The organism is Ramlibacter sp. WS9, assembly GCF_003797765.1.
Lineage (GTDB): Bacteria > Pseudomonadota > Gammaproteobacteria > Burkholderiales > Burkholderiaceae_C > Ramlibacter.
In genome coordinates, this window is sequence record NZ_RKMB01000032.1 from 1 (window position 1) to 57,671 (window position 57,671).

The window sequence follows — 57,671 nt, forward strand, 5'->3', positions numbered from 1 at the left end:
GGCCTGCAGTTACGCCCTCCCCCGGAGGGGGAGGGAGTAACTGCAGGCCGGGCGGGCCTTCGACGATTTGCCAGAAGAACTGCGTGCCGTCGGGGTCCAGGGCTTCCACCACGGCGGTCCATGGCTGGCCTACGGCTGCGGGTGGCAACTCGTTTTCAAATGACAGCGTGCCGTCCTGCAGCACGACCGACATCTCGGGCGGCGTGTTCTCCAGCGGCACGGCATACACGCCGTGGCCCAGGTCGAACTTGGCCAGCGCCGCGTTGCCTGCACCACCGAAGATTGATGCAGGCACCACGGTGATGGTCTGAGGCGGCAACGCCCCGCCGGGCTGCAGCTTGTTGCCGTTGGCCTGCAAAGGGGCGCTGAGGTTGATCACCCACAGCTCTTGTTGCGAGCCGGTGCCCGCAGCGGCGCCCAGCACCGAGTCGCCAAAGTAGCGGCCCGGGTCCAGCAACAGCATCATCGGCCCGCGCAGGTCGTCGGTGCCGATGTTGGTCACCGTCACGTCGTAGCTGACGGCGCCCGTCGAGCGCTCTGCGCGCGTGTTGGCGAAATCCAGGCGGACCTGTGCCGTCATGTCGACCACCGCGGTGAACGTGCTCACCACATTGGCCACCATCGGCGTGCCGGACGCGCTTTGCAGCTCGTGCGACACGCGCAGCTGGTAGCTGCCGGCTTGCAGGCCGGCCACGTCGAGCAAGGCTGTGCGCGTCGCCGCGTTCCAGGTCACCGCATTCGGCGTAACCACCATGTCGGCGGGCGTACCGTCGGAGTTGGTACCCAGCAGGGTCAACTCGTAGTTGTTGGGGTCGAGCACGCTGCCCGCGGCGCCCTCATCGGCGAGCATGGCCTGATCAAAGACCACAGCGATGGCGCCCAGCGGCAGCGGCACCAAGGCGCCGTTGGCCACGCTCAAGCCCGTCACCGCGGGCGCCTTGAGCGGCGCGACTTCGTCGATGCCGTTCGATTCCGCCAACAGGATGCGGCCGTCCGACGTGGCGAGGATGGTCTCGCCGCGCGTGCCACCGCGCGCGATCTGCAGGACGCTGCGGCCTTGCAGGCTGATGGCCCACAACGCGGCTTGGTGCGGAGTCTCACTGCCAGTGGCCGCCACAGCACGCTGGCTGAGGTTGCTGCTGGCGAGCAGCAGGCCGTCCAGCGGCGAACCGGCGTGGCCGAAAGCGATGCTGTCGATGCTGCCGGCCAGGCGGTATTCCAGCTCGGCGCGGCCCTTCTTCTGGCCGCTCATGGGGAAGCTGATGATGTCGGTGGTGCCGTCCGGGTTGGCGGCGGTCACTTGCCGGCCCGACCAGCGCACGGCCCACAGGCGGCCGTCGCTGCCAAACGCCAGGTCCGACACGCGCTCGTTGCTGAAATGCTGCCAGGCTTTGGCCGGGTCGGACTCGCCGGGTTTGAAGATCTCGACGCCGCCGCCGGAGGACACGTAGATGTCGCCAGTGTTCGGCTGGATCGCCAACGCATGCGTCAACGCCAGCCCGCTCGGACCGCTCATACGCCGCAACACCACACCCGATTCAGCATCGACCTGCAGCAGTTCCGCGCCGGTGCTGACCCAGAGTTGGTCCAGGCCGTCCACCGCCATGTCCATCACCGGCACATCGAGCGTGAATACAGGCTGCGTGCTCCGGCCGCCGTCCTTCGCAAAGCGGAACACCTCGTTGCGGCCCTGCCCTGCACTGGCCAGCACGCTGCCATCGGAGAGCTGCACCATGGCCAGCGCGCCCACGTCGGCCGCGCTGCCGCTGAAGCCGTCCGCAAAGGTGCGTGCGGTGAACGGCGCGACCACGCTGGCCAGCTGCGACGCCTGGGCCACGGGAATGTAGCCCGGCAGTTGCTGCTGGGCCTGCGTGAAGAGCACGTTGGCCGCGTAAGTGCGGCCGGGCGTGGCCAGCGGGAGCTCAGATGTCTGGTTCAGCGATTCGGTCGCACCCAGCGCGTCGAGCACCGCTTGACGCGAGCCGTCGTCCGGCAGCACCGCGTTGGCCACCGTGGCGGCCTCGCGGTTGCCGGCCTTGTCGGTGGCGACGGCCAGGAATTCGTAAGTCTTGCCGGTCACGCCGGTGAACACGGCTTGCGTCTGTTCGGCCGGCGCCTGGCGCAGCCAGATCTTGAAGTCGCCGCCGTTCTCGGCGACGTAGACGGTGACGTGCTTGACGCCGCTCGCATCGTCTCTGGCCACCCACTGCACGTCGATCAGCGGTTCGCCGGCCGCGTTGTTGCCCAGCGCGGTGGCCGCTATCGTCGTGATGGGTGCGCCCACATCGAGCTTTTGGCTGACGGTGTTCGTCGCCACCGGCGGCGCACCATCGAATGTCAGGCTGGCTTGCGCTGTGATGCTGGCGCCGGATTGCGCGCCCTCGCCGCTGGCGATGGTGTAGCTCACGAAGCCGCGCTTGGCGGCCTCGGCGTTGGCCGCGGTGGCGCCAGGGTCCAGCGGCGCGAGCAGGCCACGGGTGGCGTCACGCAGCACCTCGCCGGTGTCGGGGTCGATCGCCTGCAGCAGCCAGGTGGCGATGTGTGCCTCGGCGTCCACGCCGGCGCTGACGCGCAGGATGAAGCCCTTGTTGCCGGAGAAGTCGAAGTCGCCCTGAAAGTTGGCCTTGTCGGCCGGAATGTGGACGTTGATGTCCCCCAGCTTCAGGTCGCCCAGGCGCAGCGAGCGCGCGTCCAGATCCGGGTCGAGCTGCGTGACGATGCGCAGTTGGCCCACGGCACGCTCACTGGGGTTGTTGAACCCGATGGTGTACGGCAGGGCGGTGCCGGCTGGCAGGTAGAACTCGCCCGTTGTGGCCGACACGTCGGCGACGTTGACGCGCGGGCCCTGGATGCTGGCCACGGCGGCGGCGAGAGCGCTTTGTTCGGCGGCTTGCTGCAGGTACTGCGCCAGGTTCAGCGCGGTCACACCCGAGCTGCCGGCCGCCTGGCGCTGGATGTATTCGGTTTCGCTCAGCCCGCCGGCGAAGACGTTGAAGTTGATGAAGTGCGTGTCCTGCGTCGCGTGGAGGTCGTAGTCCGCCGGGTTCGCCATCGCGGGCACGGGGATTTCGACTTCGCCTTCGTCGCTGGTACGCGCCTGGATGTATTCGATGGGCGCAAGAGCCGCTGCTGGATCCGATGGCCAGGTGGCCGTGTCGCCGTACCACTTCTGCACCTGCGAAAACAGGCCCAGGATGTCGGCCTGGCTCTGGTAGTTCTCGCCCGCCTTGCTGAACAGGATGCCGGTGGCCAACGTGGCGTTGAGGCTGATCACCGAGGGATTGAGCCGGATGGGCGGCGCCTCCTCCAGCGGCCGCAGCATGCCGGCCTGTTCCAGCGCGGCCAGCCAGCCTTGGACCCATTGCGCCTCATCGGCGGCAATGGTGGTCAGCGTGCTCGATGCGGCGGCATCGGTCAGGATGGCCGCGCGCAGCTTTTTGGCGTGGGCGGTCTGGTCGGCAATGAATTCATCGCGCGTGATCGGCGTGGCGGCGCCCACGACGCTGAAGCGAAATGGCATGGCCAGCATTTCGAGCTTCGTGATGTGATCGTCCGATTCGGTGGAGAGAAATTTGGCGGCCAGGCCTTCCGAGATGTTGTTCAACCCCGAAACGCCTGCGTCCAGCAAACCCGCGGCCTTCCAGTCCGGGCGCGCCGCGTACAGCTTGTCGCGCAGGCCCTCGAAGTCGTAAGCCAGCCATTCGGACAGGCCGGGATACGTTTGCACGGTGAACGAGGCGCCGGCAAAGCCTTGGGCACCCAGGTCGAATGCGTAGCCGGGCGTCAGGTTGAAGCCGCTGGTGTTGAGCGCGCCGTCCAGGCTGGCCCACGGGACGCTTTTTGCCGGAAGGGTCGTCGGCGTGGGGCCGTAGGTCTGCGTATTGCCCGCGGCATCCACGCTCTGGCCACTGGGTTGACCGCCCACGTTGCTGCCGAAGACCAGGAAGGGCAGGTTCAGGCCTTCCAGCAGGTACTCATTGGAGCCCATGTTGGGCGCGCCGATGTCGAAGCGCACATACGGCGTGTCAACGTTGGTCAGGCTTTGCAGCGACACGCTGTACGTCGTGCGGTCGCCGGGGCTGAGCAGGCGTTCGCCGCCGATGCCGATGGTGACATCGGCCTCGATGCCTCGGTCCACCAGGTAGCGATAGGCCTCGGTGACGGTTGCCCCGTCCGGGTTGCTGACGCTGATGTCGTACAGGCCGTGCGGCGCGTCGTGCAGGTCGAACACGGCACGGATGTGCGTCGCGTCGAGCACTTGCCAACGGGTGGGCTCGATCTCAGCGACCGAGGGGCGCGACAGCTTCACGATGGCGTCCGGCTTGAAGTGCGCGCCATGGATGTCGAAGGTGACCCAGCGGTGGTTCAAGTCGCCGGTGCCGCCGGCGTCGGGCGTGACGGACGTGATCGACAGCGGCAGCAAGTCCGCGCGCAGCGTGACCGGTGTGCCGGCCGCGCCTTGGCGGGACTTGATCAGCACGTAGTAGTCGCCGGCCTGCGTGGTGGGGATCAGGGCCTGCTGGTCGGGCGCCACGGGGACAGAGTAACTGGCGTCGAATGCGTACGCGGTCGGGATGTCGCCATAGCGAACATAAACTTCATTGGCGCCGGCGGCCGCGGACGAATCCAGGCTGATACGCAGGGTTTCGCCGCTGGCGACACTGACCTTGTACAGCTTCGAGTCGCCCGTGCCCAAGGTGGTGGCCAGCGGCGACGCGACCTGCAGCGTCGGAACCGTGACCGCGAGTGTGGCGCCGGAGGCCACGCGGTTGTTCGCTTCGCCGGGCGCCATGTTGAGGCCGGTGGCGGTGTAGGTGATGGGCCCTTCGAAAACCTCGTTGTAGAGGTCCGGGCGCACGATCACGCGCCAATTGCCGTCCTTGAGCGGCGGCAGCGCCGCGGTCAGTTGTGCGTTGTAGCTCGCGCCTGCGGCCAGGCCGCCGCTGCGGTTGACCTTGCCCAGGAGGACATCGCCCAAGTCCCAGTTGTTGTCCGAGGAGAGGTAGACCGCGTCGGTCCAGTTGCCGAAGGCCGGGTTGATTGAATCGTTGGTGATGGTATAGCTGATGCTCACCGGCTGGCCCGTCACCGCGCTGGCGGGAACGATGACGTTGAGGGCCTGCAGGTCGGCGGGCGGCGGCGTGTCGATGACGATGGGCTGAAGCGCGGCTGAAGAGTTGTTGAGGTCCTTGCCGAACTCGCGCACGTTGCCGTTGGCACCCGCGCCGAATGCATTGGCCGGGTCGGTGACCACGAACACGTAGTAGGCGCCCTCCAGGTCGCGCGGAGCCGTCACATTCAGGTGCCCGGTGTAGCTGCCGCTCTCGGCCAGGCCGCCGTAGTGGGAAACGTAGCCCACGAAGCGGTCCTTGCTGAGGTCGAGGAAGCGGTCCTTGGACAGATAGACCAGGTCGCTCCAGCTGCCCTGGGCCGCCGGGGTGGCCCCGCCCGAGTTCTGGACCTGGTAGTCGACGGTGAAAGCTTGCCCGGCGATGACACGCTCGGGAATGGTCACGGCCGCCACTTGCAGGTCGGGCGGGCTCACCAGCACAACGGTGAGGTCGGTGCTCGCGATGTTGTTGCCTTCGTCCTGGAACTCCTTGACGGCGCCGGTGCCGTCGCCGGTTTCATCGACGGGGCTCAGGCCATCGCGGATGGAGCTGGCTTCATAGCCGCCCGCGACCGACGAGGTGTCGGCCTTGACAATCACCTTGAATTGGCCGCTGATGGACTCCGGCACATCGAACGTCGTGGTCGCCGTGTACGACTCGCCGGGTTGCAGGTAGTGGGGTGAGCCGTCGGGGTTGCGGCCCAGGTCGATGACCTTGACCTTCGACTTGATTTCGAAGTACGTGGTGCGGTCGACCAGGGGATAGTCCGTGCCATCGAGCGACGGGTCGCGCGAGAGGTATACGCCGTCAGCCCATCCGGTCACGCGCGTGGCGCGGGTGCCGTGGTTGGTCACCGTCCAGGTCACTGTCATGGGGTGGCCCGAGCCTACGGTCGTGTCGGACAGCTGGATGCTGCCCACCTGCAGGTCCGGCTCCCGGTACGTCACCTGGAGCGTGCCGCGGGTCATGTTGTTGATGTTGTTGTCGCCCTCGTAGACGCTGGTGCGGTACACCGACAGCGCGGACGAATTCAAGCTGTTCTTGAGCTCTTCCCACTGGGGCACAGACGACGTCCCACCCAGGCTCTCGACCGGATGTGCGGAATCGGTGATGACGTACACGTAGTACGGACCGTCCGTGCCTGCGGGCAGCTTGGCCTTGAGCGTGGCGGTGTACGAGCCGCCGGCCGCAAGGCCGCCCACGTTGGTGTGCACCACCGAGCCCAGCGCCGTCGCGCGCCTGATGTCGAACACCGGGTCCGGGCTGAAGTAGACCGAATCGACCCAGCCGTTCGTGCCGGCCCATACCGCGGCGCCGTTGTTGACGACCGTCCAGGAAATGTTCGTCTCTTCGCCCGAGAAGTTCTCCGGCTGTGCGGTCACTACGGAAACGCGAAGGTCGGCGGCCGCCGCCACGACGACCGACTCGCTGCTTCGGGCGTTGTTGCTCTCCAGGAGCTCACCGATGTTGCCCTTGGCATCGCTCTCGACGATGAGGTATTGGCCAGTGACCGAAGGTGCCAGTTGCAGCGTCTGGTTCACTGTGTACTGCTCGCCGTTGCCGAGCGTGCGCGACTGGACGTAATCGCCGATCGTCCATACGTTGGTGGCCGCAGCCCGGGTCGGGGCATTGGCGACATAGACGCGGTCGGTCCAGGTGCCCGAGAATTGGTCGCCCTTGTTCTGGACGGAATAGCTGAAGGTGTAGCTGCCGCCAGCCGCGACGGGCGTCAGGGCGGAAGTCTGGGTCACGGCGAGGTCGGGCGGAGAGATGCCCAGGATGCTGATCGGCCGCGCCTTGAAGTTGCTCCCGTCGATGTCCGACGGCGCGTCGGGATTGACGTTGACGGCCAGGCTGTCCTCGAGGATGACGTCGTACGCATCGCTGAACACCGTGATGTAGTACTGGCCCGACGCCAGCGCAGCCGGGATGTTCACCTGTGCGGAGCCGAGGTAATCCTGCCCGACATCGAGAGCGCCGCTGTGCGTCACGCTGCCCAGGAAGATGTCGCCCTTGTACGGCGAGGGACGCGTTTTGTCGCGTGTGAGCCAGATCGTGTCGGTCCAGCTGCTCTGCGTGGCGGAGGCCCCGCGGGTGGCCGCGCTGCCGGTATTGGTGACCTTGTAGCTCACCAAGATGCTGGAGCCGTGAACGGCCTGGTCCGGTGCCACGATCGAACCCGTCACCAGATCCGCGAACGGCACCGGGTCGACATAGAACTTGACGGCCCGTGCGTTGTTGGCCTCATTGGGATATTCGTCGATCTGGTTGTTGCCATCGGCGACGACGATCAGGTAGACGTCGCCGCGCATGCGGATCGGGATATTGACCGATGCGCTCTCGACCGCGTAGCTCTCCGTCGGCGCCAAGGCGCTGCCGTTGTCGAACCGGCCCACCAGCTGGTCGTCGCCGCTCAGGTTGCCGTCCTGCGACAAGTACACGTTTTCGACCCAGCGTCCGGAAGTCGCGGCCGGGCCGAAGTTGCCAACGGTGTAGCGCACGGAGAGGCTGCCGCCGGCCGTTACATGGCCCGGCACGACTACATCGCTCACCCTCAGGTCTGGCCTGTCGTTCAGGCTCACGTCGGTGATGCCGTCGGACGCCCTGACGTTGTTGAGTTTCGCGTCGCCATGCTCGTAGACGCCCTGGTCCACGTTGGTCACGACGCGAATGCGGTACTGACCCTCGATGCGGGCGGGCAGGCGGACCTGCTCGGTGCGCGCATAGCGGATGCCGGCTTCCAGGCCACGGTCGTAGGTGAAACTGCCCAGGACAACGCCGGCGCCGCCGGCGACCGGGATCAGCACGACCTGATCGGTCCAGCGGCCCGAGGCTGCGGCCTGTCCCTGGTTCAACACCGACCACGACAGCTCGATCAGCCCGCCTTCGTTGGCGGACGCGGGCAGGTTCACCTGTTCCACCACCAGGTCGGGCGAGATCGACAGCGTGATCGGCACCACGGCCGAAGCCGTGCGGTTGTTGCCCGTGTGGAGGAACTCGAACGGGCCACCCGTACTGACGTTCACATAGAAGTCACCGCTGAGTCCTTCGGGCACGGTGACGGTGACGGAGCGCTGGTACGCGTCGTTGACGGCCAGCGCGCCGATATGGCTGGCGCTGGCGAACTGCGCGACCACCTGGGTGCCGGCCGCATCCCGGCTCAGCCAGATGCGATCGCTCCACTCGGCTGTGTTGGTCGTGCCTATGCCCTCGTTGGCGACGGAATAGGTGATCGACAAGGGCTTGCCGCTTGCGGGCTCGCCGTTGACGCCAGCGACGGTGACGGTCTTGACTTTCAAGTCCGCGTAGGGAATGGGCATCACCTCCACCGCCTGCGCGGCAGCGGCAGTGTTGTTGGCTTCCAGGCCGTTCTCGAACACGTCCGCCACGGAGTCCGCGATGACGAATATCTGGTAGCGGCCCGTGGTGTAGGCCGGCAACAGGCCGTGCACGGTTTCGGTGTAGCTCTCACCGGCAGCCAGTGCGCCCAGGTGCGACTTCGTCGCCACCAGAATGTCGTCGCCGTTGCCCACCACCGAGTCGCCCGACAGGATGATGCGGTCGGTCCAGGCTTCGTTGCGGCCGGCGCCGGTGCCGCGGTTCGTTACGGTGTAGGTAATGTCCATCGGAGCCGGGTCCGCGATCACACGGGCCGGTCCGACGATGGCGCCGACTTCCAGGTCAGCTTACGGCGACAGTTCCACCTGCAGCGGGTCGGCGCTGCTGGCCATGTTGTCTGTGTACCCGCGCTCTGTGAGCCGGGCTCCCTGGCTCGGCAGGTCATTGGCCACCACCCGAATTTCATAGGCTCCAGCAAAGCCAAGCGGCAGTGTCAGGTCGGTTGACGCCGTGTATTGGCCGTCGCGCTCCACCGCCGCCAGACGCATCACGTCTTTGGTCAACTTGACCAGGCCGTTCTGCAGCACGGAGACACGGTCGATCCAGCTACCCGCGGCCGAGTTGCCGACGTTGCGCACATCCCACTCGATGTGGATGGCGTTGCCCGACGAGGCCAGCCCGGGGCCGCGCACTTGCGTGATCGCCAAGTCCGCATGGCTGAGGAAGACCGTGGCTTCGGCACTGGTCTGGTTGTTCACCTCGCCTTGCCGCTCGTAGACGGCTTTGTCTGTGTCGAGGCGTACGACCCAGCGCCAGCTGCCTTGGGCGACACCGGTGGGCAGCGCGAAGCTGACGCTGCGCAGGCGCTCGGCGCCGGCCTCCAGCGGGTTGGAGTCCCAGCTCTGGGCGACTTCGACGAGGCCCCCCGCGCCGGTATCCAGGTAGATGCGGTCGCGCCAGGGGCCGGTGGCCGTCGCCTGTCCTTCGTTGGCAACTTCGTACGTGACTGTGACGACATCGCCAGGCTTGGCCGTGGCCGGCCCGGCAACGTCGCGTGCACGCAGGTCCGCCATCGGCGCCAGCGTCACCGTCAGGGGCGCGCTGGCCGTGCTGTTGTTGGTGGCGGACGTGCCTGTTTCCAGGACGGTGTTGCCGATGTTGGTTGAGACGCGGACGTAGAACACGCCTTGCAGATCAATCGGCAGCGTGGCACGTGCCTGGGCCGTGTAGCTCTGGCCATCGGTCAGGACACCGGTGTGCGCCACCGTGCCAATGACGATGTCGTCGGCAGCCGGTTCCAAGCTGCGCGACAGGACGACACGGTCGGTCCAGCCCGCCGTGTTGGTGGGCGTGTTGCCGTCGTAGCGCACCTGCCAGCTGACCACCAGGTCCTGGCCGCTCACGATGGCTTGCGGCGCGCTGATGCTCTGCACAGTAAGGTCGCGCACGGCCGTGGCTACAGTGATGGCTTGCGCCGCGCTGACGGTGTTGGCCCGGGTGTCGGGCATCAGGACTTCACTGCCGCTGTCGGTGCGAATGGCGATGAAGTAGGTGCCGCCGGAGACTTCCGGCATGGCGGCACTCGCCGATTGGGTGTAGCCCTGCGTGCCGTCCAGCACGCCGATGTGGCGCACGGTGGCCAGGATCACGTCGTCGGCGTTGCCGATGATGGCGTCGCGGCTCAGGACGACTTGGTCGTTCCATTGCGCGCCGCTGGCGGCGGCGCCGGCATTGGTGACGCTCCAGCTGACAGTGAAGCCGGAGCCGGCCGCAGCCGCCGCAGGGAGGCCGGCGATCACCGGTCGCAAGTCGGCATAGGGTTTTACCGCCGAGGCAACGGTGATGTTGAGAAGGTTGTTGGCCTCGGCCGTTCCATTCGCGTTCCGCTCGGCCAGGACGCCGGCGCCTTGCGCGTTCTGGTCGGCCGTGATGCTGACTTCGATGTCGCCTGCACCGGCCAAGCCTTCGGGCAAGGTGAAGCTGTAGCTGCGTTGCTGCGATTGGCCGGGCGCCAACCAGGCGGCCAGGTCGGCCGGCGCCGTGTTGAACAGTTGGGTGTCCAGCACCAACTGGTTGCGCGTGACGTTGCGGATTACGATGCGGTCGTGGTAGCCGATGGGGACGGGCACCGTGCCGTGGTTGGTGTCGCGCCAGCTCACGGTGACCAGGTCGCCGGCCTTCAACGCGGCCGGCGACACAAGCTGCAACTGCTCGACCCGCAGGTCCGGCCCCCACTGGCGGGCGACTTCCAGCTTGTTGTTCGTCTCCGCGGTGCCCCCGGCGTTGAATTCGGCGATCGCGTTGTTGCTGTCGGTGACGACGCGGAAGATGAAGCTGCCCAGCGCCGCAGCGCCCGTGGGCATGGTGATGTCGGCATAGCGGTGCACCGAGGCACCGGCGGCCAGTTGCGCCAAGGGCGGGTCGCTGGCCGCAATCGCGCTGAGGATCACCTGGCCAGTGGCGGCATTTACCAGCTCGAAGCGCTCGTCCCAGGCGCCGAGCGTGGCCGCAGCGCCCCGATTGAACGTGTCCCAGCTCACTCGCACCGCCAGCCCGGCCGCCAGGTCTCCCGCCGGCAAGAAAACGATGTTCTCGGCCTGCAGGTCAGCGTAGGCCGCCAGCGTGCTCGTCAGATTCAGGCTCGCGCTATTGTTGGTCTCGCCGGTCCCTCCAGCATTCGCTTCGGTGAGGCTGCCCGCACCGGCGGTGTTCTGGTCGGCGAAGACCTGAATCAGCAGGCTACCGGTTCCGGCATTACCATCGGCCAGGCGAAAGCTGTAACTGCGGGCAGCCGACGCGCCGGCTGGCAGGGTGCCGCCTGCGGGCGGGTCGTAGCGTAGCTGCTCATCGACAAGCACCGCGCCGCTCGTCTGGTTGACCACCCGGATGCGGTCGTACCAGCCGGTGTTCACCGCCATGTTGCTGCTGTTGACGTCATTCCAGTTCAAGGTGACCACGTCGCCACTGCGCGGTGCGAGCGTGTCGCTGGTCAGGTTGGCGACGATCAGGTCGGGCGCCGACAGAACGGTGAGCTGCGCGGCGTTGTTGCTCTCGGCCGTGCCGGCCAGGTTGTTTTCAAAGAGCTGGCCGCCGGCGTCGGTGGTCACGGTGAACTCGATCTGGCCGTTGGCGTTCGCCCCCGCCGGCCAGGTCAGCGTGGCGCTGCGGTCACGCAGGCCACCCGCGGCGATGCCGCCGAGTGCCGTGGCGTCATAGGACACGTCTTGCGTGAACAGGGTCTGCCCGGTCGTGAGATTGCGAACGCGCAGGGTCTCAGTCCACGACCCGCTGGTGGCGCCATCGCCCTGATTGCGCGTCTTCCAGGCCACGGTCACGGTGTCGCCCGGGAACCAACCCATGGAAGGGCTTGGCGCGACGTCGGTCACGATCAGGTCGGCATAGGGCGCCAGGGTCGATGGCAGGTTGATGCTGGCGCTGTTGTTCAGCTCGGCGGTGCCCTGGTTGTTGATTTCGGCTACGGTATTGACGATATCCGCAGTGACGGTGAAGCTCAGGGTACCCGCCCCCCGAGTGCCCTGCGGCAACACGAAAGTCGCCTGCCGCGCAACGCTGCCACCGCCCGCGACGGGGCCATTGACCGCCGCGTCATAAGGTACTTGAATGTCCGCCAGGACTTCGTTGGTGCCGACGTTGCGCACCACCAGCCGGTCAGTCCAGGACGATGAGCTCGCCAAAGTGCCGGTGTTGGTGTCCTGCCATAGCACGGTGATGGTGTTGCCGGACTGCAGCACCGTGCCCGCCGCCAGGCCCAGGCCCGTGACGGCGAGATCGACCCCGGGCACAACCGCGGTGACGGTGATGTTCCTGACCCTGAGCGTCGTCGGACTGGACGCGGTGTCGATAGTGAAAGTCACGTCCGCACCGGGACTCTCGCCCCGCAGGATGCTGAAAGCTCCGGTCCGGTTGGCGTAAGTGACGACGCCGAAGACATCGTTCGCCCCCGGCACAAAGCCGTTGGCCAGATAGACGGCTAGCGTGCCGTTGAGGTTGGCCGTGCCGGTGACCGCCAGCACGCCTATCGAGGTTGGGTTGCCCAGCCCTACGCGGACGGTTGCCTGCGCGCTGTTGGTGAAGCTACCGCTGACGTTCATGCGCGCGCCGGGAGCGATGCTCAGGGTGCCCTGGTTGGTCAGGTTGTTGCTGTAGATGAACGTGCCGGCGTTGACGTTGAGCGTGCCGGTGTTGTTGAAGGCGATGCTGCCGTTGATGACATGGGTGCCGGCAGCGGCCAGGTTCAGTGTGCCGGCGTTGTTCAGCGTGGCCGAGCCGGCGTAGAAATCGATTGGCGTGCCGTAGGTGCTGCTCAGGTTGAGCGTAGCGCCGGCCGCATTGGTGAGAGTGTTGGTACCACCGCTAAAGAGACCAAACCTGAGGATGTCATCGCCGCCCACCGTCAGCGTGCCCTGGTTGATCCAGGTCTTGCCGCCGGTGAAATTTAGATAGCTGCTGCCACCTGCGATGTCGATCAGGCTGGCGCCTTGGGTGGTGAACGCGCCCGTGCCACTCAGCGTACTATTGCCCGTGACGTTGAATGCCCCCGCAACCGTCACCGCACCCGTGCCGCCCAGCGTGCCGTTGCTGCCGCTCATCGCGAGATTGGCTAGCGTCACAGCGCTGGCATTGTTGAAGTTGAGTGTACCCGTGCCACTGATCGTGACCGGAACCAGCGTTCCCGACACCGCGCTCGAACCGACATTGAGCGTGCCGGAACTGACGACCAGCACCGAGCCGGTGTTGGCGATGCCCAGCTGGCCGTTAACGTTCACCGTGGCGCCGGCAACAGAGAAGGCCCCCGCACCGGTGATGCTCGAGCCGGCATTGAGGTTGCGCGTGCCGCTGACAAAATAGAGCGCCGTTCCCGCGCTGACGTTATACGTGCCGGTGTCGCTGCCACCGCCGATCGAGAGCCAGCCCGCATTGACGTTGACCGCACCGGTGTTGTTGAAGGCGATGTTGCCGTTGATGTCGTGTCCACCGGCGGCGGTCTGGTTGATCGTGCCGGCGTTGTTCAGCGTGCTCGTGCCGCTGTAGAAGAAGAACGGCGACGAATGGGTGCTGCTCAGATTGAACGTGGCGCCGGCCGCATTAGTCAGGGTGTTGGTCCCGCCGTTGGGGTAGCCGAAGAAGAGGTTGTCATCGCCGCCCAGCGTGAGCGTGCCCTGGTTGATCCAACTCTTACCGCCGCTGAGGCCGAGATAGTAGCTGCCCCCGCCGATGTTGATCAGGCTCGTGCCCTGCGTGGTGAACGTGCCCGTGCCGCTGAGGAAGCTATAGCCCGCCGTGACGTTGAATGCCCCCGCAACCGTCACCGCGCCCGTGCCGCCCAGCGTGCCACCGCCGCTCATCGCGAGACTCGGCAGCGTCACAGCGCTGGCGTTGTTGAAGTTTAGCGTGCCGCCACTGATCGTCACCGGAACCAGCGTTCCCGACACCGCGCTCGAACCGACATTGAGCGTGCCGGAACTGACGACCAGCGCAGTGCCGGTGTTGGCGATGCCCAGCTGGCCGTTGGCGTTCACCGTGGCGCCGGCAACAGAGAAGGCCCCCGCACCGGTGATGCTCGAGCCGGCATTGAGGTTGCGCGTGCCGCTGACAAAATAGAGCGCCGTTCCCGCGCTGACGTTATACGTGCCGGTGTCGCTGCCACCGCCGATCGAGAGCCAGCCCGCATTGACGTTGACCGCACCGGTGTTGTTGAAGGCGATGTTGCCGTTGATGTCGTGTCCACCGGCGGCGGTCTGGTTGATCGTGCCGGCGTTGTTCAGCGTGCCCGCACCGGTGTAGAAACTGACCGGCGCGCTGCTGGTGGTGCTCAGGTTGAGCGTGGCGCCGGCCGCATTGGTGAGGGTGTTGGTCCCGCCGTTGGGGTAACCGAACCAGAGGAAGTCATCGCCACCCACCGTGAGCGTGCCCTGGTTGATCCAGTTCTTGCCCCCGCTGAGGTCGAGATGGCTGCTGCCCCCGCCGATGTTGATCAGGCTCGTGCCCTGTGTGGTGAATGTGCCTGTTCCAACGAGGTAGCTCTGGCCCGTGACGTTGAACGCCCCCGCGACCGTCACCGCCCCCGTGCCGCCCAGCGTGCCGCCGCCGCTCATCGTGAGACTGGGCAGTGTCACGGCGCTGGCATTGTTGAAGTTGAGCGTGCCGCCGCTGATCGTTACCGGAACCAATGTTCCCGACACCGCGCTCGAGCCGATAGAAATAGTGCCATTGTTGACGATCAGCGCTGCGCCGGTGTTGGTGATGCCCAACTGGCCGTTGGCGTTCACCGTGCCGCCCACGGCCTCAAGCGTTCCCGCGCCGGTGACGTTCGAGCCCGCGTTGAGGTTGCGCGTGCCGCCGCCGAAATTGAGAATCGTTCCCGCGCTGACGTTGTACGTGCCGGTGTCAGTGCCGTTGCCGTTAACCGAGAGCGCGCCGGCGTTGACATTGACCGTACCGGTGTTGTTGAAGGCAATGCTGCCGTTGATGTCGTGTCCGCCGGCGACGGTCTGGTTGATTGTGCCGGCGTTGTTCAGCGTGGCCGTGCCGGTGTAGAAGTTCAGCGGCGAAGAATGGGTGGTGCTCAGGTTGAGCGTGGCGCCGGCCGCATTGGTGAGGGTGTTGGTCCCGCCGTTGGGGTAACCGAACCAGAGGAAGTCATCGCCACCCACCGTGAGCGTGCCCTGGTTGATCCAGTTCTTGCCCCCGCTGAGGTCGAGATGGCTGCTGCCCCCGCCGATGTTGATCAGGCTCGTGCCCTGCGTGGTGAATGTGCCTGTTCCAACGAGGTAGCTCTGGCCCGTGACGTTGAACGCCCCCGCGACCGTCACCGCCCCCGTGCCGCCCAGCGTGCCGCCGGCCAAGGTCAACGTGCCCTTGATCTGCGAAATACCGTTGAGATTCAGGGTGGCGCTGCCAGAAAGCGTCAGGTCGCTGTCGCAAGTGAGCGAATTCACGGTCACCGTACCGCTGGAGATGGTCACTGCCTGGCCGGCGGACAAGCCGATATACACATTGTCTGTAGCCGCCGGTACCCTTCCAGCGCTCCAGTTGGAGGCGACATTCCAGTTCCCCCCGGCGGCACTGATCCAGGAAATGGTCGTGACGGGCGCGGCAGGCGGCGTGTAGCCAACCGGGAGAAGTTGCGCGGTAAAGCTGTAGTTGGCGGTGGCTGCCGCGCCGATCCGCCCTTCCACCAGCAAGGTGTAGGTGCCGGTGGCAGGGAGGCTGGCCAGGTCGATATCCTGGCTGGCCGAATTCATCGTCGTGGGACCGAAGACCTGCTGGCCGGACTGGTTCAGCAACTGCCAGGTGACGTCTCCCCCGGAACGGCCGGTCACGTCCAGAAAGAAGTGATCGCCGGCCGTGGCATTGAACTTGTAGATCTCGGTTTCGTTGGCCGGGCTGATCTGGCCTGTCACTGCGGTGCCGGGGGAGATCTCGAACGCATCTTGCAGATCCAGCAAGCGGAACCCGTAAGACCCGATCGCGTCCAGATCGGCATCCACCGTGATCGTGTAGTCGCCCGCAGTCAACTCGATGGCCGGACTGCCGCTCAGACCGGCCGAGTCGCTCGAAATGAAGTCGCGCGCATCGACGATGGTGCCGTTGGGCCCCGTCAAGCTCCAGTTGAGATTGGCGTTGTTGGTTAACGAATCGAAGACGAGCTTCGCGTCAGACGTGAGCGTGAAGTTGTATTGATCCGTTTCGCCCGGCGCATCGATTGCGCCTGTTACCGATTGTCCGGTGCTGATGTCCGTGCCCGCCGCGGCCACGACCTGGCTCAGCGACTCGACCAATTGCCCCTGCTGGTTGTAGGTGGACGCCGGAGCCGGCGCGGAAGCGCTTGCTTCGAAGCCGTCCTGGAGATCCAGCGGCGGGGGCGAGGCCGACTCCTGGGTGACCTGACCCTCGCCACCCGTGCCGGAGGACGTGCCGGTGGAATAGGCACCGGGGGGCAGTTCGCTGCCGCTGGAGATTGAAACCATGGTGGAGGGATTTTCTGGACGTTGATCGGACCGCATCAACCACTGCCGGATTGACGCGCTTAACCAGTACATCCGCGCCAAAGGCGAAAACATTAGCGTTTCCGCTAAAAATAGTTCCCACGCCCGAAAAAGGCGGGGAGAGGTCGATAGCCAAGCAAGTGACGCGCCGGCATGGATGCCGAATCAAGTAACGCATGACGGGTGCGACTGCTGTACATTGCCTTTTTGGGAAGTCCAGACATGCCAGTTGAAGCACCCCGCCACATTCGCCTGACGTCGCACTCGGGCGGGTTCGGCGCCCTGCCCATCCAGTGGGGCGCGCCCACCGCGCCTGAGCGCGGGCCGGTCGTCGGCACCACGACCAATCGCAGTCATCGCAACGTGATCGGCACGCACAGCGGCTCGTACAGCGTGTACCGCGCGCTGGCCGTGGCTTCGGGCGCGCTGTCGCGCCAGCATCGAGCCGACCTCACGAACACTTCGCCCACCGACATCATCGGTCCGTATCCGCAGTGGACGGACCCGTCGAAGATCGTCAGCCTCGATCCGTGGGGCGCCATGGTCTCCGAAGCTTTCGCGGCTGAGCTGGGTGCCGGTTACGACATCCGGCCCACCATCGCCGTGACGCAGGCCCACGTGATTCTTCCCGAAGTGATCGAAGGCCTGCAAGCGGGCCGGCTCAAGGCCGACGGCAGAGTGCTCACCAGCGGAGGCGCGGCCATGGTCACGAAGGCGGCGATCGAGCCGGTGTGGTGGCTGCCCGGCGTGGCCAAGCGCTTCGGCTGCTCCGAGACCGACCTGCGGCGTGTGCTCTTCGAGGAAACCGGCGGCATGTACCCTGAACTGGTGACGCGCAGCGACCTCGAAGTGTTCCTGCCGCCCATCGGGGGCCAGACCATCTACATCTTCGGCGACCCGCGCGATCTCGCCGATCCGTCCGTGGAGCTGACGGCGCGCGTCCATGACGAATGCAACGGCTCGGACGTCTTCGGCTCGGACATCTGCACCTGCCGCCCCTACCTCACCCACGCCATCGAGGAATGCATCCAGGCTTCGCAGCGCGGCGGCGTGGGGCTGGTCGCCTATTCGCGCAAGGAAGGCCGCGCGCTCGGTGAGGTGACGAAGTTCCTCGTCTACAACGCGCGCAAGCGGCAAGTCGGCGGCGACACGGCGGACCAGTATTTCGCGCGCACCGAATGCGTCGCCGGTGTGCAGGACATGCGCTTTCAGGAGCTGATGCCCGACGTGCTGCATTGGCTGGGCGTGAGGAAGATCCACCGCCTGGTGTCGATGAGCAACATGAAGTACGACGCCATCACCGGTTCCGGCATCGAAATCGGCGAGCGGGTGAACATCCCCGAAGACTTGATTCCGGCCGACGCACGGGTGGAGATGGACGCAAAGGTCGCCGCCGGCTACTTCACGCCCGGCGCCGTGCCGAACGCCGAGGAGCTCAAGAAACCCAAGGGTCGGGGGCTGGAGAAATCATGAACACGCACCTCGGCTCCCAGCACGACCAGTTCGAGGCTGCGGCGAGCGTGCTGCGCACGACCACGGCCGTCCGCGCGCGCGCCCAGCAGCTCGTCTCGCGCGCGCGCCATGGAGAGTCCGCGTGGTTCGAAGTCGACGACGGCTTTCTCGGATCGGCGGCCGATGCCGTGGTCGCGAGCACGCGCCGGCGCTATCCCAAGCTCGATATCCCGGTGCACAGCCGCTGGCGTCACTTCGAAGCCGGAGGCGTCGACCGCAAAGCCGAACTCGACCGCCTGTTGCAGCCCATGAAACCGGCGCCGCGCGCACATTCGATGATCGACCTCGCGGTAGTGAGCGTGTTGTTGGACGCCGGCGCCGGGCCTGAATGGAAGTACGTCGAGCCCGCGACCGGAATGACCTTCACCCGGTCCGAAGGCCTGGGCGTCGCCAGCTTCCATGCCTTCACGGCCGGCCTGTTCTCCAGCGACAAGAACCGCCCGCTGCAAGCCGACAGCAAAGGATTGCGCGGGTTGGTCACCGACCACCTGGCTTCGGCGTTCCAGGTCACCGAGACCAATCCGCTGGTGGGCATCCGCGAACGCGCCGTGCTGCTGCGCCGGCTGGGCGAGACATTGGCCGAACAGCCTGAAGTGTTCGGCGAAGACGGGCGACCGGGTGGATTGTTCGACATGCTCGTGACGCCGCTGGGCCCGGAAGCCGCGCCGCACACGGCCGACGTCTCGGCACATGACATCCTTTCGCAGTTACTGATGACGCTGTCGGGCATCTGGCCGACGGGCAACTCGCTCGGCAACGTACCGTTGGGCGACTGCTGGCGGCATTCGGCCGTCCGCGAAAACGAGGGCAAGGCCGGCGCGGCCGGCGGCCTGACGGACGGTTGGATGCCCTTCCACAAACTGTCGCAGTGGTTGACCTACTCGCTGATCGAGCCTTTCGGCTGGGCGGGCGTGAAGGTCCGCGGCCTCGACGCATTGACCGCGTTGCCCGAGTACCGCAACGGCGGCTTGCTGATCGACAGCGGATTGCTGCGCCTGCGTGACGAAGCCGCGGCCCGGGAAATCTGGCGCCCGGGTGACGAGATCATCGTGGAGTGGCGCGCACTGACCGTTGCATTGATGGACGAAGTCGCTCATGCCGTGAGGCAGCAGCTGCGAATGAGCGAGTCGGCACTACCGCTGGCCTGCGTGCTGGAAGGCGGCAGTTGGGCCGCCGGCCGCGAACTCGCGCTACAGCATCGCGGCGGCCTGCCTCCGCTGCAGGTGCTGAGCGACGGAACAGTGTTCTAAAGAAAACCGGAAAACAACCAATGAGCAACGTCCACCTGATCGAACACCCCCTGGTCCAGCACAAGCTGACCTTGATGCGCAAGAAGGAAGCCAGCACCAACAGCTTCCGCCGCCTGCTCAACGAGCTGGCGATGCTGATGGCCTACGAAGTCACTCGCGACATGGGCATGCAGGACATCGAAATCGAGACCCCGCTCGAGAAGATGACGGCCAAGGTCATCGACGGCAAGAAGCTGGTGTTCGTGTCGATCCTTCGCGCCGGCACCGGCATCCTGGACGGCATGCTGAGCGTCGTGCCCGGCGCGCGTGTCGGCCACATCGGCCTGTACCGGGACCCGAAGACGCTGACGGCGGTGGAGTACTACTTCAAGATGCCGCAGAACATGCAGGATCGCGACGTGGTGGTGGTCGACCCGATGCTGGCCACCGGCAACTCCGCCATCGCCGCGGTGGAGCGGCTGAAGGAACTCAACCCCAAGTCCATCAAGTTCGTGTGCCTGCTCACGTGCCCCGAGGGCATCAAGGCGCTGCAAACCGCGCACCCCGACGTGCCGATCTTCACCGCGGCGATCGACCGGCAGCTGAACGACCACGGGTACATCCTGCCCGGCCTGGGCGATGCGGGCGACCGCATTTTCGGCACGAAGTAGTCCGTTTCCTTTTCCCGTCTCATGTTCGATCTTGTCTTGATGCGGCGCGCCGCTGCCGCCGGCCTGTGCCTGGCCTGCACCCTGGCGTTCGCCGCCCCCTTCACCCCCGCTAACGACAGCGACATCGTCGAGCGCCTACCCACCAGCGCCGGCGACCCTTCGGTGCGGCGCGTCGAATCACTGCGCAAGCAGTTGGCGGCCCGGCCCGACGACAGCGCGCTCCGCCTGGAAATCGCGCGGCGCTATTTCGATCTCGCAATGGCGCAAGGCGACCCGCGCTACGTCGGCTACGCATCGGCCGCGCTCGGCCCATTGGCCAAGACCGCGGGCAACGATGCCAACTACTGGCTCGTGCGCGGGATGATCCAGCAGTACAGCCACGACTTTGCGGGCGCTCTGCAGAGCCTGGCCAGATCGCGCGAGCTGAACCCTGAGAGCGTGGACGCGACGTCTTGGCGCGCGGCCATCCACATGGTGCGGGCGGACTACGACGCCGCGCTGTCCGAATGCACGCGGCTCGTCCCCGCCGCACACCCGCTGCATGCGCAAGGCTGCACCGCGTACGTTCAGGCCAGCACCGGTCAACTGGCGCCCGCGTATGAGGCGCTGGGCAAAGCCTTGGCCGCCTCGGGGACCGTCTCCCCGGAACTGGGACTGTGGACGCGCACCCGCCTGGCCGAGATGGCAATCCGCCTGCAGCGCCCGGCCGAGGCAGAGGCCCATTTCAAGGAAGCCCTGCAACTCGGCGTGACGGACCAGTTCCTGCTGGGTGCCTATGCCGACTTCCTGCTGCAGCAAAAGCGGCCCGCCGAAGTCGTCGCGCTACTCGCCGACTGGGAGCGCTCCGACATCCTGCTGCTGCGCCTGGCGCTGGCGGGCAAGGCCCTGAACGACCCCAAGGCGAAGAGCTGGGCCGATCAGTTGCGCGACCGCTTCACCGACGCCGCCAAACGCGGCGACCGGCTGCACGAGCAAGAGGGAGCGCGTTTCGCACTGGATGTCGAAGGCAATGCCACGCAGGCCGTGGATCTGGCAACACGGAACTACCAGGACCAGAAGGAGCCGCGAGACGCGGAGATCCTGATGCGCGCGGCGCTCGCCGCCAAGCAGCCGAGAGCGGCCTCTCCCGCTGTGAGCTGGTTTAGAACGAACAAGTACGAGGATCCGCAACTCGCCGCGCTGGTCGAGAAGCTCTCCACGCCGGGGGCTGCGCGATGATGCGGCGCTGCCTGCTCCTCGTGGTCGCGCTCATGCTGCATGCCGCGGCCTGGGCCCACAAACCCAGCGACAGCTACTTGACCCTGCGCGGTGCCGCGGGTGCCGAAGACATCTCCGTGCGATGGGACATCGCGCTGCGCGACCTCGACTACGTGCTCGAACTGGACCGCGACGGCAACGGCGCGCTCACCTGGGGCGAGGTGCGCCAACGTGCGGACGACATCACGCGCTACGCCACGACGCATCTGGAACTGGCTGCCGGTGGTAAGACCTGCAACTGGGCGAGCGGCACCCCGATGATGCTGGACAAGCACAGCGACGGCACTTACGCCGTGCTCGCGCTCACGGCGAAATGCGAGGGCCTTGCCCAGGGGCTGAAGGCGAAGTACTCGCTGCTGTTCGACGTCGACCCGTCGCATCGCGGTCTCGTTCAATGGGCCGCTCCGGGCAGCACCACGTCGCAAGCATTGGTGTTCGGCACGGAATCCGCCGAGCAGTCACTGGCGTTGCAGCCGCAAGGCGCGTGGCAAACCCTTCGGCAGTACGTGACGGAGGGCATCTGGCACATCTGGATCGGCTTCGACCACATCCTGTTCCTTGTGTCGCTATTGCTGCCGGCCGTGCTGGTGCGCCGCGCGCAAATGTGGGAACCGGGGCCGAGCCTGCGCGGTGCGCTCGTCGAAGTCTTGAAGGTCGTCACGGCTTTCACATTGGCCCACTCGATCACGCTCAGCCTTGCGGCGCTGGGCGTGGTCAGCCTGCCGTCGCGGATCGTCGAATCCATCATCGCGTTCTCCGTCATCGTGGCGGCGCTCAACAACCTGCGCGGCACCATCGAGCGTCGCCGCTGGGTGATGGCCTTTGTGTTCGGGCTGATCCACGGGTTCGGATTTGCTTCCGTGCTGGCCGACCTGGGCTTGCCGCAGGACGCGCTCGTGCTGGCGCTGGTCGGCTTCAACGTCGGCGTCGAACTGGGGCAGATGGCCATCGTGGTGGCCTTCGTGCCGATTGCGTTCGCGCTGCGCCGCACGGCGTTCTACCGCCGCGGTGTGCTGGTCGCCGGTTCCATCCTGATCGCGCTGATAGCGACGTGGTGGTTTATCCAACGTGCCTTCGACATCCAGGGTGGGCCGTTCTGACCGCCGCGCTGCACAATGCCTGTGTCACCAAGAGGGAAAACGCAATGCAAAAAATCTTCATCTGGGTCGTCGTGGCCTTCGGCCTTCTCAGCGCGGGATGCGCGACGGTCGCCCCCGAACAAACCCCGCGCGTCGCGATCATCTCCGCCTTCCAGCCGGAGTTGACATTGCTGCTGTCCAAGGTCGAACAGCCGAAGAAGCAGTCCATCAACGGGGTCGAGTTCACCACCGGCATGCTGCAGGGCAAGCCGGTCGTGGTGTTCCTGAGCGGCATCAGCATGACCAACGCGGCCATGACCACGCAGCTGGCATTGGACCGCTTCAAGGTCACGCACGTGCTGTTCAGCGGCATTGCGGGTGGTGTCAACCCCGAGCTGAAGGTGGGCGATGTCGTCGTCGCCGAGCGATGGGGCCAGTACCTCGAAGTGCTGGCCGCGCGCGAGACGGCACCCGGCCGCTACCAGGCGCCCGGCTGGATGGACGACGTGAAGTTGCCCAACTTCGGCATCTGGCACCCGCGGCCGGTCGGTGTGCGTTCGACGGCGCACCCTGGTGGCGAAAAGAAATTCTGGTTCGAATCGGACGCCGCACTGCTCCAGGTCGCGAAGCGCGCCGCGGACGTCAAGCTCGACCGCTGCGATGTCAAGAACCAGTGCCTCACCCACACGCCGCGCGTGCTGGTGGGCGGCAACGGTGTCTCCGGCCAGGCCTTCGTCGACAACGCGGCTTTCCGCGAATACACGTTCAAGACATTCACCGCGAATGTGCTCGACATGGAGACCGCGGCGACTGCCATGGTGGCGTACAGCAACGGAGTGCCATTCATCGCATTCCGTTCGCTCAGCGACCTGGCGGGCGGTGGCGAAGGAGAAAACGAGATCGGCACCTTCTTCAGGCTCGCCGCCGACAATTCCGCGCGCGTCCTGCTGGCTTTCCTCGCCGCCTGGAAGTAGCATGCGCTGCGCTGGCACGCCGTTTGCAAGCTTGATCCAACTCCATCACGAGGAAAAGACCATGCCGATCGCAGTTTCCACGAGACGAACCCTCATCGCGCTGGCCCTGGCGGCCGCCCTTCCCGGCGCCGCGCTGGCTCAGGCCAAACTCAAGGTCGCGGGCATCTACACGGTGCCGTTCGAGCAGCAATGGGCCGGCCGCATCCACCAGGCGCTCAAGGCCGCGGAAGCGCGTGGCGAGATCGAATACAAGGCCAGCGAAAACGTGTCGAACGCCGACTACGAACGTGTGATGCGCGAGTACGCCACGGGTGGCAGCCAACTCATCGTCGGCGAGGCGTTCGCCGTCGAGGCAGCTGCCCGCAAGGTGGCCAAGGATTTCCCGAAGACGATGTTCCTGATGGGCTCGTCGGCCAAGCCCCAGGCGCCCAACTTCAGCGTGTTCGACAACTACATCCAGGAGCCGGCCTACCTGACGGGCATGATCGCCGGCGGCATGACCAAGACGAACAAGATCGGCCTGGTCGGCGGCTTCCCGATTCCCGAGGTGAATCGCCTGATGCACGCCTTCATGACGGGCGCCAAGGAAACCAACCCGAAGGTGGAGTTCACCGTGAGCTTCATCAACAGCTGGTTCGACCCGCCCAAGGCGAAGGAAGCGGCTTTCGCCATGATCGACAAGGGCGCGGACGTGCTTTACGCCGAGCGCTTCGGCGTGTCGGACGCGGCCAAGGAAAAGGGCAAGCTGTCCATCGGTAACGTGATCAACACGCAGGACAAATACCCCGATACGGTAGTCGCTTCGGCGCTCTGGAAGATGGAACCCACCATCGACCGCGCGATCAAGCTGGCCAAGGAAGGCAAATTCGCGGCCGAGGAGTACGGGCAGTACTCGATGATGAAGCACAAGGGTTCCGAGATGGCGCCGCTGGGCACGTTCGAGAAGAAGGTGCCGGCGGATCTCGTCGCCAAGGTCAAAGCCAAGGAAGCGGCGATCCGCGAAGGCAAGTTCACGGTGAAGGTGGACGACAGCCCGCCGAAGTCAACCGCGAAGTAAACGGGTGACGGCGCCGGTCCTGCGGCTGGACCGCATCACCAAGCGCTTCGGGCCGCTCGTCGCCAACGACGCGATCTCGCTGGACCTGCACGCCGGCGAAGTGCTGGCGCTGCTGGGCGAGAACGGCGCGGGCAAGTCGACCCTGGTCTCCATCCTGTTCGGCCATTACACGGCTGACGAAGGCACGATAGAGGCATTCGGCGCACCGCTGCCTCCGGGCGACCCCCGCGCGGCTCTCGCAGCGGGGATCGGCATGGTGCATCAGCACTCCACGCTCGCCGACAACCTGACAGTGCTCGACAACGTGATGCTCGGCAGCGAGCCGCTGTGGCAGCCCTTCACCCGGCGCGCGGCGGCGCGCGCGAAGCTGCTCGATGTGTCGCAGCGCTTCGGTCTGGCCGTGCAGCCCGACGCCCTGGTCGCCGCTCTCTCGGTGGGCGAGCGGCAGCGGGTGGAAATCCTCAAGGCGCTGTATCGCGGCGCCCGCATCCTGATCCTCGACGAACCGACGGCCGTGCTGACGCCGCAGGAGGCGGAAACCCTCTTCGCGACGCTCGGCCAGATGGTGACGCAAGGCCTGTCCCTTATCTTCATCAGCCACAAGCTGGCCGAGGTGTTGCGCGTATCGCAACGGGTGGCGGTGCTGCGCGGCGGCAAGCTCGTCGCGCTCGCGCAGACGAGGGACACTTCGCAAGAGCAGCTCGCGCAATGGATGGTCGGGCAGCCGGTCGCGCAGCCCCAGCGGCGTCCTTCGCGGCAAGCCGGCGGTGCCGTGTGTGTGCTGGAAGATGTGTGCGCCGGCACGGGCCGTGATCGGCTGGAGTCGGTTTCGCTGGCGCTTCATGCCGGCGAGATCACGGCCATCGCGGGCGTGTCGGGCAATGGGCAACTGGCGCTGGCCGAACTCCTGTGCGGCGTGCGGCTCGCTCGCTCGGGCGCGATCACCTTGCTCGGTTCACCGCTGCGGGCGGATCCGGCCTGGCTCGTCGGCCAAGGCGTGGCACGCATTCCGGAGGACCGGCACGGCGTCGGCCTGGTCGGCGATCTGCCGGTGTGGGAGAACGCCGTGTCCGAACGGCTGCGGGGCGAATTTTCGCGCGGCCCGTGGATCAGGCGGCAGGCAGCACGCGATCACGCCGGCCGTATCGTGCAGGCCTTCGACGTGCGGGGCGCGGGCCTGGAGTCACCGGCGCGCGCCTTGTCCGGCGGCAACATGCAGAAGCTGATCCTCGGCCGCGCGCTGCTGGCGTCCGGCGGTGCGGTGCCTCGGCTGATCGTGGCGCATCAACCCACCTGGGGCCTTGACGTCGGCGCCGTGGCATACGTCCAGCAGCAACTGGTGGCCGCGCGCGATGCAGGCGCTGCGGTGCTCCTGATCTCGGACGATCTGGACGAAGTAATGGCGCTCGGCGACAAGGTCGCGGTCATGCACGCGGGCTGCCTGACGCCGGCTCGTGCGGCCGCGCAATGGAACCGAGAGACCCTGGGCCTGGCGATGGCGGGCGTTGCCACCGGTGAGCCGGCACCTGCAGAAGGAGTCGCATGAGGCTCGAAAGACGCGCAGCGGTGCCTGCCGCGGCGGTGGTGCTCGCGCCTCTGGCGGCATTGGCCGCAACGCTCATCGCGAGCTTGCTGCTCGTGCTCTGGGCCGGCGCGCCCGTCGGGCCGACGTGGGCGGCCTTATTGCGCGGCGGATTCGGTTCGGTGTTCGCGTGGAGCGAAACATTGACGCGAGCAACGCCCCTCATCTTCACAGGGCTGGCCGTCACCGTGGCCTTCAAGGCGCGGCTGTTCAACATCGGCGTCGAAGGGCAGCTCTATGGCGGCGCACTGGCGGCCGTCGCCGTGGGCGGCCTGCACGGGGGCAGCGGCTTCGATGCGCCACCGGCACTGCTTTTCGCGCTGATGCTGGCCGCATCGGCACTGGCCGGCGCGCTGTTGCTGCTCGGCCCGGCGCTGCTGAAGTCGCGGCTCGGTGTCGATGAAGTGGTGACCACCCTGCTGCTCAACTTCGTGGTGCTGCTCGGCGTGTCGGCGCTGCTCGATGGGCCGTTGAAAGACCCAGCGGCCATGGGCTGGCCGCAGAGCGTGGCGCTCAAGGAAGAACTGGAGATTCCCAAGCTCGTCGCCGGCACCCGCGTCCACGCCGGCTTGCTTGGGGCAATGGCGCTGGCTGCACTTCTTTGGGGGTTGTTCCGATACAGCCTGCCGGGGTTCGCCATTCGCGCCGTGGGCGCGAACGCGCGGGCCGCCGGCTTCGCGGGCGTGCCGGTCACGCGCACCGTGGTGCTGGTCGCAGTGCTTTCCGGAGCGCTGGCAGGCCTCGCCGGCGCCGTCGAAGTGGCGGGCCGTGCCGGCTACGTGACGCTCGACATGTCCCCCGGCTATGGATACACCGGCATCGTGATCGCCATGCTCGCGGGGCTGCGGCCGCTGGCCGTCATTGCCGCGGCTGTCTTCGTCGCGGGCGTCATGGTCGGCGCGGACAGCATGAGCCGCGCCATCAACGTGCCGAGCTCCATCGCCGACGTCGTCGTCGCGGCATCCCTCATCTTCGTGCTGGTGGCAACCCTGCTGGCCCAGTACCGCGTGCGCCTCCGATGAGCGACATCCTCGACCTCATGGCCGGCACAGCCTTCTGGATCGCCGTGCTGCGCATCGCCACGCCGCTGGTCATCGGCACGCTCGGTGTGCTGCTGTGCGAGCGGGCTGGGGTGCTCAATCTGGGCATCGAAGGCATCATGGTGGCGGGTGCGTTCACGGGATGGCTTGCAGTGCATGGTGGGGCGCCCTTGTGGGGCGGAGTCGCCGTCGCAGCGCTGGCCGGCGCCGTATTCGGCCTGCTCCATGCCTGGCTGACCGTGGGGCTGGCGCTGTCGCAGCACGTCTCGGGATTGGGCATCACGCTCCTGGCGACCGCCCTGTGCTCGTTCGGCTACCGCGTCAACTTCCCGAAGGTGAACACGCCGCCCACCGTCACGCCGTTCGCGCCCATGGACTGGCTGGGTGTGCCGGTGCTGTCCGCGCAAACGCCCTTGACGTTGCTGGCGCTGCTGCTGGTGCCGGCGGTGGCCTGGATGATGTACCGCACGCCGGCCGGGCTGGCCTTGCGCATGGTGGGCGAGAACCCGCATGCCGCCGAAGGACAGGGCATCCGCGTAGGGGCAGTGCGCACGGCCGCGGTGGCGGCCGGTTCGGCGCTGATGGGCGTGGCCGGGTCCTTCCTGACCTTGTCGGCCTTCAACTCGTTCTACTTCAACATGGTCAACGGGCGCGGCTGGGTCTGCGTGGCGTTGGTGGTTTTCGCGTCGTGGCGGCCGGGCAAGGCGTTGCTGGGAGCGCTGCTGTTCGCGTTTTTCGACGCGCTGCAGCTGCGCCTGCAACAGGCAGGCGACGCCGTGTTGCCCTACCAGCTGTACCTCATGCTGCCCTACCTGCTGTCGATCCTGGCGTTGGTGCTGGTGGCGCGCAAGGCCGCGTATCCTCAGGCGCTCATGAAACCATATCGCAAAGGGGAACGCTGATGTTGGACCTGCTCGTCACCAACGCGACGCTCCCGGATGGCCGTACCGGCATGTCGGTCGCGGTGCAAGGCGGCCGGATCGTAGATGTGACTCCGGGCCTCGCGGCATCAGCCGCAGAAACCGTCGACGCCGGAGGTTGCCTGCTCTCGCCCCCCTTTTGCGATCCGCATTTCCACATGGATGCGACGCTGAGTTACGGCCTGCCTCGCGTCAATGAAAGCGGCACGCTGCTCGAAGGCATCGCCGTGTGGGGCGAGTTGAAGCCCTCGCTCAAGGCGGACGACCTCATCGCGCGCGCCCTCACCTACTGCGACTGGGCCGTCGCGCGTGGCCTGCTGGCGATCCGCAGCCATGTGGACACCAGCGATGCCAGCCTGCTGCCGGTACAGGCGCTGCTGGAGGTCAAGAAGCGCGTCGCGCCGTACATCGACCTGCAACTCGTCGCCTTTCCGCAGGACGGCGTGCTGCGCACTGCGGGCGGCGTGGACAACCTCAAGCGCGCGCTCGACCTGGGCGTGGACGTGGTCGGTGGCATCCCACACTTCGAGCGGACCATGAGCGAAGGCGCCGCCAGCGTGAAGCTGCTGTGCGAGATCGCCGCCGAGCGCGGCAAACCCGTCGACATGCACTGCGACGAGACCGACGACCCGATGTCGCGTCACATCGAAACGCTGGCGTTCGAGGCTCAGCGCCTGGGACTGCAGGGGCGCGTGAACGGCTCGCACTGCACGTCCATGCACAGCATGGACAACTACTACGTGAGCAAGCTGATCCCGCTCATTGCCGAGAGCGGCGTCAGCGTCGTGGCCAACCCGCTGATCAACATCACGCTGCAGGGCCGGCACGACACCTATCCCAAGCGCCGCGGCATGACGCGTGTGCCCGAACTCATGGCGGCCGGCGTGGACGTGGCGTTCGGCCACGACTGCGTGATGGACCCGTGGTACGGCATGGGTTCCGCCGACATGCTCGAGGTCGCGCACATGGGGCTGCACGTGGCGCAGATGACCAGCCAGGCCGGCATCCGCGCGTGCTTCGACGCGGTGACGGTCAACGCCGCCAAAGTCATGCACCTCGAGGGGTATGGGCTGGCGCCCGGCTGCGACGCGAGCTTCGTGCTGCTGCAGGCACGTGACACCATCGAAGCCATCCGCTTGCGGGCGAACCGGCTCAAGGTGTGGAAGAAGGGAAAACTGCTCTCGCAAACGCCTGAGCTGGCCGCGCGCTTGCATGTCGACGGCCGCCCTTCGTCCGTCAATTTCCAGGTTTGAGGACGCTTCCTGGCTCTACTTCGCCGGTAAGCGCGCGTCGAGGATCAACCGGACCAGCTCGCCGAACTGCCGTGCATTGACCTGGTTGCCGCGGATGTCGGTGTTGACGCGGTGCACGATCACCACGTCGTAGGCCGGGATCACCAGCACATAGTGGCCACCGGCGCCTTGCGCGGAGTAGCTGCCTTCGGGCAGTGCAACGCCGGGCAAATGGCGGCCGCGAACGGCCGTCCACCACATGTAGCCATAGCCGCCCGCAAAGCCGGCTTCCGAAAACGGCTTGACGCTTTCGCGCACCCATGCCGCCGGCACCAGTTGCTTGCCGCCCCAATCGCCTTCGCGCAGGTACAGCAACCCGAAGCGTGCAAGGTCGCGCGCCGTCATGCGGAAGGGATACGCCGGATGCACCGAGTCCCGGCCCTTGAAGTACTCGCCGTCCTGAGGGCGGAAGTCCTGCATCTGCAGCGGCCCGGCCAATCGCGTCCGGAAGGCTTCGAAGATGCCGATTGCAGCCTGCTTCTCGTAGATCGTGCCGAGCGCGTTGAAATCCCAGTTGTTGTAGTACCAGAAGGTGCCGGGTGCGTGGCTGCCGCGCGCGGGCCGCATCGCCGCCATGCCCGCGGTTTCGTAGAGTGCCGGGTGATACACGCCGGAGCGGGCCTTGAGCAGGTCGTGCACGGTCGCCTGCTTCTCGACTTCCGTGAGCGACGGTTCGTTGTCGTCGATGCCCAGGTCTACCAGCGTGACTTCGAGCTTCATCTTGCCTTCGTCCACCGCCATGCCGATCAGCGCGGTGAGAATGCTCTTGCGCATGGAGTGGATATTGAACCGCTCGGACACGCGGCCCCATTCGTCCACCACCTGCCCACCCGCGACCAGCACAACCGCCGCGGTGTCGAGCCGCTGCGAGTATTCGCGCGCCGCGCGCAGCTTGTCGCTGGACCAGCCCGCCACCTCCGGCGAGGCGGCACGCGCCCATTCCGCACCCGGTACCGGCCCTGCGGCTGCGCAAGCGACCGACAGCACCAGAGTGATAGCCGCCAGCAGTATCCGGCACGGACGAATCCCGCAAAGTTCACGTCGCCGCATGGTCTTCCTTTCGAATCAGGTCCTGGCGCAGGCACCCATGGCCCGGGCCGCCTGAAGCCTCGCATGCTGCTGCCCGGACTTCCAGCTGGGCAACCCCTCAGGTGATTCGCACAGACGCGTCTGCGCATTCAGGCCCTGGCGGTTCTTGACGCCCTGCGCGATGCCGGCCCGTGCCTGCGTCTTCATCGATTCGTCCCCGACCGCCTGGCCCACGATGAAACGGTCAACCTCGTGCGTCAGCGCCGGGAAACCGGCTTGCGGCATGCTCTTCCTGCTGTCCTCGTATCGCTGCCAGCTCTCCCTGATCGCCGCGGCGTTGGCCGACTGCAGCTGAGCCCACAGGTGTGCCTCGCGCACCTGGCGGTGAGGGTGCTCCCAGCTGGCCGTGATCTTCGCCGGCACACCCGCCGCCGCCGCGTCCATGAGGGCGCCCGCTTCCTGCGCCCGTCCGCGGACGTTCAGCAGCCACGCCAGATCGACCTGCGCGTGCGTGCGTTGCAGCCGCGATGCCAGGGCCTGGACCGATCGATCCGCCGGTAGCGGCATGGCCATGGTGTCGACATTGCGCCTGAGCAGGGCTTCGGCCTCGCCCGCGCCGCCTTGCGCTTCCAGCATCAGCGCGAGCGAGCGCCGCGCGTCGGCGAGCTCCTGAGGGTTCGCAGGCACTGCCGCTTCGCGATGGCCCACGGCCTCGCGCATCAGCGCAATTCGTTCCGGCTTGGGGCTGCCCCAGGCCATTTGTTCCTTCGCATCCGCGAGCAGCAACAAGCTCGGCTTGTCTTGCCGGCCGTCGAGTTCGGTGGCGACCTGCGCCAGCCATTGCCGCTGCAAAGCCTCGTTCTTGTGGCCGCGCACCATGGCCATGAGCGTGCCGGCGCGCTCATAGTCCCCCGCCGGCCGCTTCTGGGCGACGTCCCACGCGGCCTTGAGAAATCCCTTGGCTCTTTCCTCTTCGTCCTGGCCCACCGCGAAATTCGCGGCGCCCAGCAACACGGCCAGGCGCTGCGGCTCCGGCAGCGATTGAACCTGCGCCGCTTCGGCATACCAGTCCCTCGGCGGGGCCGCAACGGGTGCTGGCTCGGGGTCGACGTCATCACGCACCCTGCTGAAATCCGACACGACCGCGCCGCCAATGGCCGCGAACTGCGGCACCGCGACCAGCGCCGCGACAGGAGGAACCAGCAGGCAGGCCAGATAGATGGTGATGCCACCGGCTGCTTCCAGGACGCCGGCACGGCGGCCCTGCAGCTCGGGCAAGAGCGCTGTCGCCGCGGCAGCGCGCGTCACGAAGGGCCAGCCGGCAAATTTCGGATGCTGCAGCGCGCTGAACACACGCTCGATGGCGCCGCGCTCGTCCAGCACTTCCGCGCCGCGGCGATCGATCGCGCGGTCGACCCGCATCACCCGCCAATGGTGCGGCAGGCCCAGCGCCAGGAAGACCGCGATCACCAGGATCACCCGGTCGCCGCCCCACAGCCCATACGCGACGAACGCGGCCAGCCCGAGCACGACGAAAAGGAAGCGCGCCACCGGCAAACGCGAGAAGAGAAACGTCTCCACGACGCGGCCGCCGTCCAATGGTGTGATCGGCAGCAGGTTGAGGTAATTGATGACGAGACAGGCAATCAGGAACTCCTGGAACCACGGAGGCGGCACGAACGTGCCGGTGGCCTGCCCAATGAGACCCGCCACCGCCAGGGCAATGCCTGGCATCGGGCCCGCGAGATAGACGAACAGCTTTTCCCAAGGGCTGGCCGAGGCTTTCTCGCCCACCGCGGCCCCACCCAGCCCGGGCACGAAGAACACCGAGAGGTTGCGGTAGCCGGAGAGCTTCATGGCGAGGAAGTGCCCCGCCTCGTGCAGGCCGATCACCGCGAGCAGGATCGGCAAAAAACTCCAGCTGATCCACAAACTGCCTACGCCCAGGAACAGCAGGGCCGTCACGACAAGAACCTTGAATTTCTTCGGGCCGGACCATGGGCTCGCGCGCTGCACCGCGAGCTGCTGCTGGAAGGCTTCGATGTCGGCCTCGACGCCGGGCGGCGGCGCCTGCTTTGCGGAACGCGATCGCACCTTGGCTGCCTTGCGCTGGCCCAGGTACAGCCGCCATGCGAACGGCAAGGCCACTCGCCAAGGCATGCGCCAGTGGTCCCCATCGCGCACCAGCAAGCCCTTCTTCTCGCAGTGGGACATCAGCAGGTCGGTCCCCAGTGCGCTCGCGCGGAAGAACTCCACGCCGTCCTGCACGATGGGATGCTTGGCCGACTTCAAGCGGTCGCAATGGTGCGTCCACGCGGTTTCAAGATCAGGCAAGTACTCGTCGTGCAGCGTCCAGCCCGGCGGCGGGCTGACCAGCGTGTGCCGGTAGCAGTTCATCGTGGCGATGGTCTTGCCGTTCGCAAGCAGCGTTGCCCATATCAGCGTGCAGGGCTGGGATTGCTCGGGCGTGAGGGACGGCGAAGCCATCGCGTGGGTACGGCCGTCCGCGCTCTGGTACACGTCGGTGAACAGGAGCGAGTCGTCCTCTGTGGTGACGCTGCGCTGGCAGGACGTGGTGTACCGGTACTGGAAGCCCAGCCCTTCGAGAAACGGCCGCGCCTTGTCCAGCGTGGCCCGTATCGGCGCGGGGGCGCTCTCGCGGGCCGCCATGGCGAGCGAAGTACGCCGCAGTCGCAGCCGCGTGAGGCGGCTGGCCGTCATCACCAGCATCAACACCATGACGGCCGGCAGGCCGATCACGACGGCCAGCAGCACATGCTCCATCCATTCCATCTCGCCCCTCCATCCGTCTAATCTCAGTTGTGAAGCGATGTTACTAAACCTACTGCAGAATGGCCGCGTGACCGTCCGTCAAACCTCCATTTCGACTCGCACGTGACGGCCTCCTCCGCCAACCGGGAACAGCGCATGCTGCACGGCCCCGTGCTGCCCGTGTTGGCGGCCCTGGCGCTGCCCAATATCCTGGCCATGGTGGCGGTGGCCGCGACCAGCATCGCCGAGACCACGTATGTGGGCTTGCTGGGCCGCGACGCGCTCGCCGGCATGGCGCTGATCTTCCCGCTGGTGATGCTGATGCAGACGTTTTCCGCGGGCGCGATGGGCGGCGGCGTGTCGTCCGCCATCAGCCGCGCGCTGGGCGCCGGCGACGAGGAAGGTGCGCAGTCGCTGGCGCGGCATGCGGTGGTGATCGCGCTGGTCGCGGGCGCCCTCTTCACGTTCCTGTTCCTCGTCGGCGGCGACGCGTTGTACCGATTGCTGGGCGCGCGCGGCGCGGTACTGGACGAGGCGCATCGCTACGCCACGGTGGCGTTTTCCGGCGTGCTGTTGGTGTGGCTGGCCAACACGATGATCTCGGTGATCCGTGGCACCGGCAACATGCACGTGCCTTCCACCAGCATTCTTGCGGTCGCGGTTTTGCAGATCGTGCTGGGCGCGCTTCTGGGCCTGGGCTTCGGGCCGATCCCTCGCTGGGGCATGGCCGGCGTCGCGTGGGGCCAGGTGCTGGCCTATGGCGCCGGCTGCGTCTGGCTGGCGTTCTACATGTGCGGGCCGAACAGCCGCATTCGCTTGGGGCCCGATGGCTGGCAGCTCTCCCGAGAGCGCTTCTGGCAGATCCTGCGTGTGGGCCTGCTGGCCTGCCTTTCGCCGCTACAGACCGTGCTCACGGTGCTGGTGATGACTGGGTTGGTCGCGCGGTTGGGCGTGGATGCGCTGGCTGGTTACGGCATCGGCGCGCGGCTGGAGTTTCTGGCGATCCCCATCGCCTTCGGCGTCGGCGTGGCCACGCTGCCGATGGTCGGCATGGCTATCGGCCGCGGCGATGTGCTTCGGGCGCGCCGCGTCGCATGGGTCGGCGGCGCGTTGTCCGCCGGCATCGTCGGCGTGATGGGTCTGATGGTCGCCCTGTGGCCGCAGGTGTGGTCACGCCTGTTCACCGACAAACCGGAGGTGCTGCATTACTGCGCGCAGTACCTGCACTACGCCGGGCCGGCCTACGCGTTGTTCGGCTTAGGCCTCACGCTGTACTTCGCCTCGCAGGGCGCGGGCAAGGTGCTGGGCCCGGTGCTCGCCGGCACACTGCGGCTGGCCGTGATCTGCGTAGGCGGCTGGCTGCTGACGGCGACGCAGGCGCCGGACTGGTCGTACTTCGCGCTCGTTGGGGTAGCGATGGCAGCTTACGGCGTGGCGACCGCGGGGGCGGTTTGGGGGACGCGCTGGGGCGAGTCGCGTCCGGTTGCTGCTGCGGCTCGCTGACTTGCGCCAGCCAATCCTCTTACGCGGGTTAATCAGCCTGCGCGAGCTGAGGCAGGAATTCCTCGACCAGGGCCTGCGTCATGTCCGCCTGGGCAACGTCTTTCGCCTTCTTGCGCGGATCACGCGCCGGCTCTTTCGCCAGCTGGCGCTTGATGCGCGCAAAGTGCAATGGATGGACGGTGCGCATGCGGGCCATGCCGCCGTTGATGCCCACCACGACCTGGTCGAAACGCGGCACCGACAGCAGCTTCTGCCCCATTGAAGCGCGCACCGGCCAGAGGTCGCCCTCCTCCTCCGTCAGTTGGACAGGATGCTCGGACGTGTCTTCCGGGTCCGGCGGAAATCGGCGGATCAGGTCGATCTCATAGCCCGATGCATTGCGCGCCGTGTGGTTGTCCAGTTCGTCGCGCTCGAAAGTCTTGTCGACCTTTTTCAGGATGCCCATGAACGACATCTGCCGGTCCTTCATGACTTCCATGAATTCCGCCCGGTTGGCGGTGTCGAACAGCAAGTCGGCGTCCTGCGTCGCCATGACGTCGTTGGGAAAGCGCACGCCCGCCGCGGTCTCGTAGGCAAACAAGGCGTGCGTTCCCACCACCAGAAAATGCTGCGATACGCCGTAGCGCATCATCGCGTTCAGCACGTCGATGAGGATGTCCGGCGTGCGGCCCACGCGAAGCGCCTTGTTCATCCGCCGGCATTCATCGGCCTTGGCGCGCAGTGACTTGACGCGTGCTTCGACCTCTTCCTTTCTCTTGGTGAACCGCTCGTACTTCAGTTCGTTTTCGGGCGACGCGGGGCCGAGCGAGCGCTGCCGCGAGTGGGGCGAGAGCGCGATGAGGTAGCGCCCGCCGTCCTGGTCGCGCCAGAACATGGAGCCGCGATGGCGAATGGCCTCCGTCTCGGCCTGCTCCAGGTTGGCAAAGAGCATTTCCGCGTCGATGAGCTGCCGCTTCTGCGGCTCGGTCAACTCATGGAAATAGATGTCCGGATTCTTCAAGGTAAATTCTCGATTTATCCAATTTACCTTGAAAGAACATTTTCTTCAAGGTAAAAGTCCAATCAAGCATTTTTGCCTTGAAGGCACCAACCAAGCGTTGACAACCCCCGACGCGTCCCTACAATCCGCCACTTTGTATGACAACTTTACAAATAATGAGGACTCTCAATGACAACTTCCTTTTCCCGCTGGGCCCTTTCCGCCGTGTTGGGTAGTACGCTCATGGCGATGCAAGGTTGCGCCACCCGTCCCGCCGTCGCGTATGTCTCCAACGCCGACAGCAAAGACATCAGCGTGCTGGCCCTGGACAGGGACAAGGGCACGGTCAAAGCCATCCAGACGGTCGAAACAGGCGGCATGGTCATGCCGCTGGCGCTCAGCCCGGACAAGCGCATGCTCTATGCGGCATTGCGCTCCGAGCCTTTCAGCGTTGCCAGCTTCTCGATCGACTCGAGCACCGGCAGCCTGAAGCGCGTGGGCACGGCCCCGTTGCCCGACAGCATGGCGAACATCATGACGGACCGCACCGGCCGCTGGCTGTTCGCCGCGTCCTACGGCGGCAACAAGATCAGCGTCAGCCCGATCGGCGCCGACGGCGTCGCGGGCGCTGCCGTGTCCGTGCTCCCCACGGGCAAGAACGCGCACGCGGCCATCATCGACGCCGCCAACAAGAATCTGTTCGTCACCAACCTGGGCAGCGACCAGGTGCTGCAATACAGCTTCGACGCCGCCAGCGGCAAGCTCACGCCCAACACCCCGCCCGCATTGGCCACCCGGCCGGGCGCCGGGCCGCGGCACCTGGTGCTGCACCCGAACGGGCGCCATGGTTACCTGCTGCACGAGCTGGACGCCACCGTGGATCTCGTCTCTTACGACCCGCAACGCGGAACCCTGAGCGTGCTGAAGACGTGGCCGACGCTGCCGGCGGGCTTCACGGGCAAGCCCTGGGCCGCCGACCTTCATCTAACGCCCGACGGCCGCTACCTCTACACCAGCGAGCGCAATTCGCACACGCTCGCCATGTGGGCGGTGGACACGACGAGCGGTGAGCTGAAGCTGATTGGGCACCAGCCGACGGAGAAGCAGCCGCGCGGCTTCCAGATCGATCCTTCCGGGCAGTGGCTGCTGGCTGTGGGACAGACGTCGCACGCGATGACGGCGTACAAGATCGATCCGGCCACGGGCAAGCTCGCCGCGCAGGCCAGCCTGCCGCTGGGCAAGAACCCGAACTGGGTCGAGATCATCGAGCTGCGGTAGCCGGCCGAGGCCTCCCCTGAATGGAGGATGACGAAACCGCTTCCAGCGCCCACAATGCGTTCGAACCGAGGGAGTCCAGACCATGCCGCTGCCCGCCATCACGATCACGCCAGACCAATACAAAGGCGGCGGCGAAGTCCCCGCCTTCCCGATCAACCAGTTCGACACGCGCTTGCTGGCCCAAGGCGATTCCTGGTTTTCCATCGGCGCGCTGCCGCCCTTTCTCACCACCAACCTGCTGTTCGGTCTGAAGCGGAACAAGTCCACCTGCATCGTCAACTGCGCCGTGCCCGGCCAGGTGCTGCGGCACATGACGGACACCACCACCAACACCACCTTCCTGCAGATCCTCGGTGGCGTGCAGTCGATGAAGTTCGACGGCATCCTGCTGTCCGGAGGGGGCAACGACATGATCGACGCGCTGCAGTCGACCGATGCAAACCCCGCCAGGCGATTGCTGCGCTTCCAGGCCGAGTGGGGCCCGCCGGGCTCCGGTGCGGCGCGCTACATCAGCGAGGCGGGATGGGCCGTGTTCGAATCGCACCTCGGCGACGTCTTCACGCGCTTCATCGCGGCGCGCGACGGCGGCGTCAACAAGGACGTGCCGGTGTTCTTCCACAGCTACGACTTCGCCACGGCACGCGATTCCGGTGCGGGGTTCGGCTTCGGCCCCTGGCTGTTCAAGGCATTCAACAGCTTCCAGGTGCCCATGGCCGACTGGGACGCCGTCTCCGCAGAGCTCTTCCAAAGACTGCGGGCATTGCTCGGCCAGATGCAGTCGAGCCAGCCCAATGCTCACATGGTGGACACCATGGGCACGCTGACCCGCGCGCTCAACAGCGACACCGGCGCCACCGCCGATTGGCAGAACGAAATTCACCCGACGAGATCAGGCTACAAGAAACTCTCGGCCAAGTGGGCACAGGCGCTAGACGCGGCTCTTTGAGCTTCGCGAAGTGTCCGGTGGGACACAATGAAGGACCGCAACCGCAGGCGCCCTCATGCCCACACTCGTCGTCCACCAGATCCCCGTCTGCCCCTTCAGCCAGCGGCTGAAGATCCTGTTGGCCCTGAAGGGCATTCCCGACGCGGTCAGCCACCAGGTCGTCGACATCACCAGGCCCCGTGACGAGGAGCTGCTGCGCAAGACGCGCGGCACCACGGCGCTGCCTGTCATGGAACTGGCCGACGGGCGCATCCTGAAGGAAAGCATGGTGCTGCTGCAGTACCTGGAAGACATCTACCCCGAACGGCCCGTCGCGCAGCGCGAGCCGTACCGCCGCGCTATCGAGAACATGCTGTGCCGGATGGAGGGCGAGTTCACCGGCGCCGGCTACACGTTCGTCATGAACCAGGACTTGGCCAAGCGCGACACGCTGCGCGAGAACCTGCTGAAGATCTACGCGCGTATCGACGACTTTTTGCGGCAGCATTCAACCGGCGAAGGACCCTTCCTGTTCGAGGAATTCGGATGGGCCGAAGCGGTGTTCACGCCGATGTTCATGCGCTTCTGGTTCCTCGAGTACTACGAAGACTTCCAGCTGCCTGAAGGTGACGAACGATACGCGCGTGTGCGTCAATGGGTGGCTGCCTGCAAGGCGCACCCCGCCGCGCAGCAGGTGAGCGAGGAAGAGATCGTGAAGCTGTACTACGACTACGCGAAAGGCGCGGGCAACGGCGCGTTGCTGCCGGGACGGAAAGTGTCGTCGTTCGTGTTCGAGCCGGACTGGAAAGGCAGACCCTGGCCGCCGAAGGACAAGTATCGCGTCAGCGCGAGCGACGCGGAACTGGGCTTGGGCATCTCGTGACCACGCCCGCACCTTTCGATCTGATCGTCTTCGGCGCCACCGGTTTCACCGGCCGCCTTGTCGCCGAATACCTCAATGCCATCTACGGCGTCAGCGGCGAGGTCTCTTGGGCAATCGCCGGCCGCAACAAGGACAAGCTGGCCTCGGTGCGAGACCTGATCGGCGCGGACAACTCGTTGCCCCTGTTGTCAGCCGATGCGTCCGATGCCGCGGCACTCGCAGGCCTGGTGCCGCAGGCCAAATGCATCATCACCACCGTCGGGCCATATCAACGCCATGGGGAACCGCTCGCGTTGGCGTGTGCGAAAGCAGGGACGGACTATGTCGACCTGTGTGGCGAGCCGGCGTGGATGGCGCAGATGATCTCCCGGCTGCAAGCGCCCGCGCAAGCCAGCGGCGCACGCATCGTCTTCTCATGCGGCTTCGATTCGATTCCCTTCGACCTGGGCGTCGTGTTTCTGCAGGACGAAGCGATGCGCCGCTTCGGCAAGCCGCTTTCGCGCGTGCGCGGACGTGTCAAAGTCATCAAAGGCGGCCCGTCGGGCGGCACCATTGCCAGCCTGCTCGCGACAGTCGAAGCGGCCAGCCGGGACAGCACCGTGGCCCGTACGATGGCCGACCCTTTCGCGCTGACGCCGGGATTTCGCGGCCCGGACCAGCCCGAAGGCGATTCGGCGGCCTACGACGAGAAGGCGAAGTCGTGGACCGGCCCCTTCGTCATGGCGCCGATCAACACCAAGAACGTCCACCGCACGAACGCGCTGCGTGGCCACCGGTGGGGCACCGATTTCATCTACGACGAACGCATGCTCACCGGGGACGGCAAGATAGGCGAGCAACGGGCCAAGGCGTTGGCACGCAGCACGCGCGTCCAGAACGCCCTGCTCTCCTTCTCGCCGGCGCGTGCCCTGCTGGGACGCTTCGTGCTCCCCAAGCCCGGCACCGGCCCCAGCAAACATCAGCGCGAGACCGGCCGTTATGAAGTGCTCTTCATCGGCGAGACTGCCGATGGGCAGACGCTTCGCGCAACGGTCAAAGGCGACCGCGATCCGGGCTATGGCTCGACGTCGAAGATGATTTCTGAAAGCGCGCTGTGCCTGGTGAAGGACATCGGTCGGTCCGAGACTGCCGGGGGCGTTTGGACGGCGGGGGCGGCCATGGGGCTGGCGCTGGTTCGGCGCTTGCAGGCGCGTGCGGGCCTCAGCTTTTCGATCGAGGATCGATGACGCGCAGCCAATCGGCGTAGTGCGTGGTCCCCAGCCTTGCCTTGTCGCCGGCCACCAACGTGCGGTCATCCGCGGCGACGCCGAAGTAGCCGGCCCTCGGGTCGTCGATCACCTCGCGCGGGTCGTTGTTGGCTTTGAGCAATTGGCGCACGGCGTCGGTCAGGCGCAACCGCTGCGGCCCGCCGAGTTCGATGGTGCCATTGGCCGGGGCACCGAGCGCGTAGTCGGCCATCGCGGCCGCCACATCGTCCGACGCCAGCGGCTGGAACAGCACGGGCGACAGTCTCACCGTTTGGCCCTCGGTCCCGGAGTGGGCGATGGCGCCGATGAACTCGAAGAACTGCGTCGCCCGGACGATGGTGTAGGGGATGCCGGAAGCCTTGATCAGGTTTTCCTGCACGAGCTTGGCGCGGAAATAGCCGCTGTCCTGCATGCGGTCGGTGCCGACGACTGAGAGCACCACGTGGTGGCCCACGCCCGCGGTCAACTCCGCGGCCGTCAGGTTGCGGCCGGAAGCCTGGAAAAACTCCATCACGGGCCCGTCGGCGAAGGACGGCGAATTGGCCACATCCACGACCACCTGCGCTCCTGCCAGCGCTTGCGCCAGGCCCTCGCCGGTCACCGCGTTCACGCCGCCGGAAGGAGAGGCCGCGACAGCCTCGTGGCCGCGCGCGCGCAGATGGTTGACAAGCTTGGTTCCGATGTGGCCGGTGCCGCCGATAACAACGATTTTCATAAGATGCCTTTCGTGGTGGGTATCTTCAAGACGGGCCGGCTTCTCCTTTTGTGACACCCGGGGTTCGCGTAGCATGCTAATTCCAAGGAGACAACATTGCAGTACTCATCGATCATCCTGGCCGCGGCGATGGCCGCGATGACCGGTTGCGCGTCGGTTGGCGGCAACTCGGCCATGGGCACGAAGCCGACCTACCTCGACGCGTTCACCGACGCCGTGCCCAACGCCGCCGCGCTCAGCCACCGTATCTATACGCCCGCCCTCGACGACGGCTACGTGCCCCAGGGCCTGACCAACGCCGGCGGCTATCTCTACGTCAGCAGCTACAAGCCCACGCCGGACCTGAAGGCCAACACGGGGCCCTGCCGGGTGTTTCGCATCGAGATGGCCAGCGGCAAGGCGGCGGGCGGCTTCGACATCCCGCCCGGCACCTGCACGCACTCGGGCGGACTGGCGCACGTGGGCAACGGCAAGCTCTTCCTGGCGGATACGCGCCAGGTATTCTTGATCGACATCGACAAGGCGCTGGCGTCCGGCACGTCGGCCGGTGCGTCCAAGGCCGTGAAGATCACCGGCGAACTGCGCGGCTCGTATGCCACCTTCGACGGCAAGGACGCATGGATCGGCACCTGGACCAAGGAGCAGGCCAAGGCGCGGATGTTCCGGCTCGATGCACGGCTCTTCGACGACTATGACGGCCAGACCGTGAAGGAAAACCGCGCGGTGGAGTCGATTTCGGTCCCGCTGGAAGCACAGGGCGCGGCTTTCGACAAAGCGGGCAACCTTTGGGTCTCCGCCAGCACCGGCCAATGGGGCAAGCTGTACCGGCTCGACCGCCAGGGCAACGTGAAAGCGGAGTACGTGATGGTCGCGGGTCTCGAGGACCTGACTGTTGACGAATCCGGGCGCCTCTGGGGCCTGTCCGAGTCCGGCACGCGCAAGTACTTGGAGTGGGAGACGCGCTTCCCCTTCATTTTCCAGATCGACACCGGCAAGCTGAAATAGGAAACGACATGCTGACCATCCACCATCTCGGCACCTCCCAATCCGAACGCATCCTCTGGCTGTGCGAAGAGCTCGGCGTGCCCTACCAGATGAAGCGCCATGAACGTGATGCGGTCACGCGCTTGTCGCCGCCCGAGCTGCAGGCGATGCACCCCATGGGCACCGCACCCGTCATCGAAGATGGCGACGTCATGCTGGCGGAGTCGGGCGCGATCGTCGACTACATCATCGGCCGGCACGGCAACGGCCGATTGGCGCTGGGGCCGGCGCACCCGGACTTTGCGCAATACCTTTACTGGTTCCACTTTGCCAACGCCACGTTCCAGCCATTGATGGGGCGCAACATGGTGTTGAGTCGCACCAACCTGCCGGCCGAGACGCCGGTCATTACCTCGACCCGGGACCGTTTGGCGCGGGCGCTGAAGTTCATGGATGCGCGATTGAGCGAAGTGCCCTTCCTTGCGGGAAGCGAGTTCACTGCCGCCGACATCATGATCGTGTTCTCGTTGACGACGATGCGGCATTTCTATCCGCTCGACCTGGCACCCTATGCGCAGATCAAAGCCTACTTGCAACGCATGGGCGCACGCGAGGCGTATCGCAGGGCGATGGCAAAGGGAGATCCGGGGATGAAGCCGCTGCTGGAGTGATGAACTCCCCGGCGCCTCAGCTGCCTAAAAGACCATCTCCAACGTCACATCTTCGAACGTCAGCGTCTGTGTCGCGGAGTTCCAGCCGTCGTAGGGCGTGTTCCTTTGCGTGATCCAGCAATCGTTGTAGAGCACGAGCTGGTAGTCGCCCGGTACAAGATCGAAATCGACGGAGAGGCTGGCATTCGAGCTCTGGTCGTAATCGCCAGGCTTCGTCATGGCATACATCAGGGACAGGGCACGGTCATGGTCTCCATGCACGTTCAACGCCCATTTGTCGATCGTGTTGCCCAGCCCCACCAGCGACCTGTCCGGCAAACGCAGCATGATGTGGCTCGGCAGGTCTTGCTGGTGTCCAAGTTCGGTGCCCCTGCTCGTGTCCTTGCGGGCGCCCGCCTGCATCCTGCCCTTCATGTGCACCCAAAGGCGGGCTCTTACCTTTGCACCCTTGTATTGGAACAGGCGCTGTTCAGCCGTCATCCGAGTGCTCATGTCGGCCCGCTCGGCGCTCACGAAGTTGTACCTTGTCTCCAACAGGATCCCCGTGCCATTCGTCAGCGGATGGCGTCTTGCGTCGCAACTCTGGTCCTTGAAACCCGCATGCGGATATCCCCCCGGGAAGGGGACGAAGAAGGTGTCCGTCTTCACACCTGCGGGCAAGCCCCGCGTGATGCGGCTCGCATCGAATACGCTGGCCGCGAGCACCATCGGCTCATCCGCGCCAAAGACCGAAACCTCTTTCACCGTCACGCCCAGGCGCTGGTTCGAGTCGATGACAGTCCCCACGGCGGGAGGTGAAGACGCGAAACTCCACTTGTATCGCGATTGATGCACAAAGGTCGTGCCCACATCACACAACACGGGCTTGCCGTCCTCCACGACCAAGTCCAGCACAGCGTAGGGCAACTTATGCGGTTTGCTTCCGGCAGCGGCGCCAAACCCAGGCAATGCGATCGAGGGCGTCCCGTCCGCCACGATATCCGACGGCCGCATCAGTGCCCGCCCATAGATGCCCTGGATCGCCGCCTGCCGTGAAGGCGCGGGCTTGCCATCCGCATCACCGGTATATCGCACCAGGCTCAACGCGGCGGCCGTCAGGTCCGCTCGCAGCAACATGTCGTCCACATGGTATGGAAATTCGCGCTCGTCCATGGTGGTCTTGCGGCCCGTCAATGCGACCGGATCCAGCGACGAGAAGATCAGGTACTCCATCGCTTGCACGTAGGCAGCAGCCTGCTTTTCCATGGTGACGCCGAAATCGGTTCGCAGAAAAATTCTGACGAACTCCTCGCCGTCCTCTGCATCCACACTCAGCGCGGTGCAGTGCACACACACGCCCTTCAGTTGCGTCGAAACCGCCTGGAGAAAGTACGATTCCAGCACCAGGCCGGCATCCTCGCGGCCAATCTTCTTGTCGCGTACCTGCTGTCCCAGCTCCTTTGCCCACAGCTGCAACAGCGACTGCATTCCCATACCATCGTCGACCAGCTCATCGCGGATGGTGTTGATGGCCTTGAGAACCTCCGCCGCATAGCTGACGAAGTCTTTTGCAGCGTCTTGCAGCTTCTTTGGTGTCATGCCTTTGAAGTGCGGCATCTGTTCCAACAACAGCCGCAGGGAGATCGGCCTGCCCGCCACAGCGCTATACAGCGATGCATCGCCGACACTGCCGTAAATGGTGTCGATGGTGAGCCTGGCTTTGAGCAGGGTATCCGCCTTTACGCTTTTTTCCATGAAGTCGCGCAGCCGGTCGATTTGCTGCAGGATCTCCGCTGCCATCGCTGTCAGCCGGTCCAACGAGCGTTGCACCTCGGTGATCTGTTTGCTGATCGCATCGAGCTTCTCCGCCAATTCTGCGCTGTTGTCGCCGCTGCCAAAAATCGCATCAATTGCCGCGTTGAAGCCCTTGCCCGCGGCAGCGCCGATGATGCCCCCGGCAATCTTCTCGCCAACCCACTTCAACACGGCGCTGCCGGCGACCTTTGAGACAGGATCCAATCCCACCGAGACCGGAGTGGCAGCGGCGGGCAACGGTTCGACTCTTTCTTGAGGCACAGACTCTCCAGTGAATAACAGGTTGATTTTTAGGGACCGCCGAGACCAATGCGTCGGGCGATGAACGCGACAACAATCCATTGGATTGGCGGCGGCCCCGCGATGTTAGAGATTCCAGCGATCCTGTCATCCTCCGATTTGTGGAGAACAGACCTTACCGCACCGACTTCGCGCTGAAACCGGCTTCCGCCCAGGCACTCGCGCTTGCCCGCGTCAGCTTGAACGAAGGCGCCACGCGCACCTCCGCCAGCAACTCGCCCGCCGCATCCAACGCCCGCAACATTGCCGACGGATTCTCTTCGTCCGGCTCAATATCCAACGAGACCGTCACGCGGTCCGTCCGGTGCGTGATCTCGATCTGCTGATGCAGCGTCGCGTGCAACTGCTGTTCATGCCGCCGGACAAACTCGGCGGCAGTCTTCACCAGCGTGTTGAACGCTGACGTATCCAGCGGCTTGGGATTCTTCTTGTCGCGGCCCATGGTCCAGGGCCCGACCAGCGCGGGCTCGACCTGGCCGTCCGGCGTCATGGCCACGGCCCAGCCGTCGTCGTCTTCGTTCTTGATGACTTTGGCGGTCCAGCCGTTATCGCGCCACAGGCGGGGTTCGCGGATTGCTTCTTCGGTGTCTTCGGGTTCTGTCATGCGCCCAATTGTGCCGCCTCGGGCACGGCGCCCGCGCGGCCCAGCTGCGCCAGCAGGTCGCTGGTGGTCGCTGCTTCCAGCAAGTGGCGCGTATAGGCCTCGCGCGGGCGGTCGAAGATGTCGGCCACACTGCCCTCCTCCACGATGCGGCCCGCCTCCATCACGACGATGCGATCGGCGATCTCCGACACCACGGCCAGGTTGTGCGAGATGAACAAACAGGCAAAGCCGCGCTCGGCCTGCAACCGTTTGAACAGTTGGAGCACGTGCTTCTGGATCGTCATGTCCAGGGCCGAGACGGGCTCATCCGCAATCACGAAGGCGGGCTTGCGGATCAGCGCACGCGCGATCGCCACGCGCTGGCGCTGCCCGCCAGAAAGCGCATGGGGGTAGCGGTCGGCCAGGCCGGTCAGCCCCACTTCTTCCAACATCGCCGCGACGGTGTCGCGCCGTTCACTCGCCGCGAGCGGCTTGCCGTGCAACAGCGGCTCGGCCACGATGTCGCCGACCTTCTGGCGCGGGTCCAGCGACGAATACGGATCCTGGAAGACAAGCTGGCAATCGAGCCGAAACGAGCGGCGCTCGGCGACGCTCGCGTCAGCAAGCGCCTTGCCGCGATACATCACATCCCCACCGCTCGCGGGCAAGAGGCCGATCATCGCGCGGCCCAGCGTCGTCTTGCCCGATCCGGAGCCACCCACGACCGCCACCACCTCGCCCGGCTGCACCGCCAGCGAGACGCCGTCGACCGCGAGCTTGTGCGTTTTGCGCCCGAACCAGCCGCTGCTGGCACCGGGAAAGCCCACGCACAGGTTGCGCGCTTCGATCAAAGGCGCGGCCTTGGACATCGTCTGAACCCGGTCATTGCGCTGGGGCAGAGCTTCGATCAAGGTGCGGGTGTACGCCTCTTTCGGTGCGGTCAGCACCTGCGCCACCGGGCCCGCCTCCACACGCCGACCCTTCTCCAGCACCACCACGGCATCGGCGTAACGCGCCACCAGGCCCAGGTCGTGCGTGATGAGCAGCACGGCGGTGCCCTCCGTGCGCGTCAGCTCCGCCATGATCTCCATCACCTCGCGTTGGCTCAGCGAGTCGAGCGCCGTCGTCGGTTCGTCCGCGATCAGCAACTGGGGTTTGAGCAGCATCACGGACGCGAGCATGATGCGCTGGCGCATGCCGCCGGAGAACTGGTGCGGATGCGCGGCCAGGCAAGCGTCCGGGTCGGCAATGCGAACCCGGCGCAGCATGTCGATCGCGCGTTGGCGTGCCTGCGCTACGCTGAGCTTCTCGTGCAGCAGCAGGCCTTCGCACAGCTGCTCGCCGATTCGGATGGCCGGGTTCAGCGACACCATGGGCTCCTGGAACACCATGCCGATGGCGCTGCCGCGCAGCGCTCGCATCTTTTCTGGGGTCAGGTGCGCCAGGTCATGGCCCTGGTAAAGAATCGTGCCGCCACTCTGTCGTACTTGCGGCGGCAACAGGCGCAGCACGGCGCGGCCGGCCAGCGTCTTGCCGCTCCCCGACTCGCCCACCAGTGCCAGCACCTGGCCCGCCTTGATGTCGAACGACACGCCGTCGATGAGCGGGCGCGCCAGTGGCCCTTGCACGGTGAGGCCCTGCACCGACAGCAGCGGCAATGGCGTGTTGGCGTTCATCAAGCGTGCTCCATGCGCGGATCGAGCCAGTCGCGCAGCGCGTCGCCCAGCAGGTTGATGCCCAGAAGGGTGAGCGCGATGCACACACCGGGGGCGATACCCAGCCACGCGGCCGATTCAATATAGGGCCGGCCGGACGAAAGCATGTTGCCCCAGGTCGGCGCCGGTGGCGGCACGCCCAGGCCCAGGAAGCTGAGCGCGCTTTCGGCGAGGATCACCCATCCGAACATCGATGTGGCCAGCACCACCAGGGGGGCTACGCAGTTGGGCAGGATGTGGACGAAAACCGTGCGCATGCCGGAGTTGCCGATCACGCGCGAGGCCTCGATGTATTCCTTCTCGCGCAGCGACAGTACCGTGCCGCGCACCACGCGTACCGCGGTGGGCGCATACGCAAGGCCGAGTGCCAGCACGATTCCCCACTTGTTGGCGCCGATGATCACCATCACGCCGAGCGCCAGCAGGATGCCCGGGAAGGCGAGCAGCGCATCGTTGAAGACCATGAGGATCCTGTCGACCCAGCCACGCGCGTAGCCCGCCACCAGGCCGACCACCACGCCCAGCAGCAACGCGACCAGCACCGTGCATGCCGCGACCAGCATGCTGGTGCCGGCGCCCGCGAGGATGCGCGAAAGCACGTCGCGGCCGAACTCGTCGGTGCCCAACAGGAATCGGGACGACGGCGCCTGCAGGCGCGACCGCAGGTTCAGTGCGAGCGGGCCATAGGGTGTCCAGAAGATGGAGACCAGGGCCATCGCGGCGACGGCGGCCACCAGGGAGCCACCGATCAGGGCATTCGCACGCAGTTTCATGTTGCGGACACTCGCGGGTCGAACAAGGGATAGCACAGGTCGACCACGAGGTTGACCAGCACGTAGATGGCGGCGGTGAACAGCATGCAGCCCTGCACCACCGGATAGTCCCGCGCGAAGATCGCGTCCACCAGCAGCCGGCCCAGGCCGGGCAAGGTGAACACCGTTTCCAGCACGGCGATGCCGCCCAGCAGGTTGCCCAGCACCAGGCCCACCAGCGTCCAGGTGGGCGCGAAGGCATTGGGCAGCACGTGGCGCAGCAGCACGCGCCGCTCCGACAGGCCCTTCGCGCGAGCATGGGTCACGTATTCCAGCCGCAGCGTTTCCACCGCGCTGGCGCGCGACATGCGCGTCAGAACGCCCAACTCGATCAGCGTCAGCGTGACGACGGGCAGGATGAGGAACGTAATGGAGGCGCGCCAGTCTTCGGCAAACGGCACGTAGCCCACCACCGGCACCAGGCCCAGCTTGAGCCCGACGAACAGCAGCAGCAACAGCCCGAGCCAGAAGCTGGGGATCGACAGAAAGAAAGTGGCGGTGGCTACGACCACCGTATCGACGATGCTGTTCTGCTTCCACGCCGCGTAAAGGCCGGCGGGCACGGCCAGGAGCACCGCCAGTGCCACCGCCACGAGCACGATCGACGCGCTGACCTGGAACCGCTGCAGCAGCAAGGGCATCACGGGTTCGCTGCTGGTGATCGACTGGCCCAGGTCGCCTTGCAGCACCTGGCCCAGCCAATAGAAGAATTGCAGCCCGATCGGCTTGTCCAGGCCCCAGGCGGCGCGCAACGAGGCCAGCTGCTCCGGCGTGGCGCTGTCACCCAGGATCAGCAGCGCCGGGTCTCCAGGCACAAGCCGCATCAGCATGAACACCAGCAGCCCGACCAGCAGCAGCGTGGGCAGGGTCCACAGCAGCCGCCGCAGGACGTAGATCAGGAGCGAAGGATTCATTCGGTGCCCGAGCGGCTCAAGGCGTGCGCATGGAGACGCCCCACAGGCGCGGCAGGCCGAGTGGCCAGCTCTTGTAGCCCGCGACGTAGTTGCGCGCCGCGCTGGTGTTGACCGAGGCATACATGAAGATGGCCGGAACGTCTTCGCGCATCTTGCCTTCCAGCTTGTCGAAGATGGCCTGGCGCTGCACGCGGTCCGTCGTGTTCATGCTGCGCTGGATCAGCTCCAGCGCCTCGGGGTTGTCCCAGACTTTGCGCGGCTGCTTGTCCTTGTCACCACTGATCATCTCGTAGGAAAGCGACGGATCCAGCCGTGCCGAGTACGTGAAGGCCATGGCCTGGTAATCGCCCTTGTTGTAGCGGTCCAGCAGGGTCGCCCACTCCAGCACCTCCACATCGATCTTGATGCCGGCTTCCTGCGCCATGCCCTGCACCATCATCGCGATGTTGAAGACGCTGTTGTAGCGCTTGGTCGCCAGGATCTTGATGGTTTGGCCCTTGTAGCCCGCTTCGGCCAGCAGCTTCTTCGCCTGGGCCAGGTCGCGCTTGGGTAATGCGGCCTGCGCCGTCTTGTAGTAGCTGCTCGGCGAAGGCATCACCGAGCGGCTGGGCTTGGCCGTGCCGGTGGTGACCGTTGCGACGAGCTCCGGCATGTCCAGCGACAGCGCGATCGCGCGGCGGATGCGCGCATCCTTCAGGAGCGGGTCGCGCGTCTGGAACAGCAGGCCCTGCGCGTTCATGTTCGCGGCCGGGTCCATCACGATCTCCTTGCGCGCCTTGTACTCCGCCATGTCCTCGTCGTTGATGTCCGGGATGATGTCGATGCCGCCCGAGAGCAGCGCGGCCTTCGCGGCGGAGCTGTCGGGGATGATGACGAAGCGCACCTTGGCCACCTGCGGCGCCTTGTTGCCGGTGGTGCCGTCGATCTTGCCGGGCATCCCCGAATAAGCGTCGTTGCGAACCAGTTCCACGAACTGACCTCGCCGCCACTCGCCCATCTTGAACGGGCCGGTGCCCACGGGTTCTTTCCACTTCCCTTCCGCGTCCAGCGAGCTGCGGTGGAAGATGCCGGTAGAGCCGCAATCGCTGCGCGCCATGGTGGTGAGGAACAGCGCGGAGGTCTTTTCCAGTTTGAAGACGACGGTGGCGGAGTCAGGCGCTTCGACCGCGGTGACCTTCGCTACGCCGCGGCCATCGAACTCCGACAGGCAGCGCCAGTTGTTCGCCGGCGTCATGTACCGTTTCCAGGCGAACAACACATCGTCCGCCGTCAACGGCGCGCCGTTACTGAACTTCACACCCTGGCGCAGCTTGAAGGTATACGTGCGCCCGTCCGGTGACATCTGGTATGACTGCGCCAGCATGGGGCCGATGCTCGCGTCCTCGCGGTAGGCCACGAGGCCTTCAACGACGTGCATGAGGACGCCGTCGGTGACCGAATCACGGTTGGCGCTGCCGGGGTCGGTGGAACGGATATCAGCCTTGGAGTGCACGCGCAAGAGGCCTGCTTGCGGCTGTGCCAACGCTGGGCCGATGCAGAGTGCGGCAGCCAGGCTGGCCAGGAGCTTGTAGTTCATCGCGTTCCTTTCTGTGCGGAGCCAGTCAGCTCCATATCAAGCCGGTACTCGGTGAATTCGCGGTTCAGCGCGGGCAGCATGGCCACCTCCATCACGCCCAGTGCCGGCTCCATCACCACCATGGCGACCGATGCCGAAAGATTGTTGCTGGTGTTCAGGCGCGGCGGCCGGCACACCGACCACGGCGATTCGTAGTCATCGAACAGCGCCTCCTTCACGTGGTCGCGCGTGATGGCGCCGATGTGCGGCTCCAGCAGCTGGCGCACACGCACGTCGCGGTACAAGGAGTCGGGCGTGTTGGCGATGCCCGTGTCCTTCAGCTTCGACAGCGCCACGGGGCTCTGGAAGTGGTTGGCGTGGACGATGACACCGCGATCGGGATGGACCTGGAAGGTTTCATCGGGCGCGCATTCGAAGTCGATGGCGACACCGCCCACATGTGACACCATCACGTTGTTGGAGGCCGACTTGGGCGTGGCATAGACGATGCGCATCGCGATGGCCAGCCGTTCCTGCTCCAGGGCCTTGCGCCGCAGCAGTGCGAGCGGCACACCGACCTGCTTGTAGTCGCGGTCGGACTCGAGGTAGTTGGCTGTGATGGAAATGCCCGCGGCGTTCATACCCGAACGCGCCATTCCGCCCGCCTCAGTGAAAGTCAGCACGTCGGGCCCGTCATCGCGCCGCACGCGCAGTACCACGGCCGTTTCGGCGCACTCGGCCTTCCAGTCCCAGTTCTGCGCGTGGATCACACGGCCGTCTTTCGACGCCTGCGGCATCACGGCCAGCCCGGTGCAGCCGTCCGGGTCGATCTCGGCCGGCACGCCCTTGCGCCGCCGATCGGCCAGCTTGAGCACTTCGGTGCGCGCGTTCAGCAGGACGACAGCTGCAAATTCGACGCCTGCGCCCTCGGCGATGCCCTTCATCTCCTCGATGTAGGCAGGCTCGAAGGCGGCGATCTTGGGCTCGTAGGTGTCGACGATGGCGCGAATATCGGGCCAGCCCAGTTTGCTGGTCTCCAGCTGGACGCTGTAGTGCTCGATGCCGCGCTTGATGCGCGCCTTGGCCTGCTCGCCATATTGGCGGCCACGCTCGCGTGGAGCGCCCGAAACATCGATGAACGGTGCGGGCGGCACTTTGCGTGCGGGGTCGGATTGGGTGGGGTCCATGGGGGCGATGAGGTGGTGGAAAACTCGAAATTCGGCTAAAGTGTATTTTGTGATTTCAAAAAAATCAACCGATGCGTGAAAATTGATGACGAACCTCGCGATCCCTACCCCGCTCCACCTCGAATTGGCCGACCGCATCAGCCTGCTGATCCGCGAGCAGGGCCTGGCCGCTGGTGCCCGCCTGAACGAAAACCAGATCGCGGAGCAATTGGGCGTCTCGCGCACGCCGGTGCGCGCGGCGCTGGAGCACCTCGCCGGCCGTGGCTTCGTGGAACGCCAACGCAATCGCGGCGTGGAGTTGGTGAAAGTGCCTCCGAAGCCCCGCGCGAGTGCCGTCGCGCCCGAAGACGAGGACGCCTTGCTCCTGCGCATGGCGCGCGACCGCCAGCGCGGCAAGCTGGCGGACCAGGTGTCCGAAAAAGAGCTGATGGATCAATACGGCCTGACGCGCCCGGCGTTGCGGCAGGCGCTGGACCGCATGGCCGAACTGGGGCTGGCCGAGCGAAAACTGGGCTACGGCTGGCGCTTTACCAATGATGTGTGGGACGCGGCGGCACGCCACGAGAGCTATCGCTTCCGAATGACCATCGAGCCCGCGGCCATCCGCGAGCCGGGCTTCAACCTCCCACCGGAATGGCTGGCGAAGATGCGCAAAGGCCACGAAGCTTTCCTCTCCGCGCCTTGGACGGAGGCTTCGAGCATCGCCTTTTTCGAGATGAATGCGGCCTTCCATGAAGGTATCGCCGCCGGGTCTGGCAACCGCTACTTCGTGATGGCGATCCAACGGCAGAACCGCTTGCGCCGCCTGTCCAACTACGACTGGAAACACGGGCGCGAGCGGGTGCAGGTCAACTGCCGTGAACACCTGGAGATGCTCACCCGGCTGGAGGCCGGCGACCACGAACTCGCCGCACTTCTCATGCAACGCCACCTCGACGTGGCGAGCCGGCTGCGCTCGACCCAAGCCGCCACAAATTGATTTTCATGTTTCTGAAATACACAATACAGGAATCCCTTCCATGACCACGACCCACGCGCCCGCATCTCTGGGCGAGGCCTTCTGGCTACCCTTCACCGCCCAGCGACAGTTCCGCGATCAGCCTCTGCTCTTTACCGCGGCCCAGGGCATGCACTACACAACGTCCGACGGCCGGCAAGTCCTCGACGCGATGGCCGGCCTCTGGTGCTGCAACGCCGGACACGGGCAGCCGCGCATCACGCAAGCCATTGCCGAAGCGGCGGGTCGACTGGACTTCGTCTCTTCGTTTCGGATGAGCCATCCGCAAGCCTTCGAACTCGCGGAGCGCATCGCGGCCATCGCGCCGGCGGGCATGGGCCACGTCTTCTTCACCAACTCCGGCTCGGAAGCAGTGGACACGGCGCTGAAGATCGCGCGGGCCTACCACCAGGCGCGCGGCGACGCGCGGCGGACCAAGCTGATCGGCCGTGCCAAGGGTTATCACGGCATGGGGTTCGGCGGCCTCTCGGTGTCCGGCATCTCGCGGCACAAGCGCGATTTCGGCCCGCTGTTGCCCGACACGGCGCATCTGCCGCTGCCGTACGACAGCCGCTCGGTGTTCTCGCGCGGGCTGCCGCAAACCGGCGCGGAATATGCCGACGCGCTGGAACAATTGCTGGTGGTGCACGACGCCGGCACGATCGCGGCCGTGATCGTCGAGCCGGTGACCGGCTCGGGCGGCGTCTATCCGCCGCCGGTGGGCTACCTGCAGCGGCTGCGCGAGCTTTGCACGCGCCACGGCATCCTGCTGATCTTCGACGAGGTCATCACAGGGTTTGGCCGGGTGGGCGCGCCTTTCGCCGCGCAGGCGTTCGGCGTCACGCCGGACATCATCACCTGCGCCAAGGGCATGACCAACGGCACAGTGCCCATGGGCGGCGTACTGGCGAGCGACACCGTCTACCAGGCATTCATGAACGGCGCCCCCGAGGTCATCGAGCTCTTCCACGGCTACACCTACTCCGCGCACCCGCTGGCGTGTGCAGCCGCGCTGGCCACGCTGGACGTGCATGCAGAGCTCGAGCTTTCGCAGCGCGCAGCCCGCGTGGCGCCGCTGTGGGAAGCCGCAGCTCACGAACTCCGCGAGGCGCCTCATGTGGTAGACATCCGCAATGTCGGGCTGCTCGGCGCCATCGACCTGCGCCCGCGCCCCGGCACGCCCGGAGCCCGAGGCAACGAATGCCAGCAGGCGTGCCTGAAGGCCGGCCTGCTGATCCGCAATTCCGGCGACACGCTGGTGCTGTCGCCGCCCCTCGTCATCAACGAAAGCCAGATCGAGCAGGTGTTCGGCACCATCAGAGAGGCGCTGGCGGGCGTGGCCTGAGCGCGGCCTGCCACTGGAATAAACTGCGAGGTTCAGGCAAACACAGACTCGAAGGATCTCTCCCATGGGCGCGCAGTGGAAAGCAAAAGGCAAGGCACAGGCGGCGGACGCCCGGGGCAAGCTGTTCGGCCGGCTGGCCAAGGACATCATGGTGGCCGCGCGCAACGGCCCCGACCCGTCGACGAACTCGCGGCTGCGGCTGGTGGTGGAACAGGCCCGCAAGGTCTCCATGCCCAAGGACACATTGGAGCGAGCCATCAAGAAAGGCGCTGGCCTCACAGGCGAAACGGTCAACTTCGAGCACGTGATGTACGAAGGCTTTGCGCCGCACCAGGTGCCGGTGATGGTCGAGTGCCTTACCGACAACGTGAAGCGCACCGCGCCCGAGATGCGCGTGCTGTTCCGGGCCGGCCAGCTGGGAACGTCGGGCTCGGTGTCATGGGACTTCGATCACGTCGGCCTGATCGAGGCTGAGCCCGCCGCGGGTGCGGACCCGGAAGTGGCCGCCATCGAAGCCGGTGCGCAAGACTTCGAGCCCGGCGAAGAAGAGGGAACCACCCTCTTTGTGACCGACGCGGCCGATCTGGATTTGGTCAGCAAGGCGCTGCCCGCTCACGGCTTCACGGTGCTGTCCGCCAAGCTCGGCTACAAGCCCAAGAACCCCGTCGATCCGGCCAACCTGGCGCCGGCCGCGCTGGAAGAAGTCGAGGCCTTCCTGGCCGCGATCGACGCGCACGACGACGTGCAAAACGTCTTCGTGGGGCTGGCAGGTTAGGCCGCCACCGGCTTCTTTTCGACCAGCTTCACCAAGGCCCACAACACGCGGTTGGCCGGCGTGGCGATGCCCAGCGCCTCGCCGCGCTTCACGATGTGGCCGTTCAGGAAATCGATCTCGGTCGGCTTGCCACGCCCTATGTCCTGTGCGGTCGACGAATATTGCGCGGGGATGGTGGCAATGAGCTTTGCCCCTGCGGCATGGACGTCGCCCGGCAATTCCACGCCTTCGGCCTTGGCCACGGCAAGGCATTCATCGATCACGTCACGCACCACGTCCTTGATGCCCGGACCCTTCACAGCCTCCCCGTACGGCAATTGAGCAATAGCCGAGATCGCGTTGTAGGCGCAGTTCATGACCAGTTTGAGCCACAGCGCGCTGCGAACGTTCTCCGAAACTTCCGTCGGCACGCCCGCGCCGATCAGGGCGTCGGCTGCCCGGCGGCTGGCGGTTAACGGCTCGATCACCAGTTCGCCGCGGCCGTGGTGTTTGAGGTGGCCAGGTCCCGCCATCTCCGTCGCGACATAGACGACCGCTGCCGAAACCGCGTGTTCCGGCAGCACCTTGCGCAGCCGGTCCGCGTTGTCGACGCCATTCTGCAGGCACAGCACCAGCGCATCGGGCGGCAGGTGCGGTTTGATCTGCGCGCCCGCTGCTTCGGTATCGGCGGACTTCACGCAGAACAGCACCAGGTCGGCGCCCGCCACTGCCGCGGCATCGGTGCGGGCCCGCAACCGCACCTGCTCGTCGAAGGTCTTGGTCTGCATGCGCAGGCCGTCGCGTTCGATGGCTTCGACGTGCTGAGGACGCGCGATGAGCGTCACATGGTGCCCGGCTCGCGCGAGCATGCCGCCGAAATAGCAACCGACGGCGCCTGCGCCCATGACGGCGACTTGAAGAGGTTGGGTCATGGCGACGACGGGCCGCCCCTAGGCGCCGCGCCCCCTTGGGGGCAGCGAGGAATGTAGTGACGAGCGTGGGGGGTCAACATCCTTCGATTCTAGGAACGAAGGGAGATTCCTGCTGGCGTCGCCCTCACCCCGGCCCTCTCCCAGCGGGAGAGGGAGGAAGACATAATCTCGCCCATGAACTATTGGCTGATGAAATCCGAACCCAGCGAGGTCTCGGTGGACGACGCACTGTCGGCGCCCAAGTCGACCGTCGCATGGACCGGCGTGCGCAACTACCAGGCGCGCAACTACATGCGCGACCTGATGCGCGTGGACGATGGCGTACTGTTCTATCACTCCAGCTGCGCCGAGCCTGGGGTTGTGGGCATCGGACGGGTCGCGTCGACGCCCTACCCCGATCCCACGCAGTTCGACAAGAAGTCGCACTACTACGACGCGGGGTCGAAGAAGGAAGAGCCGCGCTGGCAGCTGGTGGACGTGCAGATACTGAAGAAGACACGCACGTTGGGCCTGCCGGAGCTGCGTTCCGTCGCCGCGCTGGAAGACATGATCGTGCTGAAGAAAGGCAACCGGCTGTCGATCACGCCGGTGGAAGCCAAGCACTGGCGGCTGATTTTGAAGTTGCTCGATCAGAAGTGACTGTCAACCGGGATTAGCGTAGCCCAGAGAAAAAGCCGCCCGAAGGCGGCTTTTTCGATGAGCGCAACGATCACTCGCTGCTGGAGATCTCTTCCGGCTCGGGCTTGGCGCCGCGGCCTTCCTTCTTGGGCAGCGGCTGGATGTCCAGCATCACTTCCGACGTCTCGACGCCCTTGTCGTCGGTCTTGAGTTCGACGTCGACCGTGAGACGGCCGCCATCGGTGAGACGCCCAAAGAGCAGCTCGTCGGCCAGCGCGCGGCGGATCGTGTCCTGGATCAAGCGCTGCATCGGGCGCGCGCCCATCAGCGGATCGAAGCCCTTCTTGGCCAGGTGCTTGCGCAGGTTGTCGGTGAAGGTCACTTCGACTTTTTTCTCGGCCAGCTGCGTTTCCAGCTGCAGCAGGAACTTGTCGACCACCCGCAGGATGACCGTCTCGTCCAGCGCCTTGAAGCTCACCGTCGCGTCCAGGCGGTTGCGGAACTCGGGCGTGAACAGGCGCTTGATGTCGGCCATCTCGTCGCCGGCTTCCTTGACATTCGTGAAGCCCATGACCGCCTTGTTCAGCGATTCGGCTCCCGCATTCGTCGTCATGATGATGATGATGTTGCGGAAGTCGGCCTTGCGCCCGTTGTTGTCCGTCAGCGTGCCGTGGTCCATCACCTGCAGCAGCACGTTGAAGATGTCCGGGTGCGCCTTCTCGATTTCGTCGAGCAGCAGCACCGCGTGCGGCTTCTTGGTGACCGCCTCGGTCAACAGGCCGCCCTGGTCGAAGCCGACGTAGCCCGGCGGCGCGCCGATGAGGCGACTCACGGCGTGGCGCTCCATGTATTCGGACATGTCGAAGCGCATCAGCTCGATGCCCATGATGTAGGCAAGCTGCTTGGCCGCTTCGGTCTTGCCGACGCCGGTGGGGCCGGAGAACAGGAACGAGCCGATCGGCTTGTCGCCCCGGCCGAGGCCCGAACGCGCCATCTTGACGGATGCAGCCAGGACTTCAAGTGCCTTGTCCTGGCCGAACACCACGCTCTTCAGGTCGCGCTCCAACGTCTGCAGCTTGCCGCGGTCGTCGTTCGATACGTTGGCGGGCGGAATACGCGCGATCTTCGCCACGATCTCTTCGACCTCGGTCTTGGAAATCGTCTTCTTGCGCTTGTTCACCGGCAGGATGCGCTGGGCCGCGCCGGCCTCGTCGATGACATCGATGGCCTTGTCGGGCAGGTGCCTGTCGTTGATGTACTTCGCGCTCAATTCAGCGGCCGCTTGGAGGGCACCTGCGGCGTACTTGACGCTGTGGTGCTCCTCGAAGCGTGACTTCAGGCCCTTCAGGATCTCGATCGTCTCGGCCACGCTTGGCTCGACCACGTCCACCTTCTGGAAGCGGCGTGACAGCGCTGCGTCTTTCTCGAAGATGCCGCGGTATTCGGTGAACGTCGTCGCGCCAATGCACTTGAGCTGGCCGCTGGAGAGGGCCGGTTTGAGCAAGTTGGACGCGTCCAGCGTGCCGCCCGACGCAGCGCCCGCACCGATCAGCGTATGGATCTCGTCGATGAACAGGATCGCGTTCGGCTTGTCCTTGAGCGACTTGAGCACGCCCTTCAGGCGCTGCTCGAAGTCCCCGCGGTACTTGGTGCCGGCCAGCAGCGCGCCCATGTCCAGCGAATACACATTGGACTCGGCCAGGATGTCCGGCACTTCTTTCTGGGTGATACGCCAGGCCAGGCCTTCGGCGATGGCCGTTTTGCCCACGCCAGCCTCACCCACCAGCAGCGGGTTGTTCTTGCGCCTGCGGCACAGGATCTGGATGACGCGCTCGACCTCGTATTCGCGGCCGATCAGCGGATCGATCTTGCCGTCCTTCGCCGCCTGGTTCAGGTTCTGGGTGAACTGCTCCAGCGGGGACGCCTTCTCGTTCTTTTCGCCGCCTTCTTCGCTGCCCTCGTTCGACGCCGCCTCGCCGCTCTTGGCGGGTTCGGGCGGATCGCTCTTCTTGATGCCGTGGGCGATGAAATTCACTACGTCCAGCCGCGTCACGCCCTGCTGGTGCAGGTAGTAGACGGCATGCGAATCCTTTTCGCCGAAGATGGC

The 57,671-nt window shown here is 65.8% G+C and carries 37 protein-coding genes (1 of these 37 running past the window's edge); 22 read left to right on the top strand and 15 right to left on the bottom strand.

Annotated elements, in window-relative coordinates:
* Window positions 1-8,737: CARDB domain-containing protein (locus tag EEB15_RS28715; RefSeq protein WP_233259655.1), on the bottom strand; the 8,737-nt coding region annotated here is incomplete at its 3' end.
* Window positions 8,738-8,797: 60 nt separating this feature from the next.
* The gene (locus EEB15_RS28720; RefSeq protein ID WP_141513402.1) at window positions 8,798-16,441 is read right to left on the bottom strand and encodes a CARDB domain-containing protein; all 7,644 of its coding nucleotides are present in this window, start codon (window positions 16,439-16,441) and stop codon (window positions 8,798-8,800) included.
* A 240-nt stretch (window positions 16,442-16,681) separates the two neighbouring features.
* On the opposite strand from EEB15_RS28720, the gene EEB15_RS28725 reads away from it, so the two are divergent.
* From EEB15_RS28725 to EEB15_RS28775, 11 genes are all read left to right on the top strand, one after another.
* Window positions 16,682-17,932 carry a GTP cyclohydrolase II gene (locus EEB15_RS28725; RefSeq protein WP_141513403.1) on the top strand — a complete coding sequence of 417 codons (1,251 nt, stop codon included), beginning with the start codon at window positions 16,682-16,684 and terminating at the stop codon, window positions 17,930-17,932.
* Complete coding sequence (locus EEB15_RS28730) at window positions 17,929-19,221, top strand: URC4/urg3 family protein (RefSeq protein ID WP_141513404.1); 1,293 nt, start codon at window positions 17,929-17,931, stop codon at window positions 19,219-19,221. Before EEB15_RS28725 ends, EEB15_RS28730 begins: the two co-directional genes overlap by 4 nt.
* 20 nt (window positions 19,222-19,241) lie before the next feature.
* On the top strand, window positions 19,242-19,871 hold the full coding sequence (upp, locus tag EEB15_RS28735) for a uracil phosphoribosyltransferase (protein ID WP_141513405.1): 630 nt from the start codon (window positions 19,242-19,244) through the stop codon (window positions 19,869-19,871).
* A 21-nt stretch (window positions 19,872-19,892) separates the two neighbouring features.
* On the top strand, window positions 19,893-21,089 hold the full coding sequence (locus EEB15_RS28740) for a lipopolysaccharide assembly protein LapB (RefSeq protein ID WP_233259656.1): 1,197 nt from the start codon (window positions 19,893-19,895) through the stop codon (window positions 21,087-21,089).
* A complete protein-coding gene (locus tag EEB15_RS28745; RefSeq protein ID WP_141513406.1) occupies window positions 21,086-22,228 on the top strand; it encodes a HupE/UreJ family protein in 1,143 nt (380 codons plus the stop codon). Before EEB15_RS28740 ends, EEB15_RS28745 begins: the two co-directional genes overlap by 4 nt.
* A gap of 44 nt (window positions 22,229-22,272) precedes the next feature.
* Entirely contained in the window at window positions 22,273-23,181 is a 909-nt protein-coding gene (gene mtnN / locus EEB15_RS28750) for a 5'-methylthioadenosine/S-adenosylhomocysteine nucleosidase (protein ID WP_141513407.1), read from the top strand.
* A gap of 61 nt (window positions 23,182-23,242) precedes the next feature.
* Window positions 23,243-24,238: a BMP family protein gene (locus EEB15_RS28755; protein ID WP_141513408.1), complete on the top strand. Its 996-nt coding sequence runs from the start codon at window positions 23,243-23,245 to the stop codon at window positions 24,236-24,238.
* Window positions 24,239-24,242: 4 nt separating this feature from the next.
* Window positions 24,243-25,784: an ABC transporter ATP-binding protein gene (locus EEB15_RS28760; protein ID WP_141513409.1), complete on the top strand. Its 1,542-nt coding sequence runs from the start codon at window positions 24,243-24,245 to the stop codon at window positions 25,782-25,784.
* Window positions 25,781-26,842: an ABC transporter permease gene (locus EEB15_RS28765; RefSeq protein ID WP_141513410.1), complete on the top strand. Its 1,062-nt coding sequence runs from the start codon at window positions 25,781-25,783 to the stop codon at window positions 26,840-26,842. The genes EEB15_RS28760 and EEB15_RS28765 overlap by 4 nt, the downstream gene beginning before the upstream one ends.
* On the top strand, window positions 26,839-27,762 hold the full coding sequence (locus EEB15_RS28770) for an ABC transporter permease (RefSeq protein WP_141513411.1): 924 nt from the start codon (window positions 26,839-26,841) through the stop codon (window positions 27,760-27,762). Before EEB15_RS28765 ends, EEB15_RS28770 begins: the two co-directional genes overlap by 4 nt.
* A complete protein-coding gene (locus tag EEB15_RS28775; protein WP_141513412.1) occupies window positions 27,762-29,033 on the top strand; it encodes an amidohydrolase family protein in 1,272 nt (423 codons plus the stop codon). Before EEB15_RS28770 ends, EEB15_RS28775 begins: the two co-directional genes overlap by 1 nt.
* A gap of 15 nt (window positions 29,034-29,048) precedes the next feature.
* On the opposite strand, the gene EEB15_RS28780 is transcribed toward EEB15_RS28775, so the two are convergent.
* Together EEB15_RS28780 and EEB15_RS28785 are read right to left on the bottom strand one after the other, a co-directional pair.
* Complete coding sequence (locus tag EEB15_RS28780) at window positions 29,049-30,122, bottom strand: serine hydrolase (protein ID WP_141513413.1); 1,074 nt, start codon at window positions 30,120-30,122, stop codon at window positions 29,049-29,051.
* 15 nt (window positions 30,123-30,137) lie between these two features.
* Window positions 30,138-32,894 (bottom strand): site-2 protease family protein, encoded by a 2,757-nt coding sequence (locus EEB15_RS28785; RefSeq protein WP_141513414.1) that lies wholly within the window; start codon window positions 32,892-32,894, stop codon window positions 30,138-30,140.
* 102 nt (window positions 32,895-32,996) lie between these two features.
* Between EEB15_RS28785 and EEB15_RS28790 the strand changes: the two genes are divergently transcribed.
* Window positions 32,997-34,376, top strand: coding sequence for an MATE family efflux transporter (locus EEB15_RS28790; protein ID WP_233259657.1), 1,380 nt, complete (start codon window positions 32,997-32,999; stop codon window positions 34,374-34,376).
* 28 nt (window positions 34,377-34,404) lie between these two features.
* Here EEB15_RS28790 and EEB15_RS28795 read toward each other — a convergent pair whose 3' ends face one another.
* The gene (locus EEB15_RS28795) at window positions 34,405-35,376 is read right to left on the bottom strand and encodes a nucleotidyltransferase domain-containing protein (protein WP_141513415.1); all 972 of its coding nucleotides are present in this window, start codon (window positions 35,374-35,376) and stop codon (window positions 34,405-34,407) included.
* Window positions 35,377-35,598: 222 nt separating this feature from the next.
* Here EEB15_RS28795 and EEB15_RS28800 point away from each other — a divergent pair, with 222 nt between their 5' ends.
* From EEB15_RS28800 to EEB15_RS28815, 4 genes are all read left to right on the top strand, one after another.
* Window positions 35,599-36,633 (top strand): beta-propeller fold lactonase family protein, encoded by a 1,035-nt coding sequence (locus EEB15_RS28800; RefSeq protein ID WP_233259658.1) that lies wholly within the window; start codon window positions 35,599-35,601, stop codon window positions 36,631-36,633.
* A gap of 82 nt (window positions 36,634-36,715) precedes the next feature.
* Window positions 36,716-37,579 carry a hypothetical protein gene (locus EEB15_RS28805; RefSeq protein WP_141513417.1) on the top strand — a complete coding sequence of 288 codons (864 nt, stop codon included), beginning with the start codon at window positions 36,716-36,718 and terminating at the stop codon, window positions 37,577-37,579.
* Window positions 37,580-37,634: 55 nt separating this feature from the next.
* Window positions 37,635-38,441: a glutathione S-transferase family protein gene (locus EEB15_RS28810; RefSeq protein WP_141513418.1), complete on the top strand. Its 807-nt coding sequence runs from the start codon at window positions 37,635-37,637 to the stop codon at window positions 38,439-38,441.
* Entirely contained in the window at window positions 38,438-39,667 is a 1,230-nt protein-coding gene (locus EEB15_RS28815) for a trans-acting enoyl reductase family protein (protein ID WP_141513419.1), read from the top strand. Before EEB15_RS28810 ends, EEB15_RS28815 begins: the two co-directional genes overlap by 4 nt.
* Here the strand turns inward: EEB15_RS28815 and EEB15_RS28820 are convergent.
* Window positions 39,642-40,403, bottom strand: a complete 762-nt coding sequence (locus EEB15_RS28820) for an SDR family oxidoreductase (protein WP_141513420.1) — start codon at window positions 40,401-40,403, stop codon at window positions 39,642-39,644. The two genes, EEB15_RS28815 and EEB15_RS28820, sit on opposite strands and share 26 nt — an antisense overlap.
* A 96-nt stretch (window positions 40,404-40,499) precedes the next feature.
* Here EEB15_RS28820 and EEB15_RS28825 point away from each other — a divergent pair, with 96 nt between their 5' ends.
* Together EEB15_RS28825 and EEB15_RS28830 are read left to right on the top strand one after the other, a co-directional pair.
* On the top strand, window positions 40,500-41,408 hold the full coding sequence (locus tag EEB15_RS28825) for a hypothetical protein (protein WP_141513421.1): 909 nt from the start codon (window positions 40,500-40,502) through the stop codon (window positions 41,406-41,408).
* A gap of 8 nt (window positions 41,409-41,416) precedes the next feature.
* Complete coding sequence (locus EEB15_RS28830) at window positions 41,417-42,058, top strand: glutathione S-transferase family protein (protein ID WP_141513422.1); 642 nt, start codon at window positions 41,417-41,419, stop codon at window positions 42,056-42,058.
* 24 nt (window positions 42,059-42,082) lie between these two features.
* Here the strand turns inward: EEB15_RS28830 and EEB15_RS28835 are convergent, their stop codons facing one another.
* The 7 genes from EEB15_RS28835 to EEB15_RS28865 form a co-directional block, all read right to left on the bottom strand.
* Window positions 42,083-44,089, bottom strand: coding sequence for a hypothetical protein (locus EEB15_RS28835; RefSeq protein WP_141513423.1), 2,007 nt, complete (start codon window positions 44,087-44,089; stop codon window positions 42,083-42,085).
* 178 nt (window positions 44,090-44,267) lie between these two features.
* A complete protein-coding gene (locus EEB15_RS28840; RefSeq protein ID WP_141513424.1) occupies window positions 44,268-44,756 on the bottom strand; it encodes a hypothetical protein in 489 nt (162 codons plus the stop codon).
* The gene (locus tag EEB15_RS28845) at window positions 44,753-46,411 is read right to left on the bottom strand and encodes an ABC transporter ATP-binding protein (RefSeq protein ID WP_199236657.1); all 1,659 of its coding nucleotides are present in this window, start codon (window positions 46,409-46,411) and stop codon (window positions 44,753-44,755) included. Before EEB15_RS28845 ends, EEB15_RS28840 begins: the two co-directional genes overlap by 4 nt.
* Complete coding sequence (locus EEB15_RS28850) at window positions 46,411-47,223, bottom strand: ABC transporter permease (RefSeq protein ID WP_141513425.1); 813 nt, start codon at window positions 47,221-47,223, stop codon at window positions 46,411-46,413. The genes EEB15_RS28845 and EEB15_RS28850 overlap by 1 nt, the downstream gene beginning before the upstream one ends.
* On the bottom strand, window positions 47,220-48,176 hold the full coding sequence (locus tag EEB15_RS28855; protein ID WP_141513426.1) for an ABC transporter permease: 957 nt from the start codon (window positions 48,174-48,176) through the stop codon (window positions 47,220-47,222). The genes EEB15_RS28850 and EEB15_RS28855 overlap by 4 nt, the downstream gene beginning before the upstream one ends.
* A gap of 16 nt (window positions 48,177-48,192) precedes the next feature.
* Window positions 48,193-49,752, bottom strand: coding sequence for an ABC transporter substrate-binding protein (locus tag EEB15_RS28860; protein ID WP_141513427.1), 1,560 nt, complete (start codon window positions 49,750-49,752; stop codon window positions 48,193-48,195).
* Window positions 49,749-50,918: a C45 family peptidase gene (locus EEB15_RS28865; protein ID WP_141513428.1), complete on the bottom strand. Its 1,170-nt coding sequence runs from the start codon at window positions 50,916-50,918 to the stop codon at window positions 49,749-49,751. The genes EEB15_RS28860 and EEB15_RS28865 overlap by 4 nt, the downstream gene beginning before the upstream one ends.
* Window positions 50,919-51,003: 85 nt before the next feature.
* On the opposite strand from EEB15_RS28865, the gene EEB15_RS28870 reads away from it, so the two are divergent.
* The 3 genes from EEB15_RS28870 to EEB15_RS28880 all read left to right on the top strand — a co-directional run bounded on the left by EEB15_RS28870 (window position 51,004) and on the right by EEB15_RS28880 (window position 54,035).
* Window positions 51,004-51,897: a GntR family transcriptional regulator gene (locus EEB15_RS28870; protein ID WP_141513429.1), complete on the top strand. Its 894-nt coding sequence runs from the start codon at window positions 51,004-51,006 to the stop codon at window positions 51,895-51,897.
* Window positions 51,898-51,937: 40 nt separating this feature from the next.
* Entirely contained in the window at window positions 51,938-53,260 is a 1,323-nt protein-coding gene (locus EEB15_RS28875; RefSeq protein ID WP_141513430.1) for an aminotransferase class III-fold pyridoxal phosphate-dependent enzyme, read from the top strand.
* Between the two features lie 64 nt (window positions 53,261-53,324).
* Entirely contained in the window at window positions 53,325-54,035 is a 711-nt protein-coding gene (locus EEB15_RS28880; protein WP_141513431.1) for a YebC/PmpR family DNA-binding transcriptional regulator, read from the top strand.
* Here EEB15_RS28880 and EEB15_RS28885 read toward each other — a convergent pair.
* Window positions 54,032-54,946, bottom strand: a complete 915-nt coding sequence (locus tag EEB15_RS28885; protein ID WP_141513432.1) for a ketopantoate reductase family protein — start codon at window positions 54,944-54,946, stop codon at window positions 54,032-54,034. The genes EEB15_RS28880 and EEB15_RS28885 overlap by 4 nt on opposite strands.
* 174 nt (window positions 54,947-55,120) lie before the next feature.
* Between EEB15_RS28885 and EEB15_RS28890 the strand changes: the two genes are divergently transcribed.
* The gene (locus tag EEB15_RS28890) at window positions 55,121-55,585 is read left to right on the top strand and encodes an EVE domain-containing protein (RefSeq protein ID WP_141513433.1); all 465 of its coding nucleotides are present in this window, start codon (window positions 55,121-55,123) and stop codon (window positions 55,583-55,585) included.
* A gap of 70 nt (window positions 55,586-55,655) precedes the next feature.
* Here EEB15_RS28890 and clpA read toward each other — a convergent pair whose 3' ends face one another.
* Window positions 55,656-57,671, bottom strand: partial view of an ATP-dependent Clp protease ATP-binding subunit ClpA gene (gene clpA / locus EEB15_RS28895; RefSeq protein WP_141513434.1) — the 3' portion only. The gene runs 333 nt beyond the window's last position; 2,016 of the gene's 2,349 nt are visible here — the last part of the coding sequence; its start codon lies beyond the right edge, outside the window; it ends in the stop codon at window positions 55,656-55,658.

What these genes read in the sequence shown, in the direction of transcription:
- EEB15_RS28845 (WP_199236657.1), bottom strand. Translation starts at nt 46,411, where the DNA reads ATGAACGCCAACACGCCATTGCCGCTGCTGTCGGTGCAGGGCCTCACC.
- EEB15_RS28765 (WP_141513410.1), top strand. Translation starts at nt 25,781, where the DNA reads ATGAGGCTCGAAAGACGCGCAGCGGTGCCTGCCGCGGCGGTGGTGCTC.
- mtnN (WP_141513407.1), top strand. Translation starts at nt 22,273, where the DNA reads ATGCAAAAAATCTTCATCTGGGTCGTCGTGGCCTTCGGCCTTCTCAGC.
- upp (WP_141513405.1), top strand. Translation starts at nt 19,242, where the DNA reads ATGAGCAACGTCCACCTGATCGAACACCCCCTGGTCCAGCACAAGCTG.
- EEB15_RS28780 (WP_141513413.1), bottom strand. Translation starts at nt 30,122, where the DNA reads ATGCGGCGACGTGAACTTTGCGGGATTCGTCCGTGCCGGATACTGCTG.
- EEB15_RS28755 (WP_141513408.1), top strand. Translation starts at nt 23,243, where the DNA reads ATGCCGATCGCAGTTTCCACGAGACGAACCCTCATCGCGCTGGCCCTG.
- EEB15_RS28820 (WP_141513420.1), bottom strand. Translation starts at nt 40,403, where the DNA reads ATGAAAATCGTTGTTATCGGCGGCACCGGCCACATCGGAACCAAGCTT.
- EEB15_RS28830 (WP_141513422.1), top strand. Translation starts at nt 41,417, where the DNA reads ATGCTGACCATCCACCATCTCGGCACCTCCCAATCCGAACGCATCCTC.
- EEB15_RS28885 (WP_141513432.1), bottom strand. Translation starts at nt 54,946, where the DNA reads ATGACCCAACCTCTTCAAGTCGCCGTCATGGGCGCAGGCGCCGTCGGT.
- EEB15_RS28730 (WP_141513404.1), top strand. Translation starts at nt 17,929, where the DNA reads ATGAACACGCACCTCGGCTCCCAGCACGACCAGTTCGAGGCTGCGGCG.
- EEB15_RS28800 (WP_233259658.1), top strand. Translation starts at nt 35,599, where the DNA reads ATGGCGATGCAAGGTTGCGCCACCCGTCCCGCCGTCGCGTATGTCTCC.
- EEB15_RS28865 (WP_141513428.1), bottom strand. Translation starts at nt 50,918, where the DNA reads ATGGACCCCACCCAATCCGACCCCGCACGCAAAGTGCCGCCCGCACCG.
- EEB15_RS28720 (WP_141513402.1), bottom strand. Translation starts at nt 16,441, where the DNA reads ATGGTTTCAATCTCCAGCGGCAGCGAACTGCCCCCCGGTGCCTATTCC.
- EEB15_RS28810 (WP_141513418.1), top strand. Translation starts at nt 37,635, where the DNA reads ATGCCCACACTCGTCGTCCACCAGATCCCCGTCTGCCCCTTCAGCCAG.
- EEB15_RS28840 (WP_141513424.1), bottom strand. Translation starts at nt 44,756, where the DNA reads ATGACAGAACCCGAAGACACCGAAGAAGCAATCCGCGAACCCCGCCTG.
- EEB15_RS28785 (WP_141513414.1), bottom strand. Translation starts at nt 32,894, where the DNA reads ATGGAATGGATGGAGCATGTGCTGCTGGCCGTCGTGATCGGCCTGCCG.
- EEB15_RS28805 (WP_141513417.1), top strand. Translation starts at nt 36,716, where the DNA reads ATGCCGCTGCCCGCCATCACGATCACGCCAGACCAATACAAAGGCGGC.
- EEB15_RS28880 (WP_141513431.1), top strand. Translation starts at nt 53,325, where the DNA reads ATGGGCGCGCAGTGGAAAGCAAAAGGCAAGGCACAGGCGGCGGACGCC.
- EEB15_RS28875 (WP_141513430.1), top strand. Translation starts at nt 51,938, where the DNA reads ATGACCACGACCCACGCGCCCGCATCTCTGGGCGAGGCCTTCTGGCTA.
- EEB15_RS28745 (WP_141513406.1), top strand. Translation starts at nt 21,086, where the DNA reads ATGATGCGGCGCTGCCTGCTCCTCGTGGTCGCGCTCATGCTGCATGCC.
- EEB15_RS28740 (WP_233259656.1), top strand. Translation starts at nt 19,893, where the DNA reads ATGTTCGATCTTGTCTTGATGCGGCGCGCCGCTGCCGCCGGCCTGTGC.
- EEB15_RS28860 (WP_141513427.1), bottom strand. Translation starts at nt 49,752, where the DNA reads ATGAACTACAAGCTCCTGGCCAGCCTGGCTGCCGCACTCTGCATCGGC.
- EEB15_RS28775 (WP_141513412.1), top strand. Translation starts at nt 27,762, where the DNA reads ATGTTGGACCTGCTCGTCACCAACGCGACGCTCCCGGATGGCCGTACC.
- EEB15_RS28890 (WP_141513433.1), top strand. Translation starts at nt 55,121, where the DNA reads ATGAACTATTGGCTGATGAAATCCGAACCCAGCGAGGTCTCGGTGGAC.
- EEB15_RS28850 (WP_141513425.1), bottom strand. Translation starts at nt 47,223, where the DNA reads ATGAAACTGCGTGCGAATGCCCTGATCGGTGGCTCCCTGGTGGCCGCC.
- EEB15_RS28725 (WP_141513403.1), top strand. Translation starts at nt 16,682, where the DNA reads ATGCCAGTTGAAGCACCCCGCCACATTCGCCTGACGTCGCACTCGGGC.
- EEB15_RS28870 (WP_141513429.1), top strand. Translation starts at nt 51,004, where the DNA reads ATGACGAACCTCGCGATCCCTACCCCGCTCCACCTCGAATTGGCCGAC.
- EEB15_RS28770 (WP_141513411.1), top strand. Translation starts at nt 26,839, where the DNA reads ATGAGCGACATCCTCGACCTCATGGCCGGCACAGCCTTCTGGATCGCC.
- EEB15_RS28855 (WP_141513426.1), bottom strand. Translation starts at nt 48,176, where the DNA reads ATGAATCCTTCGCTCCTGATCTACGTCCTGCGGCGGCTGCTGTGGACC.